This window comes from bacterium (assembly GCA_024742285.1).
Lineage (GTDB): Bacteria > Myxococcota_A > UBA9160 > UBA9160 > UBA4427 > UBA4427.
The window spans coordinates 115,344-173,014 of record JANSYR010000011.1; the positions used below are offsets into that span (position 1 = coordinate 115,344).

The window sequence follows — 57,671 nt, forward strand, 5'->3', positions numbered from 1 at the left end:
GGGTCTTCTGGGGATCTTCGAGCTAATACCGTCTGGCGATTCGCTGAATGGCTCCGGCGCGTGTGGGCGTCCAATGCAGGTCTCGGTCGACTTCTATTCCGCTGCGAGTCCTTAGGGACCGCAGTTCAGGGAGACTGAAGTAGCCCCACTCGGCATCTTGGTGGCGGTCAAGCAAAGAAGCCGGTCACTTCGACCTTTGCCTCGGGCACGATGGCGCGGAGCGGCTCGACGTTCTCTTCGAGAAATCTGATCTGAGAGCCGGCTCCAACTTGAGGCGCTTTCAACGTGACCCGCGCCAGCTGAAATCTCGAATCCACGACTTCTTCGAGATCGTCGCTGCCCGCGTTCTCGAAAAGCAGTAGTTCCTGTGCGATCAGCTTGCGATCGGAGGCTACCGAGTATGCATCGGAAGCCCCTTGATTGAGCGCCTGGTGGATTTCCTTGACGATATCAACGACGGAGATCGTCTTTGTGATTCGGACGCCCTCGGTATCGGTGGCCTCGGCGTATGTCTGCAGGCGCTCGATCCGCTCGAGAAGCTGCGGGTCGTGCAGACCATTCTCGTGCCCGGAGTCGAGAATGAGCTCCATTCCGCTCGCTCCGCCCATTGTGCGATCGATTGATTCGATGGCGATCCGAGCCTCGTTCTCTTCGGGTAGCCGTTCGAGCGGGTCATAGTCACTCGTGATTTTCGGAATACCGGCGCCAGCCACCGACAACACGACGAGAGCGCAAGCGATGACGCTCTTTGGATAGCGAGTTCCGATGCGCCCGCAGTGTTCGAGTAATCGTTCCGTCATCGGATCGGCCGTATCTGCGGTCGATGTGCGCGCCCGAATCTGGATCAGCGCAAGCACGGCAGGGAGCGCGGTCAGAGAGAGCAACGCCGCACCGAGTACGCCAAACGGAATGAACAATCCGATGTCTCGAATCGGGACGAGATTGGCGGGGACGAAGGACAACATGCCACCAGCCGTCGTGAGGCTCGACATCAAGATCGCGGGTCCTGAATGATGCAGCGCGCCACGCAGTGCGTTTTCTCGCGCCTGCCCCCGATCGAGGTTCTGGAAGAAAATCGCCAAGAGGTGGACCGAGAATCCCACGCCGACCGCAAGAATGAAGGAAGGGACGATCTGGCTCACGAACGTGAGCGGGCGGCCTGTCGCTCCCATCAAGCCGAGCGTCGCCACGACTGAGGCGCTCACGAGCGTAATGGGGAGCAGAACGGCAGCCCAGCGTCGGAAGACGAGGAGGAGGAGAGCCCCGATGGCCATGAACGCGTAGCCGGAGAATCGCGTGAGCTCCCGAAGCGTGAGCTGTTGGATCTCCCGGTTCAGAACCGGTGAGCCCGCCACCTCGATTTCGACGGCCGGGTGCGTAGATCGGAACGTCCGAACGAGCGCTTGCGCGGCCGCAACGAGCTCTCCGACTTGTGCCTCTGAGAGGTATTCGATCTCGTCGTCGGGCTCCCCGTCGGTGGTCGCGTCGCTGAACCCGGCGAGCACGTCGAGATCGACGGGTGCAAACGTCAAGGGCCGAATCACGATTCCGACGGTCCGCCCGTCTGTTGACAGGAATAGATCGCGATAGAAGGGATTGTCTCTGGCGAGCTGCTGCAATCGGGAAACGGCCTGAGGTGAGTCAGGCCATTCGTCGAACAGCTCTCCCACGATCAGCGTATCGCCTTCGCCGCGAGTCTCACGGGCGTTGATGAGGCTCTGGACTTCGTCGACGTAGGGAAAGTCGTCTTCTATCTGCTCGTGCAGCTCACGCAAGACGGTGAGGAAGTCGGGATCGAAGACTCGGGGCGGCGTGATTGCGACGAGAAGGAAGTCGTCGCGGCCGAACTGCTCGCGTAGCAGGTCGTAGCTTTGGCGGATCGGATCATCGACGTCCAGATACCGGTCGACGTCGGCCAGAAACTCGAGCCTCGGAAGCTGGCCGGCCAGCCCCAGCACGATCGCAAGGGCGCACACCAACACCCTGCGCGGGCGTCGATGGCAGGCCAGTCCGATCGCAGCGACTGCAAGTTCGAGTCGTCGACGAAGGCTCGGGGCTCGCGGACCCTCACGTGGTGAATCTGGGCCGGCGACAGACGCGGCATCCGCCGCGGGGGCGTCGGATTCAGACATGAATCATTCGTGGAAATCTACCGGCAGGGATTCGATTCGGCTGAACATGCCGAAGCGCGTCCATTTGACGGCGTCTTCGACGAGCGAGGAGCACCAAGGGAGGAATTCGAGCGCTGCCTCGTACATGCAGGCAAGTTCTTGCCGGGCGAGATTGGCGCCCAGGCAGTAGTGCGGACCGTGACCGAAGATCGTCAAGGCCTTCACGTCTCGCCCGAGATCGAGCTTGTCGGGGTCCGGAAACACGTCTGGGTCGCGGTGTGCCCCAATGAAGCTGAGGAGCATCAGCTGGCCCTTCTTGATGTCCCGCCCGTGGAACGAGAAGTCCTCGAGGGCGTAGCGTGGCATTCCCATCGAGCCGAAATCGAAGCGCATGAGCTCGTCAACGGCGTTGGCCATCAGTTCTGGGTGTCGCCAGAGTCTTCGCATTTCGCCTTTGTTCAGCAGCAGCGAACGGAGTCCTCGCGTGGCGGCGATCGTGGTCGTTTCGGTTCCAGCAGCAACGAGGCCAGCGACCATCAGGACGATTTCGTCATTCGTCATCTGGTCGTCCTCGTCGTGGGTCTGGACGAGATCAGTGATGAGGTCGGCTTCAGGACGTCGTCGCCGCTCGGCGGCGAGAACGCGCACGTAGTCGCAGAGTTCCGTCATGGCGTCTTCCGAGCGCTTTCGCTCTTCGGGGCTGAGAAACGGCGAGACGCCGCGAACCGCTTCCCTACCGAGCGTGCGCCAACGCAGCTCGTCGGTCCCATTCGGCGGAACACCTGCGATGCGTCCGATCACGACGTTGGGAACCGGCTCCGTGAATTTTTCAAACAGATCCACGAAGCCGACTCGCCCGCGCAACGGATGGGCGTACTGAGCGACGACATCACGAACTTGTTGCTCCATTCGCTTTACGGCACGTGGAGTGAGAGCCGAGGAAACCAGCCGGCGCATCCTTGCGTGCTGCTCGGGTGGGGCGGCAAACGGTCCGTTCTCGGCGATCCACCGTGCCGTGGTGCCTTCGGGCGGAAGGGAGTAGTTCGCATAGGCGCGACGATCGTTGGTGACCCGCGAATCGGTGAAGAGCGACCTCACGTCCTCGTGGCGTGTCACCATCCAGGCATCGAGCTCTCGGATGTAGTGGACCGGATCCTCGCGACGGACGCGCGCTACGACGTCGGCCGGATTCGTCTGGAACTCTTCACTGAGAAAGATGTCGGTCAGGGCGGTCTCTGCAGCACTCATTTGTAGATTTCCTCCTGTTGATGGATCCGATCTATGCAGCCTTGAACGAAATCTCGACGGACCGCGGTCCCCGCAACGCCAACGAGTCGAGCACGGGGATCTCTTCTGCCGTCTGCTCGAGATCCCAGCAGCGTTTCCAGCGCGATTCGAGCTTCGAGTCGTGCGAGGGATGCGCCGAGGCAAAAAGAGTCATCGGGAACGAGTGCTTCTCGATTTGCGTTCCTGCGAGTTCGACGGCCTGCGCGGTCATGGATCAATCCTCTCGCAAACGTGGCTCGTTGATTGTGGTGTTCTGAATCTCTCGCAAGAGTCGGCGGGCGCGCTCGTTGGCGGGGTCCGTCGACAGAATCTCCTGGAGTCGGAGTACCGCCGATTCTGCATCTCCCGCGATCGCGTCGAGCTGAGCCAGACCGATCGTGACCGAGGCATTGCCGGGCGCCGCAGATCGTGCCCGCAGGAGGTGGGAACGGGCCCCTGTGAAGTCACCGTTGTCGGCGAGTGCTGACGCGAGGTTCATGTTCGCCGCGAAATGCTCGGTATCCAGGTTGAGCGCAGCCCGATAGAGCTCGACTGCGCGTGTGACGTCGCTGCCGTGGAGAAGTGTTGCAGCGGTTGCGTAGTCGTCGGCGTTCGCGCGTCGGAGCTGGAGAATCCTCTCGAAATGCTCGAGCGCTTCGTGATTGCGGCCGAGCGCGGCGTTCACGTTGAGAAGTGCGCGGAATCCATCGTCGCTCCCGGGGTTGCGTCGAATGACTTCTTCGCCCCATTCGATGGCCTCGAGATGCCGCCCCCTCGCGACGAGTGCGTCGATGAGGTCAATTTGAACGCTCTGATTGTCCGGGAGGGAATGCGCGAGCTTTCTCTGCCAATCGAGTTCGGATCGGCTGGAGCCCATTTGACTTCCGGTCAACACCGCGATTGGAATAAGGAGCCAGAGCCACGTCGCCCCGACCTTCAGTCGTCGCCGTAGACGAGGGTGGATAGGTCGCATCACGCTCGCTCCGCATCGTCGACACCAAGCACCTTGCGAACCGGGGCGTCGCGTAAGTTCCAGATGAAGCTGTCGGTGTAGAAGTGGAGGAGGGTGGATAGCAGGACAAGAACCGCGAGGACCTGCGCGGCCGTACCGCTGAATATCTGCTCGGCTCCACGAAATGCGGTGCCGTAGACGACGGCCAGAATCACAAATAGAGAGAGACTCTTTGGGTTGGCGCTGAACAACATCGCCGATAGGCGAGCAGGTCTCTCGGCTTTCCGAAGGTCCGCGTTCTTGAAGTTCCAGACGAATCCCAGGTACTGAACGTCGTGGAGGATTTCAAAGAGCGCGACACCGATGATGACATTCTGGACCGGGACGTTCGCGTACCACCAGAACGCGATGCTCCCCGAGAACAGGATCACCTTGGTGAGACTCTCGGGGCGGTCCGTTTTTCTCGAGTCGAGGTGATGGAGCAGCCATGCGCCGGTCGTCGCCGAGGTGGCGATGATCGCAGCGAGCTGAAGATTGGACAGAGCTTCGGGTGCGATGGCGGGGATGCCGCTCTTGTAGAGTTCGGTAAGAGCGACCTGGATCCGACCGGGTGATAGAAGGAGTACCGTGGTGAACCAGCTGACGCAGAAGGCCTTGTCGAGGTAGGCCGTCTGGCGCGAAAGGTGGCCGACCTTCGCGTCGTATACACGTCCCATTCCATAGACCTGGGCCATCGCGTGCCACACGCCCCACATGAGCACGATGAAGCCGAGGCCGTCCAGATCTGCGAAAATGAACGTGCTGCAAACGATCGCGAGAACACACGCCCCTATGACCAGTCGCGACCATTGCCTAACGAAGAGTGCGCGGTCCCCGTAGGCCCGCATGAGACCGGGGAAGTGATGACCAATCGCCCCCACGGTTCCAAGCACGATGATCGCGACCTCGAAACCGAATGAAAGCGCCAGCTCCGCCACCACGAAGAGCAGACATGGTGTTCCGAGAAAGAGGAGGAGATCAGGGCGCGCACCAATGATCCATTGCATCGTGGATGCCCCGCGATCGGTGCGTTCGACGTCATGAAAGGCGTCGGGACTCGTAGTGCTCATCGCCGATCTCCATGACCAGCCGTTTTCTGCGAAAAAGAAAGAACCTCGGCCGTGAAGGCATCGTTTGCGTCGCCTCCGACCATATGGCCCGGGTCGTCGGAGCGCATTCGCGCCACTACCGAAGCGGGGTTGGTCTGGAACTCTTCGCCCAGAAAGTAGTCGTTCGGAGTCGATGTCATTCGCACGGATCGCCAAGCAAGGGGTTCACGCTGCCTCGAATGCCAGAGGAACCGACTTCGGTCCTCTCAGCGCCAACGAGTCGAGCATCGGAATCTCGTTGCTCCGAAGCTCTAGCTTTCTACAACGAGAAAGGAGCGTCTCGAGTGCAACCCTCGCCTCGAGGCGGGCGAGAGAAGCACCGAGACAGAAGTGGATTCCGTGACCGAATCCGACGTGCCCCTGCGGCTTTCGGTGGATGTCGAAGGTCGCGGCGTCAGGGAATTTCTCGTCATCGCGGTTGGCGGAGGCGAAGAGCGTCATGAGGAAGGAGCCCTTTTCGACCGTTCCGCCATCGAGCTCCACCGTTTCGGTCGCAACTCGCGGGAGCGACTGAATCGGGGAGTCGTAGCGAACGACTTCCTCAATGGTCTGAGGAATCAACTTGGGGTCACTCTGCACTTGCTTGAGCTGGTCTGGGTGTCGCAGAAGAGCACTCACGGCGTTCCCGATGAGGTTGGTCGTGGTTTCGTTTCCGGCCACGAGCAAGAGGAATACGAACGAGCGAACCTCACCATCCGACAGCGCCTCCTCGCCGTCCTGTGCACTGACAAGCACGCTGATGAGGTCATCCTTTGGATTTTCTCGACGCTCTGCGGCGATTTCGTCAATAAACTCCGACATCTCGTCGGCGTTCTCCCGAACCGCCTCCTTCGTGAAGTCCTTGGCGATTCCGGAAAGCCCAATCACCGTCGCATCCGACCACCTCTTGAAGTCGCCTCGCCTCTCGGGGTCAATTCCGAGGAGCTCGGCGATGACGGTGACGGGGAACGGGATGGACAGGTCTTGCACAAGGTCCATCTCTCCGCGGTCGAGGGCCTCATCGACGAAGCGCTCAGCGATTTCCCGCAATCGGGGTTCGAGAGCGGCAATGCGGCGCGGTGTGAAGCCGCGGTTCACGATTCCGCGGAGCCGCATGTGGTTCGGCGGGTCGACCGAAATCATCATCGGCGACTCGAGGAGTCGGTGACCCGCGAGTGCCCCTGAGTTCGGGCTCAGGTTGAGTCCACCCGAGAACAGCGCCTGAAACGCGGTGGATGAAAACTTCGCCGGATGGTGGAGGACATATTCGACGTCCTTGAATCGACTGACCGCGAAGAGTGGCGTGCCTTCCATCATCGGATGGACGGGGCTCTCGCGCCGAAGCGCCTCGTAGTATGGATAAGGATTCGCCCGAACCTTGGGGTCGAGGAAGTTGTAGTCGGCAGCCGTCACTTCATTTTCCATGTTCAGAATCCTCCAAGCTGGCCGAATCGAAAATCCGACTCGGCCGCAGTAAGCAGAAAAAATGGTGTTCCTGGAATGAGAATGGGTGTCGAGCGCGCGGACGCTAGACGCCGCGCGCTACAGCTGTGGTCGGACGCTGCACCGAAATTGACGTGGTCGTGCACGGCACTCACCGTTTGGACCTTTGCTGGAAGGACTTTGCAAGAAAGTCGACGACCGCCGCAGTAAACGCGTCGTTTTGGTCGCCCGAAACCATGTGCCCCGCGTTCTTGATGTCGACGCACTGAGCATGTGGGACAGCATCAAGTAGGTTGTCGGCTCCTTCTTGGCTCACTACATCGCTCTCGGCGCCTCGCACCAACAACGTCGGGACCTCGATTCGGCGAGCGCCGGCAAGTAGGCTCTCCTCCATGGCTTGTCTCGACGATCCGAGACGTTCGATGCCTTTTTCGCCCGGCTGAAATTTCGACGTCAGAAAGCGAACATCCCAACGCCAGTGCCATCGTCCGTCGGGCGAGCGACGAAGTGTTCGTTTGAGGCCGCTCAAGTCGGACGGTCGGGGCTTGTTGGGTCGGTAGGCCGAGATGGCATCAGCCGCATCGCTCAAGGTGTCGAAGCCGTCCGGGTAGCCCAGCATGAACCCGACGATGCGTTCCACGCCTTCTCGTTCCATTCGAGGCGCGATGTCGACGAGAACCACTTCCGAATAGAGCTGAGTTTCTGACAGTCGCAATGACGCCAGCGTCATCATCCCACCAAGAGAGGCACCCACGACGGCAGGTGGCTCCCGCAACGCGTCGACGACCGTGCGAAGGTCGGCGGCGAAATGCTCCGGGTCGTAGTCGCCGTCTTCTGGCCAGTCGCTGTCGCCGTGCCCTCTGAGGTCGAGTGCGATGGCGCGCCATCCGTCCTTCGCAAGCTCCGACGCAGTGTTTGCCCAGGCGTGGCGCGTCTGTCCGCCTCCGTGCAAGAGAAGTACGGGAGGACCGTCTTCGGGACCTCGCACATCGGCAGTGAGCTGGACTCCGGCCCCTGGAAGTCGAATTGTCGAGACGCCACCGACCGCGATATCGGTATCGGCCGCTAGTTGTGTCGGAGAAAGTCGAGAGAGCCTCATTGTTCTAGCCCTCAAACCGAATGCGAACGGACTTCGGTCCCCTAAGGATGAGTGAATCAATCCACTCCACGTTCGAAGTCGCTCGCTCGACGTTCTTGCATCGGCCGAAGAACTCCTCGAGAGCTACGCGAGCCTCGAGCCGAGCGAGGGATGCGCCGAGGCAAAAATGAAGCCCGAATCCAAATCCGATATGCCCCTTGAGCTCTCGGGTGACGTCGAATTGCTCGGCATTCGCCAGCCACTCCTCGTCGTGATTGGCAGAGCCAAGCAACACCATGACCATCTTTTCCTTGGGGATGGGAACGCCACATAGCTCCGTGTCAGCGGCTGTCTGGCGGAAGACGGCTTGCACCGGTGAGTCGTAGCGAAGCGCTTCCTCAACCACGCCCGGAATCATCTCCGGGTTATCTGTGACCTTCGCGAGCTGTTCAGGATGAGCTGTTAAGGCAAGCAGCGCGTTCCCGAGCAGGTTGGTTGTGGTTTCGTTGCCGGCGACGAGTAGGAGCACTGTAAAGGCGAGCACCTCACCCTCCGATAGCGTGCCTTCGCCTTCCTCGGCCCGAATCAGAGTCGAGATCAGATCGTCGTTGGGGCTTCGCCGACGTTCCTGGATCGCCCCGGCGAAGTAGTCGAGGAATTCCTCACGGGCTTTGAGCGCAATCTCGGGATCCCCGTCGCCGGAGACGCCCGTCGCGCTCGTGACGATCGCGTCGGACCAGCGCTTGAAGTCGTGGAGGCGTTCGGATGGGACGCCAAGAAGCTCCGCGATGACCCGGACGGGGAGCGGCATGGACAACGCCTGCACAAAGTCGACCTCGCCGGAGGCTGGGAGTGAGGCGAGGCAATCCTTTGCGATTGCGCGCACCCGTGGCTCGAGCTCCGCCATTCGGCGCGGCGTGAAGCCGCGATTGACGACTGCCCGTAGTCGGTCGTGGATCGGCGGGTCGGACGAGATCACGCTATTCGAATCGGTCAATGCGCTTGAGCGCTGACCCGAGCCCATCATGCCCGTCTGGCCGGTCATCATGGCTCGCATGCCCGCGGACGAGAACACTTCCGGAGTCTTCAACACGTGCTGCACGTCTTCGTGACGGCTTACGGCGAACACACCGAAGGGCTGCATCTCGTGGACGGGCGCCTCCTTTCGAAGAAGCGCGTATCCAGGGTAGGGATTCGCGCGCGATTCGGGAGAAAGAGGGTTGTAGTCCATGTCAGATCTCCATGTGGTTAGCGTGCTACTCGGTCTTGCGGCGACGTCGAGGTCACACAGTGATTACTCATGCGAAAGCTCACCTCGAGGAACCTCGCGCAAACGAGTCTTGCGGTGGCTTGCTAGGCGGATGAGTCGCTTGCCGTAACCGACCGCGTCGTCCGTCAGCGTGTAGACAACGGGCACAACGAGAAGCGTCAGGGCCGTCGAGGAAAGCATTCCACCGATCGCGAGAACGCCCATTGGACTCCGATACTCCGAGCCATCTGCTTGAGAGAGAGCGAGCGGAAGCATTCCGAAGACCGTAGAGAGCGTCGTCATGAGAACTGGGCGCAGGCGAACCGGTCCTGACTCCATCATGGCTGCATGCGCGTCCAATCCTCGCTCGCGCGCTCGGTTGGCGTAGTCGACGAGCAGGATCCCGTTCTTCATGACCAGGCCGACGAGTGCGAGAAGCGCAATCTGTCCGAATATGCTGAGGTTCTGGCCCGAGATGGCGAGGGCGATGAATGCACCCACAAACGCAAGCGGTGCCGTCGCCATGATGGCGATGGGCTGAATGAAGCTATTGAACTGACTTCCCAGCACCATGAAGAGTGCAAGCACGGCGAGGAAAAAGGCGAAGACAATGGCCTCACCCGTGTCCTGCATCTTTTCGCCCCAGCCCCGGTGACGTCCGGTGACGCCTGGCGGTAAACCAACTTCCGATACGAACCGGTCGAGCTCAGCGACGGCGTCGCCAAGTGCCACTCCAGCTGGATTGTTTGCGAAGATTTCAATTTTTCGCGTTCGATTTTCTCTATCGATTTGGACAGGTCCAGAGCCGACTTCGAGTGCAGCGATGCTCGCAAGATTCGCGAGCGAACCGTCAGCGGACCGGACCTGGAGGATGCTGAGGTCTGCTAGGTCATCGCGCTGAGACTCCTCGAGCCGAACCCGGACGTCGTAGCGCTCTCCGTCCTCCTCGTAGGTCGCTGCGTCGACGCCGCCCACGGTTGCTCGAAGCGTGTTGGCGACCGAGCGGAGGAAGACCCCCTGGTCCGCAGCCGCACGCCGGTCGACCAGGGCCTGAATTTCCGGGCGTCCCGTCTCGTAGGTCGAGGTCGGGTCTGCGAAGAGTGGGTTCGCTCGCATTCGGGAGATGAGTGCGTCTGAGACCTGTGCGAGTTGGTCCAGGTCGGGCCCTTCGAGTGCGTATTGCATGTTGAAGCCTGTGTAGCCGCCACCGGAGATCGCAGAGACTTCGCTTACGACCACGCTCTTTGCTTCCGGTACGGCAGCTGGAACGACACGGCGAGCTTCTTCCATCACCTCGAGCATCGTCGCCGCCCGTTCTTGCTTCGAGGTCAGCCCCACGTAAAGAAGAATTTCATTCACGCGACCCTGGCTTCCGGAACCAATCGTTGCGAATACGGCCTTCACGTTCTCAACCGAAGCAAGCGCCGCCTGCGCCCGCTTGGCGGTGAGCTTCGTCGCCTCGATACCGGTTCCTAGTGGGAGTTCGATGTGGGTCTCGAACTCCGACCGGTCTGCTCGCGGAGAGAACTCGAGCGGAATGGTCCGTGCCATCAGTCCGGCACCTACGACTGACAGGAGCGCGAGGCCGAGGAGCAGAGCGCGGTGACTCAACGCTGCGCTGAGAATGCGTGCGTATCGAGATTCGAGAGCGGAATAGAGCCCCTCAAGGGCCGCGAAGAGCTGCCCGTGGCCTTCTTCTCGCCGCATGACGCGCGCGCCGAGGGCAGGCGTGAGCGTGACCGCCACGAAGAGCGATACCGAGACCGCGAACACGACCGTGAGGCCATACTCGAGGAACATGCGGCCAATCATTCCCTTCATGAAGGCAATGGGAATGAAGACGGAAGCAATCGCGGCTGTAGCGGCGAAGACCGCCGGGCCGACTTCGGCTGTTCCGTTGGCGGCGGCTTCGAGCGGAGACTCGCCAGCCTCAAGGCGGCGATGTATGGCCTCGACAACCACGATGGCATCGTCGATGAGCAGGCCAATCGAGATGGAGATGCCGATGAGGCTGATGATGTTGAGCGTAAAGTCTGCGAGGTAGAAGAGGTAGAACGTTGCGACGATGGACGTTGGAATCGCTGTGGCAACGAGAAGAGTCGTCCGGATGTTGCGCAGGAACGCGAGGGTGACGAGAACCGCGAGAATCCCGCCGACCACCATGTCGAGAAACGTCTCCCGGACTGAGGATTCAATGAAGCGGGAAGAGTCGCGCGCGGCGAGAATCCGAACGCCTGGCGGCGCCCGCGCAGCGATGTCGTCGAGTGCTGCCTTTACACGGTTCGCGACGGCGACCGTGTTCTCGCCTGACTGGCGTCGGAGCTCGAGTGAGACGCCCGGAACGCCGTCGAGCTCCGCGTAGGTGCGTTCGTCTTCCAACCCGTCTTCGAGCCGAGCGACGTCACCGACGCGGGTCGGAGCCCCATCTCGGAAGGCAACGACGAGGTCCGAGAACTCCTCGACGGACTCGACCTCTCCCTTCGTCTTGAAGGAGAACTCAGACGTGCGCCCGCCGACCTCGAGGCGTCCGCCCGGAACCTCGGCATGTTCTCTGCGGATCGCTTGAACCACGTCGTCGGCTGTGACTTCGTAGGCGCGCATCCGGTCGGCATCGAGCCAGACGTGAATTTCGCGTTCGCGGTCACCGACGAGAGTGACAGAGCCGACACCACGGATGCGTTGCAATCGCTCCTTGACTTCGTCCTTGACGAAGCGGGTGAGCTCGCGGACGGGCAGGTCGCCAGCCACCATGATTGCGAGAATGGGCTGCGAATCCGGGTCCACCATCTCGACAATCGGCGGTTCGGTGTCAGGCGGAAGGTTCTGGCGAGCGAGCTCAATCTTCGCGCGCACGTTCTGCACGGCGGATTTCGCATCCATCTCGAGTGCAAACCGAGCAAGTACCAGCGAGAGTCCCTCGGAACTTGTTGAGCTCAAGTCCTCGAGTGAGGCGAGGTTGCTGATCTCTTCTTCGATGACCTCCGTCACCTCCGTCTCGATGGTCCCGGGGGTCGCACCCTCTAGGACGGTCGTCACGGTGACAATCGGCATCTCGACCTGCGGAAAGAAGTCGACGCCGACGCGCCCCAAGGAAATCCAACCGAGCGCGACGAGCGCGGCGCTGAGCATGACCGCAAAGACTGGCTTCTGGACTGAGACGTCAGAAATCCACATGAGCGGTCCGAATCACGATGGGAGTTCCCTCGACGAGGCGCGGGAGAGACGGGCCCGCAAGAACCTGGTCGCCCGCTGTCAGGCCCGACACCACCTCCAGCCGGGCGGCGTCGAGGTCGCGAACTTCGACGGCACGCTTGGTGGCAACAGAGTTCTCGGAGAGGAACACGTGGCGGCTGCCGTTCGTCCCGAGTACGGCGCGTCTTTCAACAACGAGCGCCTTCCGCGGCTCGGGACGAAGCTCGGCGCGAACGAAAAGCCCCGGCTTAACCGCAAAGTCATTGTTCTCAATCGGGATTCGCACCTCGAACGCACGGCTCTTGCGGTCCACGCGGTCATTCAGGATGAGAACCTCGCCCTCATAGGGATCGGGCAAGCCATCGATATGGAGGGTGGCGGGTGTTCCGAGCCTGATGTTCGCGAGGTGGAGCGCGGGCACCTGGACGATGGCTGCCACGATGTCGGTCTTCATGAGCTGGACAACGTGTGAGTTGCCGCTCAGCATCGTGCGCATCATCACGCCTTCGTCGACGAGGCGTGCCGTGATTACTCCGGGATACGGGGCGACAACGACGGTATCTGCGAGGTTCTGTTCGGCCCGTTCGAGCGCGGTCTGAGCCGCACCAAGGCGGGCGGCGGCAATCTCATCATCCGTGCGAACCGTGTCTAGCTGTTCGCTCGATGCCACACCCTCGCTTGAGAGCTTCTCGATGCGCTTCCTGTCCCTCGTGGCCTTCCGTGCTTCGGCACGAGCCAAGCGAAGAGAGTGTTGGGCTTCCTTCACGAGGATTCGATAGTCGGTATCCCGACTTCGAAATAGCGGAGCGCCGCTTTCAACACGGTCTCCCACTCGGACAAGAATCTCTTCGATGATGCCATCGACACGGGGGCCAATGTTGCTCGTCTTGTGGGCGGCGATAGACCCGGTGCCAATGATGGGTTGGGCAATCGCCTCCTGAGTGACCTCTACAGCCCAGACATCGAGAGCCGGCGCCTGGGAGGTGGGCACATTGCCTGCGTCGGTCTGGCCGCACGCGACCAGTAGCGCAAGCAATGCAGCTAGAATGCTAGTTACAACGGGCCTCACGCTGACTCCGTGAGCAGCGCTTCAAAGAGAGCCCGAACTCGCGGCGCGGCGTCGGACACAGATTTGCCCCGCGGCTCTTCCACCCAGCGAGCCGCGGTTGTCGTAACGGCACCGATGAGGGAGAGGGCGAACGTCTCAGGGTCGAGCTGTCCAAGGTTCCCAGCGCGTTTAGCATCTGCCGCGATGCCAACGAGCCATACCTTGAAGTCGTGGAAAACCGCCAGTGACTCGTCGCCCAGGGCCTGGCGAACGCGCCACGGGAGGCCGTGTGTTGTGGTGGCGTAGAGCTGGAGGAGCCCTTCGTGCGCATCGAAGCATTCGAACAGAGTGTCGATGACGGCAAGAAGCTTTTCAGCCGCGCTGGGGAGGCCATCGACCTTGGCCTGCACGCGGTCTCTAATCGTGGTGGCGGCGGCATGGACGACGGCTTCGTAGAGCTCCTCTTTGCCTTTAAAGAGTCCGTAGACTGAGTTCAGCGAGACCTCAGCGGCATTCGCAATCTCCGCAACTTGCGCGCCCTGGAAGCCTTTCGCAGCAAACGTTGCGGCCGCAGCCACAAGGACGTCTTCGCGGCGAAGCGCAATCTCACGGAGGCGGCGTTCTTCGCGAACGGAACGGAGCTCAGGACCTGCCATTCCTTCCACCCAACTGTTAGTTTCAAAGGGAAGAATAGCGGTTCTTTCAGGAAGAGCCTCAGATTTTTCTGGATTTTTGTACGACCGAACGTGACTTTTGGTCCGTAAGTCATTGAAATATCGACTTTTTCAACGTCCAAACAGTCCAGCGGACGTCATGACATACAGTGAACGCGGGGGAGGACCTCCCACTGCGGTGACGGGCGGGATCCTCTTGGCCGGGGTAAATCACCCCGGATTCGGGGCTGCAAACACGGTATTCGCAGTTCGGACGGTTCCGGCCAATCAGCTCGAATCAGCCCGGGAACAGACTGCCCCAAGTCCTATCCGCTGGGTCCTCGGGAGCGCTCGGGGACCCAACGTGGCGCGACGCATTCCGGAAGCGCCGAAATCCCAGGCCCCAAAAGTGCTCTCGAGCTCTCCTACTATTTGGTTGGGACGCTGCTTGAGCATGCTGCACCTTCGACTCACTCGAGCACGAAACCGGCATAGCCGCTCGAGGTCTCCTCATCACATCTCGCACGATACGCCGGGGAGCCACCGAGGTACGCCATGAATACCGGCTTTCTGTCGGGCAAGTTGTGGTTGACGCCCATGAACCAGGAGTCGACTTTCGTCAGAAGCGAAAACTCGGCTGTCTCGTAGACATGCTTCGTCCACTCGTCCTCTGATTCCTGACGCGGCGAAACCCGCTCCTGGCCATTGGCGCGCATGTTTCGAATCAGCTCCGTCACCCACTCGACGTTCTGTTCGATGCACCTCGGAATGTTGCAGAACGTCGCAGCGTTGTGTGGACCAACCAGTGTCAGGAGATTCGGGAAGCCCACGACCTGGATGCCTAGGTAGGTGCGCGGGCCATCTGCCCAATGATCCTTGAGCTTCTTACCTTCTTCGCCGCGAATTTCGATTCGATCGAAGGCTCCGGTCACGGCGTCGAAACCCGTGGCGTAGATGATCATGTCGAACTCGTGCTGGGTGTCGGTCGTTTCGATGCCCTGAGGTGTGATCCTCTCGATCGGGGTCTCGAGGAGGTCGACGAGCAAGACGTTGTCCTGGTTGTAGATCTCGTAGTAGTTGGTCTCCATCGGAACACGCTTCGTGCCGAAGCCGTGATCCCTAGGAACCAGCTTCTCGGCGATCTCGGGATCATGGACCCGCTCTCGGATCTTCCGCTTCATGAAGTCCGTGATCAGTGCGTTCGCCCTCTCGTCGATCATGTTGTCACTGAAGTTGCCCAGCCAGATTCCGAATCCCGGCTCGCCGTAGAGCTTCTCGTAGAAGGCCTCCCGCTCCTCATCAGACACCTCGAGGGCCGATCGAGGGTCGGACATATGCATGAATCCACCGTGAGAGTCGTGGCATCGCTGGAAGACCTCGGGGTAGCTGGCCTTGAGTTCGGACTGGGACTCCGGCGCGATCGGACTATTGCGCAGAGGCGCGCAGAAGTTCGGTGAGCGCTGGAAGACGGTGAGGTGAGCGGCCGTCTTCGCGACTTCTTGAATGACCTGAACGCCGGTCGCGCCCGTCCCGATCACGGCGATGCGCTTCCCCGCAAATTCGACGGGCTCATGCGGCCATCGGGCGGTATGAAAGGACTCGCCCTCGAAGTGATCGAGGCCGTCGATTTTGGGCATCGTGTATGCCGAGAGAGGACCAATCGCCGTGATCAGGAAGCGCGCCCGTGCTCGAGTTCCGTCTTCCGCTTCGATCGCCCACGTGTTCTCGGCCTCATCGTAGATCGCAGACGCGATCCGCGTATCGAACTGGATGTCCTTGCGGAGGTCGAACTTGTCTGCGACGTGACTGAGGTAGCGCAGCGTTTCCGGTTGCGGCGAGAAGTGTTCGGTCCAGTCCCACTCCTCGAGGAGTTCGTCCGAGAAAGAGTAGGCGTAGCTGTAACTCTCGGAATCGAACCGCGCTCCCGGATAGCGATTCCAGTACCAGGTGCCTCCGACGTCGCCGCCGGTCTCGAAGACTCGGACAGAGAGCCCCAATTCACGAAGCCGGTAGAGCTGGTACATCCCCGCCATTCCAGCGCCGATGATGATGGCGTCATAGTCTCCGCCTCGAGAGGAAACGCCTGTAGTCGGTTCGGTCGTGTTCGTGGCCATTTCGGAGATCCTCGATGTCGTGGCCGCAGCGCTCGACCACGCCGCGGCTGCCTCTATTGCGGGTTCGACGTTCCGGGTCGGAACATCGGTAGAGCGAAGCCGTCCTCGAATCGCTCGAAGTAGAGCTCGAGCGGGATTCCAATCTCGAGCTCGTCGGTCTCGACTCCGCGAAGTTGGCTGACCATCCTCACGCCCTCATCGAATTCCACCACGGCGACGACATAGGGAACCTCGGACGCGAATTGAGGCAGCATCGCCTGGTGGGTCACGGTCCAGGAGTACAGATGTCCTCGTCCGGCTGACTGTTGCCAGGCCCACTTCGCAGAGCCGCATTGAGCACACATCATCCGCGGAAGATGACGCCATGTTTCACAGTCATCGCAAACCTGGAAGCAAAGACGTTCCTGCGTGCAGTGCTGCCAGAATTCGTCGTCGAGCAAGGTTTCGGCCCGAGGGCCGGGTCGCGGCGCCGCAGCGGGTGAATCGGTCATTCGATCATCTCCTCAAGACGACGATGCTGCCGTCTCCGAAGTCTCCCCATCCCGTAACGAGGCCGACCTCGGCGTTGGCGACCTGAGTCGCGCCGCCGTCGCCTCGGAGCTGACGCGTGGCCTCGACGACGTGATTCAGACCCCAGACGTGCGCTTCGGACAGAAGACCGCCATGCGTGTTGATGGGGCATTCGCCTCCGTGCTCGATCCTTCCGCCGCGGACGAAATCGCCTGCTTCGCCCGGGCCACAGAGCCCCAGGGCTTCGAGCTGGAGGAGGACCACATACGTGAAGCAGTCGTAGATCTGAAAGAAATCGACGTCCCCGACCTCGATCCCCGCCATCCCTAGCGCTCGGGGGGCAGCGGAGTGCAGACCGAAGCGCAACATGTCAGGTCGGCTCGGGATATCGTCAGCAGGGTACGGGTGGCCTTCTGCGGCGCCCATCACGTACACCGGCGTATGGGGTCCGTTTCGCGCCCGCTCTGCGCTCGACAGCACGACCGCGCACGCACCATCCGTCTCGAGACAACAATCGTTCAGGCGAAACGGCTCCGAGATCCAGCGTGAGTTGAGGTACCCCTTCATGTTGAGAGGTCGGCCCCGCATCACGGCCCGCTCGTTCGACTGGGCGTGCTTTCGGCACGCGATCGCAACGGCGCCGAGGCTCTCCTCCTGGATGCCGAAGGTCTTCATGTGTCGCGTGGCGATCCACGAGTACATCTGCACCGGCGTCGTCGCGCCGTAGGGCAGGTAGTACCCGCCGATCGCACGTCGCATCGCTGCGATCGAAATATTCTCTCGGCGTACACCCGGCTTCGGTCGCATGGCCGAGAAGCCGAGCCAGCCCACGACGACGACGACATGCGTGGCGATGCCTTCTGCGATTGCGAGTGCAGCAGTTTGGAGAGCAGACGTCGGACTCGCGCCGCCCATCTGAACGGTTGCGGCGTATCGCAGGTCCTCGATCCCGAAATTCGCTGCGATCTCCTCGGCGGTGATATTCACAGGCGGTAGAACCAGGCCGTCGACTTCGTTGGGAAGCAGCCCGGCATCCGCGATGGCTATCCGCGCGGCATTCAGCATCAGCTCGGCCGAGCCTTGCTCGGCCCCTCGTACGTAGGGCGTTTCGCCGATTCCCACGATCGCGGCGCGGTCTCGAATGCTCAAGGTCGAATTCTCTCCTACCGGCTTGGTCGCGACCTGCGATTCGGCGTGCGTCGATTCGATTCCGCCGCGCTCGGCCGTCGCGTCGCTCGCAATGCCACTTCGGCCGCGTTTCCGATTCGGTTCGATTATGCTAAATCGGATACGACCGTGACACAAGGCGAATGGGACTCGAGGTCCACGCAATGGAGACACGCATGACGCTGCGCACCAGAATCTGCGATCTGCTGGAAATCGAGGTCCCCATCGTACTCGCTGGAATGGGGGGCGCGGCGACGCCCGAACTCGCGGCGGCGGTTTCCAATGCCGGAGGGTTGGGCGTGCTCGGCGCGGCCGCCTGCGGGCCGAATCGATTGAGGCGTTGGATCGAGCGCACCCGGGAGCTGACGGACGAACCGTTCGGCGTCGACACATTGCTGCCGGCCTCCGTGCGGCGTGGTGCATTCGAAGCAAAGGCAGGCCCCTCGCCGCTCGATCAGCTTTCCGGCCACCAGGCCTTTGCACGCGAATTCCAGGAGCGCGAAGGCCTCGAGCCGCTCTCCGAAGATGATCGCGGTCCGCTCGGCGGCGGTGATGACCCCGACGCGGGCGGGCCCATGCCCTTCTCCAAGGAGTTCTTCGAGGCGCAGATGGCAGTGGTGATCGACGAACGTGTGCCCGTTTACGCCGCGGGTCTAGGGGATCCGGGTCCCTACGTGGATCAGCTTCACGCCAACGGCACCCGGGTCATGGCGGTCGTCGGGCAGACCTATCATGCGCGGAAGGTCGCAGAGTCCGGCGTCGACATCATCGTAGCTCAGGGACACGACGGCGGTGGACACAACGCGCCAGTCGGCACGATGGCGCTTCTTCCGCAGGTCAGGGACGCGATCGGTGATCTCCCGCTGCTCGGGGCGGGCGGGATCGGCGATGGTCGAGCGGTCGCGGCGGCACTCATGCTCGGTGCCGATGGGGCCTGGGTCGGGACCGCCTTCCTGGCGACCCAGGAGGCCGGCATTCACGACTTCCAGAAGCAGGCGCTCGTCGATGGGACGGATGCATCTACGACGATCTCCCGCAGCATCACGGGCAAGCCCGCGCGGATGATTCGCAGCAAGTGGTCGCAGGCCTGGGAGGAAGCCGACATCGATCCGCTTCCCATGCCCTATCAGTCGATGATCGCGATGCCCGTGCTCGGAGCTGCGACGCGCGATGCCCGCGCGGACGTGATTCCGGGCTTCGCGGGGCAGGGGCTCGGATTGATCGATCGTGTCCGGCCGGCTGCAATCGTGCTGGAAGAGATGGTGCGGGATGCCGAGAACGCGCTGGCGTCTGGCGGGGATCTTCTTGGGTAGTCGGTCGCGTCCTGAGGGGCCGCGTCGCGTTCGAAATCAGTCGTCTACGTACTCGTCGAGTGTCTGCCGCATGAGACGAATCCGGCTCTCCTGGTAGTTGCCGAGCCGGGCGCGTCGAGTCTTGGATGCACGCAGGCCGCGTTGTACGCGGGGCATCGTCTCGAAGTCCTGGTCCAGGATCGGGCCGAAGTATCCGAAGGCGTCGACGGATGACCAGAGCTGGTTCGCCTGCAGTTCGACGAGCGGCGCCGCCGGAGGACGAGCGGTGCCGTCAGGCACGGGGAGAAGAAGGCGAACCTCGAAATAACAACGGTTCGGATCGTCACCGAATGGACGGACGCGATACACGAGTGGGGACCCTAGACCGCCGAAGATCACCAGATTCGGAAAGACGTGATACTGGATCACGTCCAGAATCTCGGTGTCACTCAAGCCGCTCGTGTCGATCCCCAAGTCGTTGCCGAGCCGTTCTCGCATCGCCGACACGATCACGTCTCGGGCCCGAGCTCCCTCGGGCACCGCGGAGGCCGCTTCGCAGAGTCCGAAGTTGGCAGCCTCGTCGAGAATCCGCTGCTCGCTGTAGGAGCCCTCGGTATGAGGGCTCGCTACACCGGACAGGTTGATCATTCGGCTCGTGTGCCGCTGTCCCGGCCAGACGTCGTACTGAGCGTTCGCGTCACCGAAGAGGGGTAGGGACTGGGGATGAATCCCGATGACGTGGAAGACTTCGATGAAGGCTTCGATCGCGATCTTCCAGTTGCATTCGAGGACCTTCCCGGCGTGCGCCGCAGTGTATCGGTCCTCGAGCGGCCACCTCGCGAAATCCTGCGGCACGCGCTCGAGATACTCGGAGAGCGCTCCCGCGTCGCTGTCCAGGTTGACGAAGACGAAGCCTCCCCACTCGTCCACACGAGCCTCGGGAAGTCTGAGATCGTCCTCATTCAGATCGGGGAAGTCCCATGGACAGGTGATCTTTTCGACCTCGCCGTTCAGATTCCATGTGAAGCTATGAAACGGACATCTTATCCGGCTGATGCGGCCGCCGTCTTCTCGAAGGAGCGTTCCGCGATGGAGGCAGGAGTTGTGGTAGGCCCTGATCTCGTCGGGCGTCGAGCGGATCACGATGAGAGAAGTCTCCCCGATCTCGTAGACGACGTGGTCGCCGACCTCCGGTATGTCTTCCTCCCGACAAGCGACCTGCCAGACGCGTGACCACATCCGCTCGAGTTCGAGTCGGTGGTAGTCGGGCGACGTGTAGACATTGGTGGGGAGCGCGCCACCGCCGATGCTTGTCGAGACGGTCTCTCTCAGGAACGCCGGCGGCTCGTTGGTGTCTTCCCGGTACACGTCCTGAACGGATTCACCCGGACAGCGGGCATCGCCATCCGCATCGGGCGTGCTTGACGATCGTGTAGGCTTCATCGATAGACACTCCTTACCGTTCAGTTCGTGGCGGCCGCACGTCAATACAACGACTCGCAAAGCCCGGGTCCGCATCCCGGCCCCTCCCGCATTCGGCGTTGTCGATGGAGTTGGGTGAGGCTGGCTCTCATGTCGAGGGCGCGCGGGTCGCAAGTCTTGTTATTCGCGAGCGGTTCTCTCCTTCGCGATCGCCTCTGCGTCCGGGGAGAAACGTTGTCTGCGAATGCGGCTCAAATCTTCGAATTTCTCGCGATCGATCGAGATGAAGAGGCCGGACGCCTCTGCGCAAAGCCGATCGCCTGCGTACATCTCGCCGCGAGTGCGGATTTTTCGGCCGCTACGGCCCTCGTAGCGCCCTTCGAATCTGAGCGTCGTTCGAATCGGAGTCGGGCTGCGGTAGCTCACTTCGAGAGTGCCGGTCATCCCCGGCGCGCCAGAGTAGATGCAGGCCATGCCCAGAAGCTCGTCGAATGCGGCCGCGATGAAGCCGCCATGGACGCAGCCGGGCGCTCCCTCGTACGCGTTGCCGAAGAAGCCCGTCCCCGAGACGAAGCCCGCGTCGGGATCTGGAGCGAACTGGAGTGGCGGCGCGATCGGATTGGCGCGGCCCACGAGCGGGCTTCGGTCGTGGAAGTTCTCCATGCCGGCGAAGGCCATCTCGGCGATGCCACGCGGCTCGTCCTCAACGGGCTCCTTGCCGAAACGATCTGCGAGCCTCTGAATTTCGGCCGCGCCCGCCAGCAGCGCACTCGTGTCGGCGTCTGTCGCGCACAGTACGTCGAGCAGCGATCGCACCGATTCGGCTACGTCGCGCTTTGCTCTCCAGCTGTCAGGAACTTCCTCGTCGGCCTTGCGGAAACGGGCAATCCGTTCCGCGATCAAATCGGCGCTCATCGCTCCATCGTCGGTCATTCGAACAGCTCTGCTCCTCGATCAGGCCGCGTTCGCCGCGGGGAGCAGGCGATAGCGGATCGGCATGTGCTTGATCCCTCCGACGACGCTCGACCGAAGTCGCTCGACGGGGCCCGCGAGCTCCACGTCGGTGAGTCGTGCGAGCAGATGGCGGAAGATCACCTGCAGCTCGAAACGGGCGACGTGGGCACCCAGGCAGACGTGCTCTCCGATTCCGAATGCGATGTGGCGATTCGGCTGTCGGTCGATCCGAAAGCGATCAGCGTCCTCGAAGATCGACTCGTCCCGATTTGCAGACGGATAGAAGAGCGTGAGCGTCTCACCCTCGCGGATCGTCTGCCCGTGCAGCTCGACGTCGCGCACGGGAGTCCGGCAGAAATGAATCACCGGTGAGGTCCAACGCAAGACCTCCTCGACGAGGGATCGGTTGAGGTCCGGTCGCTCACGGGCGAGCGCCAGCTGATCCGGATTCTCGATCAGTGCGAGGAGACCTCCGCTCGCGGCGTTGCGGGTCGTTTCGTTTCCTGCGACGACGATCAGGAAGTAGTACGACATCAGCTCGAAGACGGGAAGCTCTCCGCCGCCGATCTTCGAGTGGGTGAGCACGCTGACGAGATCGTCTTTCGGGCGTCCCCGCCGTTCGTTCGTCAGGTCCTGGAAGTAGGAGAAGAGGGCGAGCCGGGCGGATTGCACCGTCTCTTGAGGCGTCTTCCCCTCCTCGCGGTATTCCGGATCGGCCGCCCCTAGGACGCGGTTCGTCCAGTCGAAGAGCAGTTCCCAATCCGACTCCGGGACGCCGAGCATCTCGGCGATCACCCAGATCGGAATCTTGGCGGAGAACTCTCGCACGAAGTCCACCTCGGACTCCTCCCCGTCCGCGAAGATGTCGTCGAGAGCGCGCGTTGCGATCGCGTCGATCCGCTGAGCGATGTCTCGAAGGGCTCGGGGCGTGAATCGCTTGTTCACCAGGGATCGGTAGTCGGCATGATCGGGGGGATCCATGTTGAGGAGCATCCGAACCGGCAGCTCGCCCGATTCTCCCGTGAGTGTGTCTGCGCCGACGACGAGTCGAGGCGAGTTCAAATAGAGGTCCGGTCGTCGCGAGACCGCGACGATGTCCTCGTGGCGCGTCAACGCCCAGAACGGCTGGAGCGCGAGGCGATCGAAATGATAGACGGGCGCCTCACGCCGAAGAAGTCGAAAGGCCTCGTGTGGATAGCCATGCTCGGCATAGTGGACCGGGTCGATCAGTTCAACATCGTCGAGTTTCATTGCGGCACTCATTGATCTCACTCCTTCGGATCGCGGATCAGGACCGTGCCCTGTGCAATGCAGGCGAGCCGGTCTGCGTTTCGAACTTCGATGCGCACGACTGCGGTCGCACGCGTCATAGAGATGATCTCCGCGTCGGCGACCACAGCTCCCGTGCTCACTGGAGCGAGGTAGTTGACCTTGAACTCGGTCGTCGCTGCCCACTGGCCGGGCTTCATGTGCGGATAGCAGACGCAACCCAGGACGTGATCGCAGACGGCCGCGAGGACGCCGCCGTGCATGTTGCCGAACGGCGTGAGGAGTTCCGGCCTGACCTCGAGCTTCGCCCTGAGGTGGCCGGGTTCGAACTCCGCAAACTCGACACCGAGGAATCCGGGCAGACCCTCGAGCTTCTTGCTCGCGTCGATGAATCCCTTTGCCACGGATGCGTCGAAGCTCGCTCGTAGTCGATCGCTGGTACTCACGCTCCATCTCCTCTCGGTCGTGCGTGACCGGTCATCGCTTGTCCTTCTGCACCGTTTGCACGTGCAGGTGCAGCTTCTTCCGGAGTCCGCGCGGAAAGTTGCCCGCGATCAGGAACCGGGCGATCCGTCGGCTCGGGTTCCACCATCGATGCGGAATGCCGGCCTTGAAGTGGAGAGAGTCACCCTGGCCGAGTTCGAACTCCTCGTCGCCGACGGAAAAGTGGATTTGGCCTTCCTCGCAGACGATGACCTCTTCGCCGTCGTATCCGTGTGCGCCGCTACCACTCGAAAAGCCGGGATAAACGGTCACTCGCCACATCTCGATCGCCGGATCGAAGAGGTCTCCCGAGAGCCGCTCGACGCGGAGCTTCTGTCGGGAGTCGATCACGGAGTGCTCCTTCGAGCGCATGAAGACGACGTCGGCCTCCTCGGGCTCAGAACTGAGGAGCTCCGCGGGCCTGCGATCCAGGCCGCGAGCAATTTTCAGTGCGATCGCGATCGACGGGACCATCTGGCCGGTCTCGACCTTCTGGATCGTACTTGGCGCTACGTCGCACCGATTCGACAGGTCCTGAAGCGAGAGCCCGAGTTCGTCGCGCCATTGTCGAACGCGAACGCCAACGAATTCAATGTCTTCTTCCATGACTTCTCCCTGGTACGTCTGTCGCGTCCCCGCGCTCTTCTCGGTCAGGCCGGTAGCGGGATCCGGTAAAGCTCCGCCGCATTGTCCTGGAGGACTCGCTTGCGGACGTGCGGGGTAAGCCCTCCCAGAACCTCCGTGACGTGTTCACGATTGTCCGGATACAGACAGGTGGGGTGCGGGAAATCGGTCTCGAAGAGCACGTTCTCGACGCCAACGTCTTCGATGAGCTTTTTTGGGGCCGTCTTCTCGAACCAGAAGCAGCCGTACACCTGACGCTTGAAGTACTCCGAGGGAAGCATCTTCAGCTTGCCGTTGGCGTTCGCGCCCGTCTCGTGCATCTCGTAGTCGAGGGACTCGAGCAGGAAGGGCAGCCATCCGATCCCGCTCTCGACTGAGACGACTTTGACCTTCGGGAACCGCTCCAGTACGCCGCTGTAAAGTAGGTTCCCGAGCACGCGCGCGTTCTCGAGGAAAAGCGCGGTCGAGCCGAGTGCGAGCTTCTCCGGGAGGTCGGTCGATTGCCAGGCAGCGCGGCCAAACATGTTGAAGGAAGTCTGACTCGCACCGATGTGGAAGTTCACGGGCATCTCGAGTTCGCCGCACACGTCCCAGAACGAATCCCATGCCGGATCGCCGAGGTCGGGCAAGCCAACGGAATCGGGATCGCTGCACATAACGATCCCGCGAAGCCCCATCTCGTGCGAGCGTCGGATTTCGGCCGCACACGCCTCGATGTGCCACCAGGGGACAAGTGCCATCGGGAAGATCCGCTCGTCCGATCCACGCTGGATCTCGACCATCGCGTCGTTGTAGACCGTTGCGCAGGCGAGGCGGAGTTCCTCGTCCTCGATCTGGGTGAAATTCTGGTTTCCGAAGCCAGCCACGTTCGGGTAGATCACTTGCGCGCCAATGCCGAGCTCATCCATCAGGCGGACGCGCGCCTTCATGTCATAGGAGGCAACGTGAACATCCTCTTGTGACCAGCCGAAGAACTCGATCCCGTCGGATTTCTGGCCATCGCTCCGAACGACGCTCACCGGCGTGGCCGCGCCCAGATCGATGTCGCCGTCGACGACCCAGTGTTTCGCGCCGTCGATCTCCTTGACCTGGGGCAGCCGCGCGCGGATGGCACTGGGGGCGTTCGCCGTCCACAGATCGTGGGGTTCCGAGATATGTGTGTCCGCGTCGATGACGTGCAAGCCATCGAAGATCGTGTCCATGTCCGCAGTGCTCATTGGGGTTCCCCTCGTCCGGATTGACTGGCTATGATCGGGGACGTTAAATCGGATTGGAAACTTTGTCTACCGAGCGGGCGGCCGCACGAAGACGTGGTCGAAGAAGGATCCAGAGGAGGCGGGTCGTGTCGGGAACGCCGAAGAAGACGCGAGCGATCGTCCAGACTGGGCCGCGGAGTCTGGAGCTGCGGGATCTTCCGGTTCCGGAAATCGGCGCGGACGATGCCCTGCTTCGGGTCGAGGCCTGCGGCATCTGTGGCAGCGACGTGGAGCAGTACCACGGGGCGTTGCCACTTCCATTTCCGGTGATCCCCGGTCACGAGCCGCTCGGCCGGATCGAGTGCATCGGCGATCGCGCCGCCGAGCGATGGGGCGTCGACGTGGGCGATCGCGTCGCCGTCGAGACAATGCTGTCCTGCCGTTTCTGCCCCCCCTGTCTCCGAGGCGACTATCACCTTTGCCGTGCTCGACAGATCTATTCCTACATCCCGTTGGATCGACCACCGGGGCTATGGGGGGCCTATGCGGATCTGATGTACCTCGCGCCGACCTCGATCGTTCATCGCGTCGACCCAACGCTTCCACCCGAACTCGCTGTGATGTTCAACCCGCTGGGCGCTGGGTTCCGATGGGCGGTCGAGATCCCTCGCACGCAGCCCGGTCAGAGCGTCGTGGTCCTCGGCCCCGGCCAGCGTGGCCTGGCGAGCGTGATCGCCTGCCGCTCGGTCGGCGCCGGCCAGATCGTCGTGACGGGCCTCGAGGCAGACGCCGAGAAGCTGTCGCTGGCCCGCACGTTCGGCGCCGACGTGACCGTCGACGTCGAGAACGAAGACGCGCGTAGTCGGATTCTCGAGGCGACGGACGGCGGTGCGGACGTCGTCGTGGATGTGTCAGCCTACGCGACGTCTCCAGTGGCCGAGGCGCTCGACTACGTGCGACCCGGCGGAACGATCGTCCTGGCCGGAGTGAAGGGCCACGTTCCGATCCCCGAATTCATCTCGGACAAGATCGTGATGAAGGAGATCGCTATACGAGGAGCGATCGGCGTGACGCAGTCGGGCTATTCCGAAGCGATTCGACTGATCGAGTCCCGGCGTGTACCTCTCGAGAAGATGCACACACACGACTTCGCGCTGGGAGACGCCGAGGAGGCGATCCGGACACTGGCAGGCGAGATGGATGGAACGCGCTCCATCCACTCGTGTCTCCTGCCAGGACTGGGCTGAGGCGAGAAAGGAGCTCGATGTCGAATCCGAGGGCACCGGTCATCGTGGGCATCGGTCGCACGGTCTATAGCCGAAGCTCGGGTCGGACGACGCTCGCGATGGCCGCGGAGGCCGCTCGGTTCGCGCTCGACGACGCCGGGCTCACCGCGGCGGATGTCGACGGAGCGGCGACCTATCAGGTCGGCGATTCGGCGGGGCCGATGAGAGTGTCGGACGCGATCGGGTCGCCCGGTCTCCGCTGGAATCTGGATCTAATGGGCGGCGGCAACTATGCGTCGAGCGTCGTCACGAATGCAGCGATGGCCCTCGAGTCGGGCGCCTGCGAGACGGCAGTCGTCTACCGCTCGCTCAACGGGCGGAGCGGTCGGCGATTCGGTCGTGCGGATGGGGCTCGCAGGGTCGGCGGGCCGATGCAGTTCACGGCGCCTCAAGGCTATTCGACGCCACCGCAGTGGATGGCGATGTGGGCGCGGGAGCATCAACGGGTCTACGGAACGACCTGTGAAGATCTCGGCGAGATCGCGGTAACCCAACGACGGCACGCCTCTCGGAATGAGCACGCCGTCCATCGCAAGCCCATCACGATCGATGACTATCTCGCCGCCCGCTGGATCAACGAGCCGCTCCGGCTCTACGACTGCGCGCTCGAGGTCGACGGCGCCGTGGCCCTCGTGCTCACCACGGCGGAGCGGGCAAGAGACACGCGCCAGCCACTCGTTTCGCTCCTCGCGCATGCCGAATTCACGGGGGCCGGCGGTTCCTGGGAGCAGTGGCCCGACCTAACGACGATGTACTCGAAACACGTGGCGCCCGACCTCTGGAGTCGGAGTGGCCTGGTCCCCGCCGACGTAGACGTTGCCTGCATGTACGACTGCTTCACCTACACCGTGATGGTCACGCTCGAGGAGTTCGGTTACTGCGGACGCGGCGAGGTGGGCGACTTCTTCCGCGAAGGAAGAGCGACGTACGGCGGCGAAGTCGTGGTCAATCCACATGGCGGACTCCTCTCGGAGGGATATATCCACGGTCTGAACCACAGTTTCGAGGCGGTCCTTCAGCTACGTGGCGACGCGGGCGTCCGGCAAGTCGATGCGGCGGAGGTCGCGCTGGTCACCGCCGGTGCGGGGCCCTATGGAGGCGCCATGCTGCTAGCGGTGTCTCGATGAGCGACCGGGCGACGATGCTTCCGCCGCAGCCCCAGCCGGACTTCGATACCGAAGGATTCTGGAAGGCCACGGCGTCCGGACGGGTCGAGCTGTGTCGATGCGTGGAATGTGGCCTCTGGCATCATCCGCCGCTCGAGCGATGCCGTGCGTGCGCGGGCAAAACCACTTTCGCGCCGATCGCCGGAACCGGTCGTCTGCGAAGCTTCATCGTGGTCCAGCACGGCGCGGTGCCCGGATACCTCGACGCCATCCCCTACGTCGTCGGGTTGGTCGAGCTCGACGAGCAGTCGGGGCTCCGTCTGGCCGGTCGCGTCCTCGACGTGCGGCCCGGCGAGCTGGCGTGCGGTGCCCGCGTCCGGAGTGAGGTGATCTCGCTGCCGCCAGGAGAATTTTCGGTGGTCGGTTTTCGAATCGAAGGTGTTCCAGACAATCGAGAAGAGGAGGTCGCATGAGGGGAGGTGTTCGGGCGGAACCGCTTGGGGAGGAGGAGGCAGCTCAGATCGCCGAACAGCTCGGGTTGAACCCGGCGTTCGCCTCGCTCTCCGTCTTTCGGGTGTTGCTGCGGACGCCCCATCTCGCGAAGTCGGTGGCGGGGCTCCTCGAGACGCTCCTCCGAGGCGAATACCTGGACGGCAAGCTTCGCGAACTCGTGATTATGCGGATCGGGTGGGTCACGGGCTCGTGCTACGAGTGGACGCAGCACTGGCGGGTGGCGCGCATGATGGGAATCTCCGAAGAGACACTGCTCGGCGTCCGGGATTGGCAGAGCCATGCCGGCTATGGAGCCAGAGAGCGAGCCGTGCTGGCTGCGACCGACGAGACAATCGATACGGGGACCATTTCGCCCGAGACGTGGCAGGCATGTCGCGACTGCCTCGGCAGAGACGAGGTGCTGATCGAGCTCGTCGCGGCGATCGGTAACTGGCGACTCTTCTCTTCGCTGCTGCGCAGTCTGGAGATTCCTCTCGAGGACGGCGTGGAGGCATGGCCGCCCGACGGGCGAGAGCCGACGTGATGCCGGTGCTTTGACACGTTTGGTGTGGGTCGGCCCGGTAGGGCAGCGATTAGCCTGGGTGCGGGCTGCTTGTCAGCTCAATGCGTATCGAGGCCGGCGACAGCGCCGCCCGAAGTTCCCCGCCAATCCGCAATCGCCGACCGCCCCGCGTTCTTTCAACGTTGGGCCGTCGTCTTGCTTTCTGACAGAATGAACCACGCCGGCGTCGTGGGGTTCGTGGGGCTCCTTCCTGAGGGGGACGTAGCGGCTTTCGAGGCCAGCAGCGAAGTCCGCGATAAAGCAGTGGGTCCCGCGTGATTTGCCTCTCCTTGCCTCTCAGTGCACATCCTTGCCTAGTAAGACCGGACCAGGAATCAAGAGAAGCTCAACGAATCCAGATGGTTGCAAGATCTCCAGAATTACTTGCCAACGTGAGGGTCGCCAGTTCGAATCTGGTCTCGTGCTCCACACACGAAAAACCCGTCGCCCAAAGGGCGGCGGGTTTTTTGTGTCTGGGGCACGGCCCAGGTCCTTGGATTGGACCCTCGGGTTTAAGAGCATTGCCAACTTGAGGGGGAGCTGCGAGCGAATAGCGAGCAGCGAGTGGAGCGTCCTGCGCGGCGAACGCCGCGCGGGGCGCGACCGGACGCCAGTTCGAATCTGGTCTCGTGCTCCACCTACGAAAGAAGCCGTCCCACAAAGTGGGGCGGCTTTCTTCGTACAGGGGCTTGGACTCGGTCGAAGTTCGCCAATACCTCGTCCTCGCCGCCGGCGGTGGGAAGCTCGGGCGGCCGTCCGGGTCGAAGCCCGTGGCCTCCGCGCTGCCCAGGGACTAGCGGCCCGAGAAAATCGCGCTGCGTGAACCGCTTCACGGAGCGGCCGCGGCTCCCGTCCGAATCTGTCCTCGAGACCGGGAGGACGGCATGAAGACGAGACGCGTTTCACAAGAAGTTCGGGAGCGGGTGCTCGAGCGCATCCGCGGCGCCCTCGCGACCGCGGTCGCGATCGGCGTCTGTCTCGCCGCGTCGAGTGCCTTCGGCGCGACCTTCTCGGTCAACTCGACCGCCGACACCGGCGACGCCACGCCCGGGGACGGTGCCTGCTTCACCGGGCTCTTCATCCAGATCGCTCCCGGCGTCTTCGCCGGCCAGTGCACCCTGCGGGCCGCGATCGAAGAGGGAAACGCGCTCGCCGGCGCCGACGTCGTCGAGTTCGCGGCCACGCTGCCCACGGTCGCGGGCGTCGTCGAGATCTTCCCGACCAGTCTCCTGCCGACGATCAGCGATCCGCTCACAATCGATGGCTATACGGCGCCCGGCTACGCCCTGCTCGACCCGAATGCCAAGCCGATCATCAACATCGGCGGCGGACAGGCTGGCGGTGGGGCGGGCCTCGTCGTCACCTCCGGCGCGACGGGCAGCGTGATCCGCGGCCTCGCGATCCACGGATTCGACCTCTCCGGCATCATCGTGACGACCGGGACGCGCGTCGACGCGGACGTCGCGATCGAAGGCTGCCACATCGGCATCTCCCGGGGCGTCTTCTACCCCGGCAACGGGGCCTACGGCATCGAGGTGCGTGCCTCCCGTTCCGTGCGGATCGGCAAGTCGTGCGGGGCCGGGGCCTGCACGGGCCGTCGCAACGTGATCGCGAGCAGCGGGTCGCACGGGATCCGCCTGGCGAACAGCCTCTTCGTCGACGTGAACGGCAACCTAATCGGGACGGATACGTTCGGTTCCTCGACCTTCGTCCCCTTCGGCGGCAGCACGCCGAACGGCGGTTACGGCGTCGCGCTCGTCGACGGGTCGACCCGGAACCAGATCGGCTCTGCGCTGGAAGGCGGGGGCAACCTGATCTCGGGCAATGGCCTCGGCGGCGTGCTCATCGAGCCCGCGGTGGCGAACACCGTGATCGGGAACACGATCGGGACCAACCTCGCAGGGACTTCGGCGCTGGGGAACCAGGGAAGCGGCATCGAGATCGTCGATGGCTTCGGGCATCTGGTGCGAAACAACCTGATCTCGGCCAACGATGGCGCCGGGATCGACTCCGAAGGGGCGAACCGGATCGACTTGAACATCGTCGGCCTGAACAGGGACCTCGATGACACGCTCGGGAACGGTTCGCACGGGATTCAGGTCGACGGGGTCGATGCGACCATCGAGGGCAACATCGTCGGCGGCAACGCCGTGAACGGGATCCTCGCCTTTGGTGCCGATCACACGATTCTCCGGAACACGGTCGGCACCAACGCCCAGGGCGACGATCTCGGGAACGACTGGAACGGGATCATCGTGAGTGGCGCGCAGGGCGTGGTGGTCGGGGAACCCGGCCTCGGCAACATCGTCGGCCATCAGCGCATCGGCATCGGTTTCTCGTTCTCGTCCGCGCAAAACTTCGTACTGGGGAACTGCGTGGGTACGCTGCCCAGTGGGACGCCCATTCCGAACTCGATCGCGGGGGTCTACGTCTCCAACTCCGACGACGTCGAGATCGGGACGATCGACGGCCTGGACAACGGCGGGGGTAACGTGATCGGTCACAACGCGGCGCCGGGCATCCAGCTCGTCTCCGGCGGTTCGGCGAACACGGGCAGTCGGGTTCGGGGCAACTGGATCGGCGTGCTGCCCGACGGGACGCCAGCGCCCAACGCCGACGGCGGTGTCCAGGTCCAGGGGAGTGGCAACACGATCGGCGCGGCGCTCGGCGCGCTGGACGAGATGGTCGCGGCCGCGGCCAACGTGTTCGCGCACAACGAAGACTCGGCGATCCGCGTCTTTGAATCCGCGCAGGGCACGACCGTGCGGGGGAACGTGTTCTTCGAGAGCTTCGACTATCTGCCCGTCGATCTCGGCGACGACGGGGAGACGGACAACGACCTCGGCGATACCGACGTCGGCGCGAACCAGCTCCAGAATCTGCCGCTGATGGATCCGGTGTTCACGGAGTTCAATCCGATCACCGGCGACCTCGAGGTCCGCTATCTCGTCGACGCCGACCCGCTCGAGGCGAGCTACCCGCTCAAGGTCGATTTCTACCTGCGCACGACGCCGGACGGGCGGGCGGACGTCTACGTCGGGTCCGACCTCTACCCGGCGACCGCTGCGAACACCTATCGACTCATCGGCGTCGTGCCCCAGATCGAGGGCGACCTCGACGGCATGCTCGTGGCGACCGCGACGGATGCGGACGGCAATACGAGCGAGCTCACCCGTCAGTCCGTTCCCGTCCCCGAGCCGGGCGCGGCCGGTATGCTCGTCGCCGGGTGCCTCGCACTCACGGGGATCACTCGCGCGCGTGACTGCCGACGAGTGTGAGGTCCGGCATGATGGAACCGCGAACGACGGCTTCTTCGACCTCTCGACGTCTCGCGATCGCCCCCGGCAGGGGCTGACGTGCCCCGGCGGGGCATGCTTGTCGGCTCGTGACAGATCGGCGGTGCCGAGAACCGGGCTTGTTCTTCGCGCGCTCCGCGATTCGTCCTGCCTTTCCTTGCCTCTCAGTGCCGGTCACTGTCTGGTTCGAGCGGACCAAGAGCCGAAGCAACCTCAATCATTCCGGATGATTGCGGGATTCCCGGCCTGGCTCGCCAACTCGGCGGGGGAGGAGGCGAAGCCTCCGAGTGCGAGCGATCAGCGAGTGGAGCGGCCTTCAGGCCGCGACCGGACGCCAGTTCGAATCTGGTCTCGTGCTCCGTATGAGCCCTCGGATTCTCTCGTGTATACGAGAAGTCCGGGGGGGCTCATGTTAGGCCACGGTGACGGATAGCTGACCTGAGTCGGAGCTCCTGAATTTCGCGACGGCCGCCGTACCTCAGTGGACAGATCGGGTCGAATCCCAGCCGTCATCCGTGGCCGGAAACGTGTGATCCTCACGTCGGTAGTAGGCACTGGCGAGCGGCGTCCACTGACACAGGCCCGCCGCGCCGTGGATCTGGATCGCCCGGCCGATGATCGCGGCGACGGGCTCGCTGGTGATCTGCGCGATTTTCGCATCGCCACGTTGTAGCCAGGGTGAGAACGTCCTCGTTGGGACTCTCCCGCGAACGTTGCCAGGAGGAGCGCCGATTCTGAGCTCGTCGGATCGACACGCAGGTCGTTCTCGAGATTGAATGGCGGGTGCCGACGCGCTGCGCTATCACTCTATTTTTCGGGTATCTCCCCGCCGCCTGCCAGGCCACAGAGGCAGCGGCCAAGATGCGGCTACAGCAGCCCCTCACTTCTCGAGCTGAGGCGCGCCGCAAACCACCTCTTCCCCGCCTGTTGTTTGGGTAAGAACGAAGTGCCGAGGCCACGCGGAGCGTGTCGCCCTCGCACGTTGGAGTCTCCTTCTTGCCCAGCGCCCTTGCGCGACCTCTGCCGAACGCCAGCTTCGGCACCTTTCAGCTCTCTGCGTCGATCTCGAACGCCCTCGAGGATTCGGGGTACCGAACGCCGCGTCCCATCCAATCCGAGACCCTTCCTGCCTCCCTGGCCCGTCGAGATGTGTTTGGCCTTGCCCCGACCGGGACAGGGAAGACGGCGGCCTTCGCCGTACCTGTTCTCGAGCACCTTGCGGGCGAGGAGAACGGCGGCACACGTGCGCTCGTCCTCGCGCCGACCAGGGAACTCGCGACGCAGATCGAACAGGAGATCGTCGTCCTTGCTCGCTACACCCACGTATCCACGACCACGGTCTTCGGTGGGTTGTCCGTTCGCGCGCAATCTCGGCGCCTCGAGCAGCATCCCGATATCGTCGTCGGCTGTCCGGGACGGGTCCTCCGCTTGCTCGAGCAAGGGACGATGGATCCGAGCCGCATTGAAATGCTCGTGATCGACGAAGCGGATTGCTTGCTCGACATGGGGTTCAGGCGGCAGCTGATGCGAATCCTCGCGAAGCTGCCGAAAGGAAGACAAATCCTCCTGTTCTCGGCGACGATGTCGCGGGAGATTCGAAGCCTCGCCAACGAGATCCTGTCGAGTCCTCACGTAGTCGACCTGGCGTGTGCACCCTTGAGCGGGAAGACCGAGCACATCCTGTACTCCGTTCCTGAAGAGGGGAAGAGCGACCTGCTCAACCGCGTGCTGTCGCGACGTGACTGTGCGACTGCGATCGTCTTCATGCGAACCAAGCATCGCGCTCGAGAAGCAGCCCAGCAGATCAGGGGACAAGGGCTCCGCGCCATCGCGCTTCAAGGTGACATGTCTCAGTCGCAGCGAGAACAAGCGATGACGGGCTTTCGCGAGGGACGCTTCGACATTCTGGTGGCGACGGACATCGCGGCCCGCGGTCTCGACGTCCCCGGCGTAGACGACGTGGTGAACTTCGACGTCCCGAAGACGCCCGCGTCCCACATCCACCGAGTCGGAAACGCCGGGCGCTCCGGGGGCGCTGGCAGGGCGTGCACGTTCGTGACGCCGAACGACCGGCAATGGCTGCGGGACACCGAGCAGGCACTCGGGCAGGGAACTGCCAGCCGAATCTCTCCGCGCCCGTCTCTGGTTCCCGCCTTCGGGTGGCCGGCGCCTGCGAGCGCCGAGAGCTGACCGAGGCCGACGCTTCTCGACCCGCCGCTTTGCGCGGGTTCGCAACTTGAAATTCACGATCACGCTGGCTGGCGGCGCGGAGTGACCTCGACGCCGCGGGCGACGCGCGAAGACGCGCGAGAGATCGAAGATCGACTCGGTCGCCTCAATCCGGAAGATCCGATGAGAGCATCGAGCGAGAGTCGCGACGGAAGACTGTCGCAGTTAGGACAACAATTGAGCAACAAGATCTATGTAGGCAATCTCCCCTTCTCCTCGACCGAAGACGAGCTGCGCAGCGTCTTTGCCTCGCACGGCGACGTCGAGTCCGTGAACGTGATCACGGATCGCGACACAGGTCGGCCGCGAGGCTTCGCATTCGTGGAGATGGTCGACGCCGACGCTGCCAGCAAAGCCATCCGGGCGCTCGACGGCTCGGAGCTGGGTGGCCGCAATCTGCGTGTGAACGAGGCGGAGGACAAGCGCGGCGGAGGCGGCTTCCGCGGCAGGTAGTCCTATGGCGCGGTTCCGCCTGACAGGGAAGGGCGCGCTCGGCGCCCTCCCGTCAGGCGGAGCCTGCCCGACCACGGAGTGGACATGAAAGTCTTCGTCAGCTTCGACGAGCGATACGATCGCGACCTCTACGAACGATTCACCGAGCAGTCGCGTCGCCCCGGCTCGTCGTTCGACATCGTTTGCGACGAGTCGAGCGCGATGCGGACGAAGGGCTGGTCGGATCATCCGCGCGGGCACATTCGGTCCGCGGATGAAGTCGTATTCCTCTGCGGGGAGCACACGAACGAATCTCTGCGCATGTCCGTCGAGCTCGGTATCACTCGGGAAGAGGAGAAGCCCTACATCCTGGTATGGGGGCGTCGTGACCAAATGTGCACGAAACCCGAGGGCGCTCTTCCGGGCGACGGAATGTACAGCTGGACGCACGACATCCTCGAGAGTCAGATGGCGGCCACCCTGCGCGCTGCCGCGCCGCGCGTGATTCCGGAGTCGTACAAGCGGCCGCCCGAACGGAGCAAGCTCGCCGCGGAGCCGACTTCCGCCAAGTCAACCGACGACAAGCCGCCGCGCGAGCAAGGCGATTCGTGATGTCAATGCGACACGATGAGGCTGGATTCCGCTCTTGACCACCCAATCCGCTCGGTGTGGGAGAACCTTTGCCGATGGCGCGCCGCGAAGACCGTCTGATATCCCCAGAACAACGCGCTTGACCACGTGAGTGAGGGTTCTGCGGACGGTGGCTCGGCGGATTCCGGCCGTACCCAGGCGACCGTCAAGCTCTGGTGTTGCTCACCGTCTTCTCGGGCTCGGTGATCGCCGGCGATTCGGTGACTGCCCCGACCAGGTGAGGAAGAGCGAGAGACCCGAAATCAGCATAGTCAGCAGGCCGATGTCCGAGATGGAGAACCTCGCTCCTGCAATCCGAAGCAGGTATCCATCACTGGTCCCCGAGGATGGAACGATTGCGGCAAGCCCACCCATAGCCAGAGTGACGACACCAGCGATTGCGAGCAGGCGTGAGATCCGTGTTCGATTTCGCGAGAGGTGGGCGTCGAGTATTTCCTCGTATCGCTGCAATCCGCCAAGCTGCTGCTGTTCCGGTAGCGTTCTCAGGAGGACGAACGTCGCTTTCTCCATCGGGCGCGCTCGATCGCTATAGGCATTGACCTCTCGAACGAGTGGATGACCGACATCCAAGTACCGAGCGGAGCAGGGTGCTCGCAGATAGATGAGCTGATCCGGGTGAAGCCCCATTCGATCGAGGACGTCTAGCATGCATACGCCTTCGACGATCACAGGACGAACGGATAGAGCGCGGCGGATGCGCCGATACTCCAGGCGGTTCGTGTAGCCGACACCGTTGGGTACGAGGTAGTCGTCGAGGTGGACCGATTTGACGCCGAGATCAGCCGAGAGGCGGATTGCAAGCGTCGACTTTCCAGCTCCGGGCAGCCCGTCCAGCGCGATCAGAGGGGCCTCGGACAGGCGAATCTGCATGACTACCTGTTCGATCGACTGTCCGTTCTGGCACGCGACCTTGTATTCTTCGCGACTCGGGACCGAGATCGTTGGTGCCCCCTCTGTGATAGCTCTGGGAATGGTCCGATGGACGGACCCGCACGCAGCCCGCTTCGCGCCCCATTAGGCGATCTCCATGGTCGAGCTGCGGGTCGACTGGACCACGCGAAGGGACGCGCGTCCGGCGTGGAAAAGCCGACGGAGAATGTGTCGTCGGACCTGAATTCCGTGTTGCGCGCTGACGACTAGCGCCGCCAGTCGGTGGACGGACCCGATTGGCTTGGGCTGCGCGGTCGGCTCGCACGAACCGCCGGCTTCCCAATGTAGTGCGCTCGCGGTCGATAGATCCGATTGTTCTCGTATTGTTCGAGAACATGCGCACACCAGCCCGCAACGCGGCTCGCCGCGAAGACGCACGTGAAGAGATCGTCGGGGATACCGAGCCCGTCGTAGACCGTGGCAGAGTAGAAGTCGACGTTCGCGATCAGGCCCTTGCGGTCCATCATGCGCTCCTCGATGCACGTGCTGATGCGAAAGAGGTTGGCCTCACCTCCCTCAGGGGCCATCCGTTCGCTCATCGCGCGAAGGACTCGGGCCCGTGGATCGCCGTCCTTGTACACTCGGTGGCCGAAACCCATGATCTTCGCGCGTCGATCGAAAGCATCGTCGAGATACGGTTCGACCCGATTCACCGCACCGATCTCGCGGAGCATCTTGATGACCGCCGAATTCGCCCCGCCGTGCAGGCGCCCCTTCAATGCACCGACGGCCGAGAGCACAGACGAGTAGAGACCGGATTCGGTGCTCGCGGTGACCCGGGCAGCGAAGGTCGAGGCGTTCAGCTCGTGGTCGGCGTGCAAAATCAAGCAGACGTCGACGGTTCGTTCCTGTCCTGACGTGGGCGCCTCGCCGGTGATACCGCGAAGAAGATTCCACGCGATGGAGCGTTCCGGATCTGGCGCCAGAGGACGCTGACCGCGGCGAATGCGTTGATACGCGCCAACGATCGTCCCTAGACACGCTGTGAGCCGAAGGGCCTGATTCAGCGTTGCACTGCGGCGTATCTGGTTCGCCTCCGCGTCGTGGAGAGCAAGCGTTGCGACGACTGTGGCGAGGTAGTCCATCGGGTGAACGTTGGACGGCATCACGCTGAGCCACCTGCGTGCCTCTTCGGGAAGCTTGACGTTCGCCTGGAGCTGCGCCCGGAAGCCCGATAGCTGAGGTGAGGTCGGAAGATCTCCGAACCACAGGAGGTAGACCACCTCTTCGAACGTGGCGCTGGTGGCCAGCTCTTCGATCGTATGACCGCGATAGAGCAGCGTCGTGCCGTCAATCGTGCTGATCGCGCTCGAACAGGCGACGACGTTCTCGAGCCCTTTGTCAGCCGCGGCCGTGAAGAGTGTCGATTGGGTCAATTCGAGGCACCTCGCAGCGGACTAAGTCGCACCTTGCAGGGTTCGCATACGGATAGAAGGTAGAGGCTGATGTGGAGTCGATCGCACCAGAAGCAGCGGCTCGATCTCGGCGAGGGATGCACTCCCATCAAGGAGCGACCTCGGCGATCAAGCTTCTCGCTTCCTTCCAAAGCTCATTCCCTTCGGCTCCTTCTCGCGGTCGCTTGCTAAACGTCCGGGAGAGAAGCCTGTACCGTTCAAGCGCCTTCGTTTCGTGTGGCGCCGAGATCCGAAGGATTCAGCCGCTCTCGTGCACAAGTAGACCCGAGCAGGCCCGTGAGTACGGAGCAGACCTCATCGACCCCGGCCGACTGAAGGACATGCGTGTAGCCGAGCGCCGAAGCCCGATCCATGGCAAGGCTGTCGGAGCATTCCCGGAAAATGAGAAGAACACGAACGTCGGGATTCCGCTGGATCACCCGGCGCGCAAACTCGAATCCGGACATCTCCTTCATCTGGGCGCAGCAAACGACAGCGCCGATCTTGTGAGTCGAATCCTGGATGAGTCTCTCGCAGGATCGAGGCCCAGCCGCATGAAGTACCTCGTGCCCGGAGGCACGGAGAGCTCTCAGGAGGCCAATCCGCCGCCGCTCGTCGTCGTCGCCTAGGGCAACGAACGTCGGACCGAGACGAGGCGGAGACGTCCCCCCCGAGCAGCCAGCACCAGCGGGCGTCCAGCTGGGCGTTTGGCTCCCGGTGGCCACCGACAGAGGAACGCGATCGCCCTGGGTCCAGGGATCTTGTCGGCGCTGCTCCATATCGCCTCATCTGGCTGCGATCGTGTGTTCACTCAGCGCGACCGTGTTTGCCTCTTCGGTCAATCACTGCTTGGTATAGCAAGCATTCTCTCGAATTGCTTGCTACACCGAGCAATGCCTTGGAGAATGTGCAGATTGTCGGCATTTGGAATCATGCAGATGGACGCGCACCCGGGGATCCGGGGGCATGGCCGGGCCCGTGATCGAAGGTCCAGGCACGCAAACCCAGCGTGCGCCTCGACGGTCGACCGAGTCGACGTCTGGCGCAGGACTCGACGGTCGAACCCGGGTGCACAAGACTCGAGTCCTTTCGTTCGCGACTCGACGCCCGTCCCAACGACTCGTTCACCTGTCAGTCGCCCGCTCGGGGAGGCTGACTGCAACCTCATCGTGCGCGCACATCCGGTCGTGAGGCTACTGCTTTCCCCAACGAGACTAGGACCTGCCTCGCTCTGGCGGCGCAATTCGGAACCTACGCAAGACGCGTAGGTCGCTTGGACCACGACACTGATTCGATTGGAGGGTTCGCCATGGGTGACAAGGGAAGCAAGGACAAGAGCAAGCGGGAGAAACAGAACAAGGCCAAGCTGAGCGTCAAGGAAAAGCGAAGGATCAAGCAGGGCAAGAACAGCCTGCCTCCGAGCCCTCTGACGTCGCCGCCCGGGGGCAAGTAGACCGAAGCGCTTGATTGCGCCTGGTCTACCGTCGAGCGAACGCATTCGCGCGCGGAGCGGCGTGACCCGACTCGGACTTCGCCTCGCTCGCCGTGGGTATCCCCTCATTCATGCCATGCGCGCGATCGGCTTTCGTCGCTGATTGGGCTTGACAGGAATCAAAGAGTTCCACGAATTCGTGCTAGTCGTTCTCCGCAAGGAAGAGCCAGTTCGTCTCCTTCTTGCCCGTGAGTTCGTTGTCGAATGCGACGGGCGCAATCTCTCCGTGAGGGAATACAGCGCGAATCGCATCTGCAAACGGCGAGTTGCCGGCGTACGACCAGACACCGAGGACTCCGCCGGGACGTATGTGCTCCTTGGCCGATCTGAGGCCGGCCTCCGAATAGAACGCTGAATTCGCCTCGGCGAGCGGCTCGTCGGGTGAGTGGTCGACGTCGATCAGAACGAGGTCATATTGCAGCTCTGGTGGCGCGGCGAGCATCGAGTACACATCGCCCTCGATCGCCGAGTAGCGAGGATCGCTGTTCAGTTCGTCCGACAACGGGACGAGTCCCCTCTTCATCCAGGCGATCACCTGGGGCAAGAACTCGACCACGTCGACGCGGGTGACTGCATCCGACTTCAGAGCTTCCTGCGCGGTGTAGCCAAGACCCAGGCCACCCACGAGCACTCGGAGCCCATGGGTCCCGCGATGGCGTGCCAGGGCTTGGCTCGACAGGGCGCGCTCGGATTCCGTGTGATGGCTGCTCATCAAGAGCATGTGATCGAGCGTGATTTCGGTCACCATCGTCCCCGGGCTCGCCAGGAGTTCTCGACGGCGTAGGCAGATCGCACCGATCGGACTGTCGCTATACGCCAGCACTTCCAGACTAGAGGTTCTCTGCATCAGACGGATCGACCTCCCTTCAAGAGAAAGGAGCCTCGACGACGCTCGCTCTTCGAAGTCATGGTCACAGCTGACGGACTCGCGGCGGCGAAGTCTGCTCGCAAGAGCGCCACGCCGTCGATGCGGGATGGCCGGCCGGTTTGCGCGTCCGATCCTCGATGTACGCAGCGAGCGCGAGAAACGACGGAGACATGATAGGTATGGGTAGCGACGTCGTCACGAAGGAGCTTTTCGAGATCGAATGAACGCGAGATACTTCAGGAGTTCCTCTTCCTCTTCGGCGGTGAGGTCGTCGATCGCGAAAACTGCCAATCTTCTGCGTCGCGCGGGACCTGCATGCTCGGAGGGCAGTAGATATCCCGCCTTTTCCATGAGGGCCTCGTAGGGAACGACGTAGACTTCGGCCAGGCTGTGCAGAACGTTGGGTGAAGGCTTCTTGATCTTCCCGTTCTCGAGCTGACTCAGATAGGCGTTCGAGACCGTGTTTCCGGTCGCCTGCTCGACCTCCCGAAGAGAGAGTCCTTTCGCCTTTCGCAAATCCGACAGGACGATGCCCAGTTCCTCGGGCTTCCCCTCGAACACCGGCCGGCGTGGCTGTCTCTTCGCTGCTTTTTTGCGCGCGGCCATCGGTCTCCACTGCTAGAGGTTCGCGTCCCAGGCTCGTGCTGGGAGTTGCTCGTCGATTTCGAGCACGGATCGTGAACCATCTGCTTGGTATGTCAAGCATATTTCAAGAACGATCGGTATGCTGTGCCTACGGTTCTGCTGGAGCAATCGCGAATCGCAACGAGCGATTCCGGGATCTCTTTGGCCGGGTGGCGCAAGATGGGCGTTCCGCTCTGTGGGTGCCTCTTTCGCGTCTGGGGACTGAACGGCCGCTTGCTCACGCGTTCTCGCGTTTGGTCAGCCCTGGCCCCCGTGGCGCGGCCCTCCGTGTCGAGCAACAAGAACCCGAACCGCCGCCCGATTTCGAGCGAGGAGCGAAATGAGGCCCAGCAAGAAGAGCAAGCTACGACGCCGAGCTACGGAGATCGCGAGCAGCACGGGGGCACTCTTGTTGGGAGTGCCGGTGGTGATTCTCGCTCCCGCGCTGGCGTCGTCAGAGGAGGAGACTCGGCGAGCGATGCCCTTGCACGCTCACCCCAAGGACTACGGGTCCGGGTGGGAGTGCGATCGGGGGTACCGCCTCTCGGAACAAGAAAACTGCGTCGCCGTCGAGGTGCCGGAGAACGCCTTTCTCTCGTTCGACGGACGTAGTTGGCGGTGCCACCGTGGTTACGAGAAGCGTGTCGGGACCTGCGCCAGAATCGAGGTGCCCGACAATGCCCATCTATCGGACATCGCGATGGTGGGATGGAGGTGCGACCGCGGATTTCGACATGTTGGCGCCACGTGCGCCGAGATCAAAGTTCCAGCCAACGGATTTCTCCATGCATCGGGAAGCGAGTGGAAATGCGACCGGGGATTCGAGGCCCGCGGCAACGAGTGTGTCGCCCTGAAAGTACCCGCGTCCGGATACCTCGACGAGACTGGCAACAGCTTCTCGTGCAACTTCGGGCATCGAAAGAAAGGGGCATCGTGCATCCTGGTCGACGTCCCACCACACGGTTATCTCGTATCGACTGGAAAGGACTGGCGGTGCGAACGCGGCTTCCGAAGGACTCGCCGCGCTTGTTCGGCCATCGAAGTTCCCGCGAATGCACGACTCACGGCGTCCGGAAACGCTTGGATGTGCAATGAAGGCTTCCGTCAACGACGTCAGACCTGCGAACCCGAATAGCCGTGGCAACGCAACTCGAAGAGCAACGACGCCCACGAAATCGCGCTTTCTTCCGGGCGGGGCGATCGTTCTCAGACGCTGATATCCGCGGTGGCGAGAACGCGCATTGAACGGTGGAATCGCCGTCCGATGGTTGGCGCGATGCGGTACGTGCCCCGAGCGAGGTCGATTGTGTCCGACCGCAGGCAATGCGCGCGATCGATACCGGTTCGCACGTACTGCCAACTGGAGCGAAATCCGCTCGGCCGTACGGTACGGGGATCGTGGTGCATCAAGTGAACCGCCCCGGGAATTCCGGAGACTCGTTTGGTTGAGTCCCGGCTCCTGGGGAGCCCCTCTTGCCTGGAGAGACGGAGTCGCACATCCCGTGGAGCCCATCTGACTCCGTATCGCTGGCGGTTTCAACCGGCTCTCCGGCGAGATCGTCGGCGGTCCGTGGTGGCGTGCGCGAGGACTGCGAGGCCGCCGATTCCGGTTGCGAGCATGAGACCGGTGGCCGGTTCCGGCACGCGGACGAGGAAGTGGCCGTAGCTGCCTGCGGAGTCGTTCGTCGGCGACGCAGTCTGGGGGGAGGTGAAGCTGCATCCCGTGACCGAGCCGAAGTCGTTCCCCTGGGAGATGGACGCTTCGATGCGGGCCCATCGCGGCGAACTCTCCGTGTCGTCGGCGACACACACGCCCTGTACGAAGCCGTGGCTGCCGCAGTTCGCTCCGGTTGCGCAGCCCAGATAGGACATGAAATCCCGCACGAGTGGGAAGCCCCCGATGGAGGCGAAGCTGCTCGCGAACGAGAAGTTCGCGTAGAGGCTGTTCGCCTGGGGCCCGTTCTGCCATCCCGTGACCTCGAAGGCGGTCGCGTATCGGAAGCCCTCGAAGTCGCCGCCGGGGCCGAGTTCATCGGTTCCATCGTTGCCGACAATGTCGTCGAAGCTGCGCCCTTCGGTCACGGTCAGGTCGAGCCAATCGAGCCCCGTCGAGGCGTCATGGGTGATGTTGCGAGCGTCCGGCGAGGGGGGGAGGGTGGGGTCGTCGAACTCGAAGAGCTGGGCGCCTGCGTCGGAGAAGGCCGTGATGGACGCGAGGGCGCTGAGCGCGGCGAGTCGACTCCACGAGCGGCGAAATCGCTTCATCGAGCTGCGGGCGTCGGCCGGGAGGGAGGAAGCGGGCTGGTGGATCGACATGGGTTGGGTCTCCTTGCGCGGGCGGCTCGGCTTCGATGGAGAGATCTTCGGCCCGGATGGCGCGGCCGTCTGTTGTCGACTTCACAGAACGGTCGATTGCGACGGCCGGCGCTGCGCTCACGTTGCGCACGAGCTTCTCCTTGCTCAGGGCCGTTCGGCGAAGCGTCGACCGACTTCTTCGAGCGTCGAGAAGTGAACGCCCTCGAGGCGCTTGGCGTACTCGATGAATTCCCGCAGTCCGTCGACGTTCGCGTCGCTGTGTCCGATGATCCAGGGGTGGAGCACGAGGACCATCACCCCGCGTTGCTCGTGGATCTCGTCGAGCGTCCGCTTCCAGATGTTCGAGAGGTAGCTCGGGTCGACTCCGTCGGGAGAGCGATGCAGCCGACCTCCGACGATGTCACCGTTGTAGCCCGTCCAATCCGATGGGTACGCGAAGGGGATCTCGATCAGCGAGTCTTCGCCTTCGACGATCTCGTAGGGGTAGGGAAAGGCATCGACCGACAGATCCGCGAGGTGGCTCGGCGGGGTGATGCCTCTCGACCGCGCATAGCGCGAGACCGTGGCGATCGAGCTGTCGACGTGGAGCCCGTACTCGCCCCCGGAACTGCTCGGGCGGCCGCGTAGCCAGTCGAGGGTCTCGACGATCGAGCCGTCGAAGGAACGGTGGCCATCGCAGTAGGGCGCCCGGAACGACGCCACGGATCGGCCGAAGAGTCGCACCAGATCCTCCTGTTGGGACTCGACTTCGTCGCGCTGCGTCGCGCTGTCCGTCGCGTTCAGGAGCGGGTCGTGTCGCGACCAGCCGGGGCGGAGGAAGCCGACGCGACCCATGTGACTCCTGGTGTGGTTTCCGATGTCGTGATTCCGGAGGCAACGCATCCAGTCCGGATCGCGCTCCGCGCCGCCGGAGCCGGCGCCGTCGAGCATGAAGGACGCGTCGATGCCCTGTTCGACGAGCAGGTCGTGGAGCGCGCAGGTCTGGTAGGCGAAGCCCTCGGTGTCGAAGGAGAGCACGACGACGGCCTGGGCTTCGGGGGCGAACCACGTGTCGACCGGGCGGGGAGTGCGCGCGCCTTCGAGGTGGGCCGAAGTGAGGCGACGCATCTCTGCGTACTCGGGGTGCAAAGACGAGAGCGTCTCGTGCATGTGGAAGAGATAGTAGCCGGCGCCGGCGCTTCCCCGGACGGACCAGCCGGAGCGGAACGCGAATCCGCGCGGCGCAGCGAAGTGGTAGAGCCAGTGCGCGTAGTGCCCGCGGTTCGCCCGCCCGCCGATCGCGTACGTCTCGTCGGGGGACCAGTCCTCCGGGACCGCCCGCCACCAGAAGGTCTGCGTGTAGTACCCGCCGTCGGGCCAGGGCCATCCCTCGACGAAGTCCGGACGCGTCTTCCAGTTCTCCGGAACGGCGTACTCCCAGAAGTAGTGTGCGTAGTGGCCGACGTCGTCTCCGTCGACGCGGTAGTAGTCCTGGCCGAGCGCCGTGACCTCGTCGTCGTAGCTCTTCCAGTTCTCGGGGATCGCGCGAAGCCAGAGCGTCTGCTCGTAGTAGCCGCCGCGACGATCGGGCCAACCCATGAAGGCATCTCTCGAGGCCCAGGCGTCGGGCACGGCGAGGCCCCACAGGAAGAATCGGTAGTACCCGAGCCGGTCCCTGGATCCGAGCTTCCAATCGCGCTTCGCCCAGTTCTTCGCGACGGCGCCGCGCCAGAACCACCACTGGTAGTAGGAAAGGCCGCTCACGTCTCCGCTCGGCCCCCAGGCAGGACCCCAACCATCGGGCACGGCCTCCAGCCAGAACGTCTGCGTGTAGTAGCCCCCTTCGGGCAGATACCAGCCGGGCATCGCCGAGGTCCACGCCCAGTTCTCCGGTACCGCATGGAGCCAGAGCGTCTGCGTGAAGTAGCCGCCGCCGTCGGGCTGGTACCAGCCTTCCATGGCCGGGACCGGGCTCCAGTTCTCGGGGACCGCGCGCTGCCAGAACGCGTTCCTCACGGAGACGGCACAGCTACCGGGAATCTCGCGCGGCACGATCTGGTTCCAGAACCAATCCTGGTAGCGCGGCTCGCGGGCGACCTGATCCCACCACGCGCGATACTCGTCGGGGTTCTCCGCCGGGCTCAGGTTGCAGGCGAGATGGCCTTCGTTTTCCGGTTCCGGATAAGGGGTCGCAAAGGCGCGCTCGGCGGTCGCGAGCTGCGCGACGACGAGGAGGAGCGACAGGATCCACACGGCGCGAAGAGGGCCGCGCGGACATCGAGGACTTCGATCGGGATCGGTCATGACGGGCAACTCCTTCGAGAGGACACCCGAAGCGTCGTCCGGTTCGGCGTGGCGCACCGTGAACCGCTTCACGCAAGCGCGAGGATCCGAGACCGGTCGGTGTCGCCCCACTCGGCGTCGCGCACCGAGCGGGGCGTCGGCGCTTCGTTGGGGCGACGGCGCACGCCCGCGCGCCGATCGGTCTCGAGGAGGCGTGGCAGGCCCATCGCGTGCACTCGGGCTACCTGGTGCTCGCCTCGTTCATGTCCTTCGTGCCGCCCTGCAACGGCGAGGATCAGCGCGCCTTCTCAGATGCGTTCCGCGATCGTGCGATCGAGGCGATGGACGACCTCGGGACGGCCGAGGCGATGCGCGAGGCGTTGGCCTGACGGCCAGGAGCCCCGTTCGTCCGCGAAGGAGAAGAGGAGCAAAGGAGCGAAGGCTCGTGGAATTCCGCGATGGGCGCGCATCCGCTCCTCTCGCCGTTCGGATATGTTCCACCCATCGGCTGTGGGTCGCTCCGCCACGAACCAACCCGCCCGAAGGAGACGTGATGCGTGCATGGCAAGTCGTACGAAACGGAAAACCGAGCGAGGCGCTCGAGCTCGTCGAGGTGCCGACGCCGGAACCCGGGCCGGGCGAGGTGCTCGTCGAGGCGCGCGCGAGCGTCTGCAACTACAATGAGGTCGACGGCTGTCACGGTCGCTACCTCACGATCGATCCGCCGCTGCCCTACACGCTCGGGATGGAGTGCGTGGGCGAGGTCGTCGCGGCAGGCCCCGGCGCCGAGTCGTGGATCGGCAAACGCGTGACGACGAGCGGCCAGGGCGGGATCGGAGCCCACGCGGAAGCCGTGATCGGAACGGCGGGAATGACCTTCGAGGCACCGGCCGGGCTCGACGATGCCGAGGCCGCCGCCTTCTTCTATCCCTTTCATCTCGCCCACCTCGGACTGCACGAGCGCGGGCGGCTGCGCGCAGGCGAGACCGTGCTCGTCCACGCGGCGGCCGGCGGCGTGGGTTCCGCGGCGGTGCAGCTCGCGAAGGCGGCGGGCGCGCGGGTGCTCGCGACCGTGGGAAGCGACGCCAAGTTCGACTTCGTGAAGAAACTCGGCGCGGACGTCGTGATCAACTACCGCGACGCGGCCTTCGACGAGGTCGTGCTCGCCGAGACGGGCGGCCGTGGCGTCGACGCCTGCTTCGACGGCGTCGGGGGCGACGTCATGATGCGCTCGCTGCGCTGTCTCGTCGAAGGAGGGCGTCATCTCGTCGTGGGCTTCGCCAGCGGGATCGAAGCCGAAGAGGTCCCGACGATCACCGGGCGAATGCTCTGCTTCGGAAACTTCGATCTCGTGGGCGTCATCCTCACCTATGTCGACGCGCCACCGGGTGGCGTGCCCGGCGAGTTCGCTCCGGTTCCCGTTCCGCGCTTCAACCCGTGCTCGACGGAGACCGGTCGACGGATCCAGGGGCACCTGATCGAGCTGCTCGAAGCGGGCGCGATCCGTCCGACGATCGGAGCGCGCCACGCCTTCGAGTCGCTCCCGCAGGCACTCGAGGAGATGGAGGCGCGGACCACGATCGGACGCGTCATCATCGACCGCTAGGTGGCGAAGCTCGGCGGCCGCTACGTCGTGCCGAGAACGTAGGGAAAGTACCGACGCGCGCAGCGGAACCCGTCGCGAGAAGCGGGCGGCTCGAGCGACGGCCGAAGAAGGAGAAGCACGTGACGATTCGTGAGCTCGTCGATCCGCGGCATACCGCCGTGCTCTGCATGGAAATGGAGCGTGGGGTGGTCGGCGATCTCGCGCGCTTCCCCGGGCCTCGGGAAGTCGTCGCCGACGAGGGGCTGGTGGAGCGCTGTGCCACGCTCTTCGCCGGAGCGCGTCGTGCCGGGATCCGCGTGATCCACTGCACCGCCGCCTTTCGTCCGGACCGTGCCGGGAGCTACCGCAATATGCCCTTCGTGAGCGCGTTGATGGATGACCCGCTCCACATCCCGGTCGGATCGGACGCCGCCTCGCCGCTCGCCGAGTTGCTCGATCCCGCCGATCTCGTCTCGGAGCGACTGCACGGTATCGCCCCTTTCGTGAACACGTCTCTCGTTCCCTATCTGACGAGCTTGGGGGTGCGCACGGTGATCGCGACGGGTGTGTCGCTCAATCGCGGGATCGTCGGCATGTCGATCGAAGCCGTCGACCACGGCTATTCGGTGGTGATCCCGACCGACGCGGTCGCCGGCTACCCGGCGGACTACGCGCGACTCGTGCTGAAGCACACGCTCGACGGCCTGACGACGCTGACCACCGTCGACGAGCTGGTCGACGTGTGGCGCGACGCGGACTGAGTAGCCGTTCCGCTCGCGCTCGGCGCGTCGAGTCGCGACTTAGGCGACGTGCCCGGGGCGCGGAAAGAGCCGTTTCCTCACCATCCGCATCCCGCTCGCGGTGGCAAGCCCGTCGATCACGACGGAGCCATTGGGAGTCTTCAGGACGAGACGACGGCTCAGATCTGCGATGGAGGGAACGCGGCGCGCGCACCGCGTGCGATCCGCACGTGGGCGCGTTGAAGCGACATGCGCGGTCTCATATAGTGCAGTTGCACTGTCGTGCGCGTCCTGAACGCGATCATCGGCGAGATAGGAGTGGACGATGAACCTCGACTTGACCGCGGATCAAGAGCTGCTGCGCGACACGTTCGAAGGACTGCTCAGCGCCGAGTCGAGCGCCGATCGCGTCCGCGAGGCCGAAGAGAACGGCTTCGACGGGAAGCTCTGGTCCCGCCTGGTCGAGGTCGGCACGTTCGGACTCCGCGTCCCCGAAGCCGCCGGCGGAACCGGCATGAGCCTCTTCGACGCCGTGCTGGTCGCCGAGCAGGCGGGGCGCCACCTCGTCTCCGGACCGCTGGTCGAGTCGATCGTCGCCTGCGGCGGGCTCGCGGCCTTCGAGGACGAGGCGGCCCGGCGGGCCCTCGCGCATGCGATCGAGGGGGAGCGCGTCGTCAGCTTCGCGCCCGGCGCGAGCGACGACGGCCGGGTGCTCGTACCCGGAGGCGCGGTCGCCCGAAGCGTCGTCGGGCTCGACGGCGACGTGCTCGTCCTCCGCGAGCGCGCCGAATCACCGCCCCGGTCGCCGGACATCGGGACCGGTGCCTTCGCCGCATGGAACCTCTCCGCCGAGCGCGACGGATCCAGGACGGTTCTGGCCGAGGGCGAAGCGGCCCACGCGGCGTTCGAGCGGATGCGCGTCGAGTGGCGCTTGCTGACGGCGGCGGCGCTGGGGGGGCTTTCGCGCCGCTCGATCGAGATCGCCGCGGTCTACGCGACCGAGCGCATCCAGTTCGATCGCCCCATCGGCTCCTTCCAGGCCGTCGCGCACCCCCTCGCCGAGCTCATCACCGCGATCGACGGCGGTGCGGTCCTGGTCTGGCGCGCCGTGGACGCGATCGCTCGGGGCCTGCCGCAGGCCGCGGAGTGGAGCGCGCTCGCCTTCGGTTGGATGGCCGAGCACGCGCCGCGCGCGGCTCATCGCGCGCTCCATACGCACGGCGGCTACGGCCTGAGCGACGAGTACGACATCCAGCTCTTCCATCGCCGCTCCGTCGCCTGGTCCTACGCCGCGGGCGATCCGGGCGAGGCCTACGTCGACGCCGCCGACCATCGTTGGCGCGGGCGGACGGCGGCGCTTCCGGACGCCGGGGAGTGCTTCCTCGACTTCGCGCTGGGAGAGGAAGCCGAGCGCTTCCGGGACGAGGCGCGCGCCTTCTTCGACGCCCACCCGGCGACCGAAGAGCAGAAGACGAACCAACACAACTTCGACGGCTTCGACCCCGACTTCCATCGGGCGATGGCGGAGGCCGGGCTGCTCTACGTGTCGTGGCCCGAGGAGTACGGCGGACGCGGACTCGGGATGCTCGAGGCCACCGTGATGGGCGAGGAGAGCGAGCGGGCGCGTCGGTCGATCCACGCGAAGGCCGTGACCTCGATGGTCGGTCAGGTCGTGCTCGAGTTCGGCTCCGAGGCCCTCAAGCAGGAGGTGATTCCACGGATCCTCCGCGGCGAGGTGATCTGCAGCCTCGGCTTCACCGAGCCGGGCTCGGGATCGGACGTGGCCGCGGCGGTCACGCGGGCCCGCCAGGACGGCGAGGAGTGGATCGTCGACGGCCAGAAGATGTTCACGAGCGGCGCGAACATCGCGCAGTACGTGTTCCTCCTGACGCGCACGAATCCGGAGGTCCCGAAGCACAAGGGACTCACGATGTTCCTGGTCCCGCTCGACGCCCCGGGCGTCGACATCCAGGCCATCCACACGCTCTCCAACGAACGCACCAACGCGACCTACTACACCGAGGTGCGCATCCCCGACCGCTACCGGATCGGTCCGGTGGACGGCGGCTGGGCCGTCCTCGGGCACGCCCTCCATCTCGAGCACGGATCGAACGGCGACGCGGGCTCGACCGGCGAGCTGCACGACGTCGTCGAGGCGGCGGCGGAGTGGGCCGTGCGGCGCGTTCGAAACGGGGCGCCGGTGATCGAGAACGAGTCCTTTCGCGCGGTCCTCGGGCGGGCGCAGGCGGCGGTCGAGGTGACGGCCGCGCTCGGGCGGCGGCAGCTCTGGGTCGGGCTCAACGACCGGCCCGACGGTGGGGCGGGGCCGATGGTCGTCGCCTTCAAGAAGGACGCGTTCATCGACGTCTCGAGGCGCCTGCTGGCAGCCACGGCGCCGGACAGCGTCCTGGGACGCGGCGCGGAGGACGCGATCGCGGACGGCGCGATCGAGTTCGGCTACCGACTCGCCGCCGCGAACGCGATCTACGGCGGGACGGCCGAGATCCTGAAGAGCGTCGTCGCGCAGGCCACCCTCGGGATGCCCCGCAGCCGCGGCTAGATCCGGGCGGGAAGCGTCTTCCAGCCCCGGACGGTCGACGTCCGCGCCATCTGGGCGGCGTCGTGGTCGACCTCCCATTCGGGCCATCGTGCGAGCACCTCTTCGAGCGCGACGCAGCCTTCCAGACGCGCGAGGCTGGCGCCCAGGCAGAAGTGGATCCCGAGCCCGAAGCTCAGGTGGCGATTGCGCTGTCGGTTCACGATCAGCTCGTCGGCCCGCTCGAACTCGCGCTCGTCGCGGTTCGCGGCGCCGTTCAGCAGGAGCAGGATGGAGCCCTCGCTGATCCGGGTGCCGTGCCACTCGACGCCTTTCGTGACGTACCGCGCCTGCACGGGGGAGGGCGCCTCGAAGCGCAGGATCTCTTCGATCGCGTCCGACACCAGGCTCCGGTCCTCCGCGACGAGACGCCGCTGGTCGGGGAACCGGTCGAGCAGGTAGCCGGTCCATCCGATCAGCCGCGTGGTGGTCTCGTTGCCCGCGCCGGCGAGCAGCCCGATGTAGCTGAGCAGCTCCCCGTCGCGCAGGTTGCGCTCGACGCCGTCGTCGTCGACGAAGCGCGCCTGAAGGAGCTCCGTCATCAGGTCGTCGGAGGGGTTCTTGCGGCGCCACTCGATGTATTCGGCGAACGCGCCGGAGGGAAAGAGCGGGCCGCTTCCCAGACCCGACGAAGAGTCGTCGCCACTCTCGAGGCTCAGCCCTTCGTCGATCGAGTCGCGGAGGGATTCCTGGTCCTCCTCGGGGATGCCGAGCAGCATCCCGATCACGCGCATCGGCATCTGGGAGCCGAGGTCGGCGATGAAGTCGAGCCGGTTGGACCCGACCAGCGGGTCGAGGGTCTGCGCGCAGTACGCGCGGATCTGCGGCTCGAGCTCGGCGATCCGGCGCGGCGTGAAGAGCCGCGCGAGGAGCGCGCGATGGGCGTCGTGCAGCGGCGGATCCTCGAAGAGGATCGAGCCGGGCGGGATCTCGACGCCGGAGCGGATGAGCTCGAGGACGCTCCCGCGCGCCGAGCTGTACGTCTCCCAGTCGACGAGGCCTGCCGACACGTCTTCGTATCGGCTGAGCGCCCAGAAGTCGTACTCGTCGTTCCGGTAGAGCGGCGCCTCGTCGCGCAGGCGCTTCCACACCGGATGGGGGTTCGCGTCGATGTCGAAGTCGTAGGGGTCGTAGCGGAGTTCGGACATGTTCACTTGGGTTCGTCGTTGTCCCACGCGACGGAGAAGGCGTCGGCGAGCTGCTTCACCACGTCGCCGATCGTGACGTACCCCTTCTCGTAGTCGCTCGGCGGCTTGCCGCCGCCCCCCGCCTGGATCGAGACGTCGACGTCCCCCGCCGGCGCGCGGAGCGCGCCGACGGTGCACTGCTCGCGCGGAATCACCGAGAACGGGTCGTACTGGAACTGCCGCATGGCGTTCAGGTGGGTGATCTGGTCGATCTCCTGCTTCGGGAGATCCTTCACCGACCGCCAGAGCTTCTCGGGCGAGCGGGGCCAGGTCGTGTCCGAGTGGGGGTAGTCGCATTCCCAGGTCAGCGTGTCGACGCCGATCCGGTCCCGATTGGCGATGCCCGCGTCGTCGTCGATGAAGCAGGTGACGATCTGCTCCCGGAAGAGGTCGCTCGGTTTCCGGCCCGGGCCGAAGTCCTGATGCGTCCACGGACTGTGGTGGTCGTGGACGTAGTCGATGCGTTCCAGGAAGTAGGGGATCCAGCCGATGCCGCCCTCGGAGAGCGCGATCTTGAGCGTCGGGTAGCGCCGCAGGAAGTCCGAGTAGACGAGCTCGGTCGCGACGTTGAAGAGGCTGATGGGCGTGCCGGTGATCATGATCTCGATCGGCGCGCTCGGATCGTTCAGCGCCATGCCGGTCCCGGAGCCGATGTGCAGGCAGACGACGGTTCCCTCGTCGGCGCACGCCTTCCAGAAGGGCTCCCAGCTCGCGTCGTGCAGGCTCGGATAGCCGAGTCCGGTCGGGGAGTCGGCGAAGGAGATCGCGTGGCAGCCCTTCTTCGCGACCCGACGGACCTCGTCGGCGAGGAGCTTCGGGTCCCACATCATGGGGATCGCGAGCGGAAGGAAGCGACCGGGATGGGCGCCGCACCACTCGTCGATGTGCCAGTCGTTGTACGCCTGGGTCATCGCCCGGGCGAGGTCCTTGTCGTCGTTCTGGCCGAAGAGCTCGCCGCAGAAGCCCGGCACGGTCGGAAAACAGAGGGATCCGAGGACGCCGTTCGCGTTCATGTCCTCGATCCGCGCGTCCACGTCGAAGCAACCCGGTCGGAGCTGGTCGAGGGCCGTCGGCTCCATCCCGTATTCCTCGGGTGGGCGACCGGCGACGGCGTTCAGCCCGATGTTGGGGATCTGCCGGCCCTCGAAGACCCAGGCATTGGTCCCGTCGGCGCGCGTCACGAGCTCGGGCGCCCGGGACTTCCACTTGTCCGGGAGCGCGTTCTTCCACATGTCGGGGGGCTCGCAGACGTGGTCGTCCACGCTCACCAGGATCATGTCCTCCATCTTCATCGGTCTCTTCTCCTTGGATGGGTGGGGCGACGGGCGCGAGGAGATCCTCCTCAGCCCTTCTTGCCGATCTCGCTCTTCATCTCGGACAGGTCCGACAACATGGGGTAGCCCGAGTAGCTGATCGCGTTCCCGTGGCCCGTCTGGTGGATGTCGAAGACGGCCTGGAGGGCCGCGTAGTAGCCCTGGACGTCGAGGGTCTGATTCACGGCGCGCTTCGCCTGGGCGAGGCCGAAGGGATGGCGCTTCGAGATCTCGCGGGCGAGAGCGTCGGTCCGGTCCCAGAGCTCGTCACGCGGCACGACCTCGCGCACGAGCCCGACGTGGTGCGCCTCTTCCGCGGTCATCGGTCGTCCGGTGTAGAGCAGGTCCTTCGCGCGCCGCGCGCCGAGGTCCCAGGTATGTCCGTGGTACTCGACGCCGCCCACCGCCATCAAGACGACCGGGTCGGAGAAGAGCGCGTCCTCGGAGGCGACGATCAGATCCATCGGAAAGATCAGGTTGAGGGCTCCGGCGATCGCCTTGCCCTGGACCGCCGCGATCGTCGGCTTCGGGATGTTCCGCCAGTACCACGAGTAGCCGAAGAATTTCTTCGCCTCCCAGCGGTAGATCTTGTCGAGGCGGAAGGAGCCGTCCGGCTCGAAGAGCTGGACGGAGTCCTCGTGGCTGGTGTCGAGGTCGTGTCCCGCCGAGAAGTGCTTGCCTTCGGCCCGCATGACGATCACCCGGACGGAATCGTCCCGCTCGGCCTCGAGGAAGCACTCGTGGAGCTCGTCCAGCATGCCTTCGTTCTGGGCGTTGGCCTTGTCGCCGCGCGCGAGGGTGATCGTCGCGACGAAGTCCTTGTTCGCGTAGTTGACGTACTTCACTGGCGTTTCTCCTGTGGCTGGGCGACCGGCCTCCTTCTGGAGCGAAGGGCGCGCCTTCCGGGCTGGTTACATGGCGCCGACGGGAACGGTGAGCGGCAGGTCCATCGCTCCCTTGATCCCCGACGTCGCATCGCAGACGTAGGGGATCGCGTTGACGGCCCGCATCGTCGTCACGACGAGGCCCTGGTCCGAGAAGTTCCGCTCGGTCCCGACCCGGAGCTCGCAGTCGAGCTTCGGGTTGCCCTCGATCTCGATCCGGTAGACGCCGTCGCGGTCGGCGATCGGCCAGTCCGGTGCGAGGTCGAGCGCCATGCGGTTGACGTGCTCGATCACGATCGCGTCGCGGCCGTCGACGACGCCGATCGTCTCGAAGCGAAGCGCGCCCACGGTCCCGGCTTCGATGTGTCCGGCGGCGACGTCGAGCGGGCGCGGAGTCACCCGCTTCTCGTAGGTCTCGCGGATCCCGTCGAGCTCGACGCCGAGCACGTCGGCGACCATCCGGATCGGCGGTCCCCAGATCGACGTCTGGATGCCGGGCTGCTCGAGGATCGCGACGTGCTCCTCGGGCTTGCCGAAGCCCATGAACTCGAACATCGTGAACGAGACGGGATAGTCGGAGTAGCTGAAGAGCTCCTGCGTGCGGATCGACTCGATCTCGCTCGACCCGGTCGAGAGCATCGCAACGAGGTGGTCCGCCACGAAGCCCGGCTCGATGCCCGACATGTACAGAGAGGCGTCGCCTTCGAGGCAGGCCGCTTCGAGACGCGCGACGACGCCCGGGTCGTAGGCCGGGGCGTGGATCAGGCCGGGCACGCTGGTGCTGACGACGTTCACGCCGGCGCGGAGGATCCGGCAGAGGTCGTCGAGGCAGGCCTCGGGTCGCGACTCGCCGATCGCCGTGTAACACACGCAGTCCGGAGCCAGGGCGAGGAGGGCGTCCGCGTCGTCGGTCGCGCGGACGCCGATCGGGGCACCGCCGGAGAGCTCGCCCACGTCACGCCCGACCTTCGCCGGGTCGTGGACCCACGTGCCGACGAGCTCGAGATCCGGGCGCCTCGCGAGGGCGGCGATCGCGAGCGAGCCGCACGCGCCCGTCGACCACTGGACGACGCGCCGCTTTGTCGAGGGATCGGGGGGACTCATGGACCTTTCGATCTCCATCGCTCGAGGCGGGCGCCGGCGCGGCTACGCCGGGGCGCCTCCCTCCGAAAGGAAGGGGATGGCTTGCAAGATGAAATATCATATTTGATAATCACGGACGAGTAAAGCGAAGCCCCTCGATCCGCCTGACCCGAAACGGAGCCGATCCCACCTCCGCGAGCGAGGCCTGGCGCCTGCGACGGGCGGCGCCCGATCGACTTCCGAGGATCACCCAAGAAGGAGACCGACGATGGCGAGCCTGCCGATCGATGCCGACAACCACTACTACGAGCCGCTCGATGCGTTCACGCGTCACCTGGACCGCGCCTTTCGCGATCGCGGCGTGAAGGTGGTCCAGGAGGGGAAGCGAACCTTCCTGCTGATGGGCGGCAAGCTGAACCGCTTCATCCCCAACCCGACCTTCGATCCGATCATCGTGCCCGGCTGCCTCGACCCGCTCTTCCGCGGTCAGATTCCGGAGGGTGTCGACCCGCGGTCCCTGATGAAGGTCGAGCCCTTGCCGCAGGAGTACCGAGATCGGGATCTCCGGGTCAAGGTGATGGACGAGCAGGGGCTCGGGGCCGCGATCCTCTTCCCGACTCTCGGTTGTGGCGTCGAGCAGGCGCTGGCGAACGACGTCGGCGCGACGATGGCGTCGCTCCATGCGTTCAATCGTTGGCTGGAAGAGGACTGGGGCTTCGACTACGAAGGGCGCCTGATCGCGGCGCCGATGCTCTCGTTGGCGGATCCCGACGCGGCGGTGACGGAGCTCGACTCGCTGCTCGAGCGCGGTGCGCGGATCGTGCACGTTCGCCCGGCGCCGGTGCCGGCCGCGAACGGCGCGTCGCGTTCGCTCGGCGACCCGATCTTCGATCCGATCTGGGCGCGACTCTCCGAGGCGTCCGTCCCCGTGGCCTTCCATCTCGGCGACAGCGGCTACGAAGGGCGGATGGCCTCGGCGTGGGGAGCGAGTGGGACCTTCGAAGGCTTCGGCAACATGGACATCCTGAGTCGCGTGCTGGTCGCCGACCGCGCGATCCACGACACGGTCGCGTCGTTGATCGTCCACGGCGCCTTCCAGCGGCACCCGGGACTCCGGGTCGCGAGCATCGAGAATGGATCGGACTGGCTCCATCTCCTCGCGAAGCGATTGCGGAAGCAGGCGAACCAGACGCCCTGGGCGTTCGCAGAGGATCCGCTCGATACGATCCGGCGGCACGTCTGGACGACGCCGTACCTCGAAGAGGATCTCGAGAAGCTCGCGGACCTCGTCGGCGTGGAGCGCATCCTCTTCGGGTCCGACTGGCCGCACGGCGAGGGCGTGGCCCAGCCGCTCGACTTCGCGAAGGAGCTCGGTGCCTTCGACGAAGCGGCGAAGCAGCGCATCATGCACGACAACGTCTCGGAGCTGCTCGGCAACTAGATCGACCACCGGCTCGGGCCTCGCGGAGGCAGGTCCTCCCCGGGCGGGTGGGGCCCGTATCTCCGCGAGGGGACGTGCCTGCGCTGATTGTTGGGCTCGGGCATATCCTCTACGATCGCCCGGGCCCGGGAACGGCATCCGCCGGCCCATAGAGGAGGATCTGCGAGCGGTGCCTGGTCAAGTCCACTTCGAGAAGCAGGACGGCGTCGCGACGCTGACCCTGGACCACCCGAAGGCGCGCAACGCCTTCGACTACGAGATGACGCAGGAGCTCCGTCGGCGCTGGGCCGAGATCTCGGCGGACGGAGAGATCGTCTGCGTGATCGTGACGGCCGCCGGCGAGAAGGCCTTCTGTACGGGCTGGGACGTCACGTCCACTGCGGCAGGGGAGAGCCAGCACTTCGCCAAGGCGGAGCGCCTCGACGCCCCCTACTGCCAGATCACGGCGCTCCAGAACCGCTGCTGGAAGCCCGTCATCACCGCCGTCAACGGCATGTGCGTCGGCGGCGGGCTCCATTTCATCGCGGACTCCGACATCGTGATCGCCTCCGAGACCGCCACCTTCTTCGATCCGCACTGCGAGGTCGGGATGCTCTCCGGGTACGAGCCGGTCGGCCTGGCGCGAAAGATCCCCCTGGACGCCGTCTTCCGGATGGCGCTGCTCGGGAGCGCGGAGCGGATGAGCGCCGAGCGCGCCATGGAGCTCGGCATGATCGGCGAGATCGTTCCGCAGGACCGACTGATGGAGCGCGCGCGCGAGCTGGCGGCGATCATCGCCCGCCAATCGCCGGCCGCGCTCGCCCGTACGAAGCGAACGATCTGGCGCAGTCTCGACCACGGACTCGAGGCCGGGCTCGACTACGCGTACGAGGAGCTCAAGGTCCATTCGGATCACCCCGACATGATCGAAGGCCCGAGCGCGTTCCTCGAGAAGCGCGCACCGAACTGGGCGCCGTACACGGGCGACGACGATTGAGTCGGCGCCCGGACGCCCCGGGACGCCTCTTTCGTTGCGAGCACGCAGCAGCAAGCCGATGCCGAAGTTCAGAGCGAGTGCCAGCGGGTCCGACCCGGGTCGCGAGACCGATCGCCCCATGGAGCGGTCGAGCGTCTCCGAGGTCGTCGCGGATCACATCCGGCGTCAGGTCTTCTTCGGCGAGCTCGTCGACGGGCAACGCGTGCCGCAGCGCGAGATCGCCGAGGCGCTCGGCGTCAGCTCCGTGCCGGTTCGCGAAGCGCTCGCCGGTCTGCAGCGCGAGGGCGTGGTGTCGATCGAACCGAATCGCGGTGCGTTCGCGATCGGGCTCGACGCCGAGGTGGTCCGGGAGCAGTTCTACATCTTCGGGCGGATCTACGGGCGCGCGACGCGGGTCGCGACCCAGCGCGCGGACGCGGACTTCGTCCTGGACCTCCGCAAGAAGGCGGACGCGATCGAGTCCGCGAAGGACGCCGACGCGCTGCTCTCCGCCAGCATCCGATTCCAGCTCACGATCGTCGAGCACGGCGGCTCCATGCGGCTTCGCGCGATCTTCACGCCGCTCTCGCGGATCGTGCCGGGCAACTTCTTCGTGACGATCCCGGGATCCGGGGAGGCCACGCGGCGCGGCGTGGCGGCCATGATGATCGAGATCGAGGGACGTCGGCCGGCGGCGGCCGAGCGGGCCTGCTGGGAGCTGGTCGACGAGATCGGCGAGCTCGTGGCCGCACGCTTTGAGGACTGAGCGCCCGCGGACCTTCGCGCCCGCGGCCTCA

The 57,671-nt window shown here is 64.3% G+C and carries 50 protein-coding genes and 1 tRNA gene (1 of these 51 only partly in view); 20 read left to right on the forward strand and 31 right to left on the reverse strand.

What is annotated here, in order from left to right; all coding sequences use genetic code 11:
- Positions 1-26, forward strand: the end of a protein-coding gene (locus tag NXI30_19340; protein MCR9096385.1) for a site-specific integrase. Its footprint begins 1,255 nt before the window's first position; 26 of the gene's 1,281 nt are visible here — the last part of the coding sequence; its start codon lies beyond the left edge, outside the window; the stop codon is at positions 24-26.
- Here the strand turns inward: NXI30_19340 and NXI30_19345 are convergent.
- The 15 genes from NXI30_19345 to NXI30_19415 form a co-directional block, all read right to left on the reverse strand.
- Positions 23-175 carry a DUF2958 domain-containing protein gene (locus tag NXI30_19345; GenBank protein MCR9096386.1) on the reverse strand — a complete coding sequence of 51 codons (153 nt, stop codon included), beginning with the start codon at positions 173-175 and terminating at the stop codon, positions 23-25. The two genes, NXI30_19340 and NXI30_19345, sit on opposite strands and share 4 nt — an antisense overlap.
- Positions 168-2,132 carry an MMPL family transporter gene (locus NXI30_19350; GenBank protein ID MCR9096387.1) on the reverse strand — a complete coding sequence of 655 codons (1,965 nt, stop codon included), beginning with the start codon at positions 2,130-2,132 and terminating at the stop codon, positions 168-170. The genes NXI30_19345 and NXI30_19350 overlap by 8 nt, the downstream gene beginning before the upstream one ends.
- Before the next feature lie 3 nt (positions 2,133-2,135).
- Positions 2,136-3,359: a cytochrome P450 gene (locus NXI30_19355; protein MCR9096388.1), complete on the reverse strand. Its 1,224-nt coding sequence runs from the start codon at positions 3,357-3,359 to the stop codon at positions 2,136-2,138.
- Between the two features lie 31 nt (positions 3,360-3,390).
- Positions 3,391-3,609 (reverse strand): hypothetical protein, encoded by a 219-nt coding sequence (locus NXI30_19360; protein MCR9096389.1) that lies wholly within the window; start codon positions 3,607-3,609, stop codon positions 3,391-3,393.
- A gap of 3 nt (positions 3,610-3,612) precedes the next feature.
- Positions 3,613-4,272 (reverse strand): tetratricopeptide repeat protein, encoded by a 660-nt coding sequence (locus NXI30_19365; protein MCR9096390.1) that lies wholly within the window; start codon positions 4,270-4,272, stop codon positions 3,613-3,615.
- Between the two features lie 77 nt (positions 4,273-4,349).
- Complete coding sequence (locus NXI30_19370) at positions 4,350-5,438, reverse strand: hypothetical protein (GenBank protein ID MCR9096391.1); 1,089 nt, start codon at positions 5,436-5,438, stop codon at positions 4,350-4,352.
- A 204-nt stretch (positions 5,439-5,642) separates the two neighbouring features.
- On the reverse strand, positions 5,643-6,881 hold the full coding sequence (locus NXI30_19375) for a cytochrome P450 (GenBank protein ID MCR9096392.1): 1,239 nt from the start codon (positions 6,879-6,881) through the stop codon (positions 5,643-5,645).
- A 169-nt stretch (positions 6,882-7,050) separates the two neighbouring features.
- A complete protein-coding gene (locus NXI30_19380) occupies positions 7,051-7,926 on the reverse strand; it encodes an alpha/beta hydrolase (protein ID MCR9096393.1) in 876 nt (291 codons plus the stop codon).
- A 76-nt stretch (positions 7,927-8,002) separates the two neighbouring features.
- Positions 8,003-9,208, reverse strand: a complete 1,206-nt coding sequence (locus NXI30_19385; GenBank protein ID MCR9096394.1) for a cytochrome P450 — start codon at positions 9,206-9,208, stop codon at positions 8,003-8,005.
- 63 nt (positions 9,209-9,271) lie between these two features.
- A complete protein-coding gene (locus NXI30_19390) occupies positions 9,272-12,400 on the reverse strand; it encodes an efflux RND transporter permease subunit (GenBank protein ID MCR9096395.1) in 3,129 nt (1,042 codons plus the stop codon).
- Complete coding sequence (locus tag NXI30_19395; protein ID MCR9096396.1) at positions 12,387-13,454, reverse strand: efflux RND transporter periplasmic adaptor subunit; 1,068 nt, start codon at positions 13,452-13,454, stop codon at positions 12,387-12,389. Before NXI30_19395 ends, NXI30_19390 begins: the two co-directional genes overlap by 14 nt.
- A gap of 29 nt (positions 13,455-13,483) precedes the next feature.
- Positions 13,484-14,122, reverse strand: coding sequence for a TetR/AcrR family transcriptional regulator (locus tag NXI30_19400; protein ID MCR9096397.1), 639 nt, complete (start codon positions 14,120-14,122; stop codon positions 13,484-13,486).
- 467 nt (positions 14,123-14,589) lie between these two features.
- Positions 14,590-16,233, reverse strand: coding sequence for an NAD(P)/FAD-dependent oxidoreductase (locus tag NXI30_19405; GenBank protein MCR9096398.1), 1,644 nt, complete (start codon positions 16,231-16,233; stop codon positions 14,590-14,592).
- 53 nt (positions 16,234-16,286) lie between these two features.
- Positions 16,287-16,724: a Zn-ribbon domain-containing OB-fold protein gene (locus NXI30_19410; protein MCR9096399.1), complete on the reverse strand. Its 438-nt coding sequence runs from the start codon at positions 16,722-16,724 to the stop codon at positions 16,287-16,289.
- Positions 16,725-16,728: 4 nt separating this feature from the next.
- Positions 16,729-17,892, reverse strand: coding sequence for a transporter (locus NXI30_19415; GenBank protein MCR9096400.1), 1,164 nt, complete (start codon positions 17,890-17,892; stop codon positions 16,729-16,731).
- Positions 17,893-18,086: 194 nt separating this feature from the next.
- On the opposite strand from NXI30_19415, the gene NXI30_19420 reads away from it, so the two are divergent.
- The gene (locus tag NXI30_19420) at positions 18,087-19,223 is read left to right on the forward strand and encodes a nitronate monooxygenase family protein (GenBank protein ID MCR9096401.1); all 1,137 of its coding nucleotides are present in this window, start codon (positions 18,087-18,089) and stop codon (positions 19,221-19,223) included.
- Positions 19,224-19,259: 36 nt separating this feature from the next.
- On the opposite strand, the gene NXI30_19425 is transcribed toward NXI30_19420, so the two are convergent.
- From NXI30_19425 to NXI30_19450, 6 genes are read right to left on the reverse strand one after another with little or no spacing between them, the layout of a single operon-like run.
- The gene (locus NXI30_19425) at positions 19,260-20,798 is read right to left on the reverse strand and encodes an aromatic ring-hydroxylating dioxygenase subunit alpha (protein MCR9096402.1); all 1,539 of its coding nucleotides are present in this window, start codon (positions 20,796-20,798) and stop codon (positions 19,260-19,262) included.
- A gap of 6 nt (positions 20,799-20,804) precedes the next feature.
- Positions 20,805-21,557: a PaaI family thioesterase gene (locus tag NXI30_19430; GenBank protein MCR9096403.1), complete on the reverse strand. Its 753-nt coding sequence runs from the start codon at positions 21,555-21,557 to the stop codon at positions 20,805-20,807.
- Between the two features lie 21 nt (positions 21,558-21,578).
- Positions 21,579-22,841: a cytochrome P450 gene (locus NXI30_19435; protein MCR9096404.1), complete on the reverse strand. Its 1,263-nt coding sequence runs from the start codon at positions 22,839-22,841 to the stop codon at positions 21,579-21,581.
- A gap of 5 nt (positions 22,842-22,846) precedes the next feature.
- Complete coding sequence (locus NXI30_19440; protein MCR9096405.1) at positions 22,847-23,293, reverse strand: PaaI family thioesterase; 447 nt, start codon at positions 23,291-23,293, stop codon at positions 22,847-22,849.
- 31 nt (positions 23,294-23,324) lie between these two features.
- Positions 23,325-23,936 (reverse strand): XRE family transcriptional regulator, encoded by a 612-nt coding sequence (locus NXI30_19445; GenBank protein ID MCR9096406.1) that lies wholly within the window; start codon positions 23,934-23,936, stop codon positions 23,325-23,327.
- Between the two features lie 44 nt (positions 23,937-23,980).
- Positions 23,981-25,171 (reverse strand): amidohydrolase, encoded by a 1,191-nt coding sequence (locus NXI30_19450; protein MCR9096407.1) that lies wholly within the window; start codon positions 25,169-25,171, stop codon positions 23,981-23,983.
- 125 nt (positions 25,172-25,296) lie between these two features.
- On the opposite strand from NXI30_19450, the gene NXI30_19455 reads away from it, so the two are divergent.
- The 9 genes from NXI30_19455 to NXI30_19495 all read left to right on the forward strand — a co-directional run bounded on the left by NXI30_19455 (position 25,297) and on the right by NXI30_19495 (position 35,165).
- A complete protein-coding gene (locus tag NXI30_19455; protein MCR9096408.1) occupies positions 25,297-26,397 on the forward strand; it encodes an alcohol dehydrogenase catalytic domain-containing protein in 1,101 nt (366 codons plus the stop codon).
- Between the two features lie 17 nt (positions 26,398-26,414).
- Entirely contained in the window at positions 26,415-27,563 is a 1,149-nt protein-coding gene (locus tag NXI30_19460) for a nonspecific lipid-transfer protein (protein MCR9096409.1), read from the forward strand.
- Positions 27,560-28,015 carry an OB-fold domain-containing protein gene (locus tag NXI30_19465; GenBank protein ID MCR9096410.1) on the forward strand — a complete coding sequence of 152 codons (456 nt, stop codon included), beginning with the start codon at positions 27,560-27,562 and terminating at the stop codon, positions 28,013-28,015. The genes NXI30_19460 and NXI30_19465 overlap by 4 nt, the downstream gene beginning before the upstream one ends.
- Positions 28,012-28,578: a carboxymuconolactone decarboxylase family protein gene (locus tag NXI30_19470; protein MCR9096411.1), complete on the forward strand. Its 567-nt coding sequence runs from the start codon at positions 28,012-28,014 to the stop codon at positions 28,576-28,578. The genes NXI30_19465 and NXI30_19470 overlap by 4 nt, the downstream gene beginning before the upstream one ends.
- A gap of 575 nt (positions 28,579-29,153) precedes the next feature.
- A tRNA-Ala gene (locus NXI30_19475) sits at positions 29,154-29,233 on the forward strand.
- 247 nt (positions 29,234-29,480) lie between these two features.
- The gene (locus NXI30_19480; protein ID MCR9096412.1) at positions 29,481-31,874 is read left to right on the forward strand and encodes a right-handed parallel beta-helix repeat-containing protein; all 2,394 of its coding nucleotides are present in this window, start codon (positions 29,481-29,483) and stop codon (positions 31,872-31,874) included.
- A gap of 984 nt (positions 31,875-32,858) precedes the next feature.
- The gene (locus NXI30_19485) at positions 32,859-34,082 is read left to right on the forward strand and encodes a DEAD/DEAH box helicase (GenBank protein ID MCR9096413.1); all 1,224 of its coding nucleotides are present in this window, start codon (positions 32,859-32,861) and stop codon (positions 34,080-34,082) included.
- Positions 34,083-34,298: 216 nt separating this feature from the next.
- Positions 34,299-34,574, forward strand: coding sequence for an RNA-binding protein (locus tag NXI30_19490; GenBank protein MCR9096414.1), 276 nt, complete (start codon positions 34,299-34,301; stop codon positions 34,572-34,574).
- Positions 34,575-34,658: 84 nt separating this feature from the next.
- Complete coding sequence (locus tag NXI30_19495; protein ID MCR9096415.1) at positions 34,659-35,165, forward strand: TIR domain-containing protein; 507 nt, start codon at positions 34,659-34,661, stop codon at positions 35,163-35,165.
- A 201-nt stretch (positions 35,166-35,366) separates the two neighbouring features.
- On the opposite strand, the gene NXI30_19500 is transcribed toward NXI30_19495, so the two are convergent.
- Positions 35,367-36,074, reverse strand: a complete 708-nt coding sequence (locus tag NXI30_19500) for a hypothetical protein (GenBank protein ID MCR9096416.1) — start codon at positions 36,072-36,074, stop codon at positions 35,367-35,369.
- 266 nt (positions 36,075-36,340) lie between these two features.
- The gene (locus tag NXI30_19505; protein ID MCR9096417.1) at positions 36,341-37,510 is read right to left on the reverse strand and encodes a citrate synthase; all 1,170 of its coding nucleotides are present in this window, start codon (positions 37,508-37,510) and stop codon (positions 36,341-36,343) included.
- A 203-nt stretch (positions 37,511-37,713) separates the two neighbouring features.
- On the opposite strand from NXI30_19505, the gene NXI30_19510 reads away from it, so the two are divergent.
- Both NXI30_19510 and NXI30_19515 read left to right on the forward strand, forming a co-directional pair.
- The gene (locus tag NXI30_19510; protein ID MCR9096418.1) at positions 37,714-38,157 is read left to right on the forward strand and encodes a hypothetical protein; all 444 of its coding nucleotides are present in this window, start codon (positions 37,714-37,716) and stop codon (positions 38,155-38,157) included.
- 680 nt (positions 38,158-38,837) lie between these two features.
- Complete coding sequence (locus tag NXI30_19515) at positions 38,838-38,981, forward strand: hypothetical protein (protein ID MCR9096419.1); 144 nt, start codon at positions 38,838-38,840, stop codon at positions 38,979-38,981.
- Between the two features lie 181 nt (positions 38,982-39,162).
- Here the strand turns inward: NXI30_19515 and NXI30_19520 are convergent, their stop codons facing one another.
- From NXI30_19520 to NXI30_19535, 4 genes are all read right to left on the reverse strand, one after another.
- Complete coding sequence (locus tag NXI30_19520; GenBank protein ID MCR9096420.1) at positions 39,163-39,867, reverse strand: spermidine synthase; 705 nt, start codon at positions 39,865-39,867, stop codon at positions 39,163-39,165.
- A gap of 216 nt (positions 39,868-40,083) precedes the next feature.
- Complete coding sequence (locus tag NXI30_19525) at positions 40,084-40,494, reverse strand: helix-turn-helix domain-containing protein (protein MCR9096421.1); 411 nt, start codon at positions 40,492-40,494, stop codon at positions 40,084-40,086.
- Between the two features lie 1,554 nt (positions 40,495-42,048).
- Positions 42,049-42,828 carry a PEP-CTERM sorting domain-containing protein gene (locus NXI30_19530; GenBank protein MCR9096422.1) on the reverse strand — a complete coding sequence of 260 codons (780 nt, stop codon included), beginning with the start codon at positions 42,826-42,828 and terminating at the stop codon, positions 42,049-42,051.
- 144 nt (positions 42,829-42,972) lie between these two features.
- On the reverse strand, positions 42,973-45,183 hold the full coding sequence (locus NXI30_19535; protein MCR9096423.1) for a polysaccharide deacetylase family protein: 2,211 nt from the start codon (positions 45,181-45,183) through the stop codon (positions 42,973-42,975).
- Between the two features lie 137 nt (positions 45,184-45,320).
- On the opposite strand from NXI30_19535, the gene NXI30_19540 reads away from it, so the two are divergent.
- From NXI30_19540 to NXI30_19555, 4 genes are all read left to right on the forward strand, one after another.
- Positions 45,321-45,479, forward strand: a complete 159-nt coding sequence (locus tag NXI30_19540) for a hypothetical protein (GenBank protein MCR9096424.1) — start codon at positions 45,321-45,323, stop codon at positions 45,477-45,479.
- 164 nt (positions 45,480-45,643) lie between these two features.
- On the forward strand, positions 45,644-46,696 hold the full coding sequence (locus NXI30_19545; GenBank protein ID MCR9096425.1) for an NADPH:quinone oxidoreductase family protein: 1,053 nt from the start codon (positions 45,644-45,646) through the stop codon (positions 46,694-46,696).
- 119 nt (positions 46,697-46,815) lie between these two features.
- A complete protein-coding gene (locus NXI30_19550) occupies positions 46,816-47,436 on the forward strand; it encodes a cysteine hydrolase (GenBank protein MCR9096426.1) in 621 nt (206 codons plus the stop codon).
- A gap of 304 nt (positions 47,437-47,740) precedes the next feature.
- Positions 47,741-49,975 (forward strand): acyl-CoA dehydrogenase, encoded by a 2,235-nt coding sequence (locus NXI30_19555; protein MCR9096427.1) that lies wholly within the window; start codon positions 47,741-47,743, stop codon positions 49,973-49,975.
- Here the strand turns inward: NXI30_19555 and NXI30_19560 are convergent.
- From NXI30_19560 to NXI30_19575, 4 genes are all read right to left on the reverse strand, one after another.
- Positions 49,972-51,159: a cytochrome P450 gene (locus tag NXI30_19560; protein MCR9096428.1), complete on the reverse strand. Its 1,188-nt coding sequence runs from the start codon at positions 51,157-51,159 to the stop codon at positions 49,972-49,974. The two genes, NXI30_19555 and NXI30_19560, sit on opposite strands and share 4 nt — an antisense overlap.
- Positions 51,160-51,161: 2 nt before the next feature.
- A complete protein-coding gene (locus NXI30_19565; GenBank protein ID MCR9096429.1) occupies positions 51,162-52,490 on the reverse strand; it encodes an amidohydrolase in 1,329 nt (442 codons plus the stop codon).
- 50 nt (positions 52,491-52,540) lie between these two features.
- Positions 52,541-53,356 (reverse strand): enoyl-CoA hydratase, encoded by an 816-nt coding sequence (locus NXI30_19570; protein MCR9096430.1) that lies wholly within the window; start codon positions 53,354-53,356, stop codon positions 52,541-52,543.
- A 66-nt stretch (positions 53,357-53,422) separates the two neighbouring features.
- Positions 53,423-54,499 carry a dihydrodipicolinate reductase gene (locus NXI30_19575; GenBank protein ID MCR9096431.1) on the reverse strand — a complete coding sequence of 359 codons (1,077 nt, stop codon included), beginning with the start codon at positions 54,497-54,499 and terminating at the stop codon, positions 53,423-53,425.
- A 247-nt stretch (positions 54,500-54,746) separates the two neighbouring features.
- Between NXI30_19575 and NXI30_19580 the strand changes: the two genes are divergently transcribed.
- From NXI30_19580 to NXI30_19590, 3 genes are all read left to right on the forward strand, one after another.
- Positions 54,747-55,919 (forward strand): amidohydrolase, encoded by a 1,173-nt coding sequence (locus NXI30_19580; protein MCR9096432.1) that lies wholly within the window; start codon positions 54,747-54,749, stop codon positions 55,917-55,919.
- Between the two features lie 169 nt (positions 55,920-56,088).
- A complete protein-coding gene (locus NXI30_19585; protein MCR9096433.1) occupies positions 56,089-56,895 on the forward strand; it encodes an enoyl-CoA hydratase/isomerase family protein in 807 nt (268 codons plus the stop codon).
- Positions 56,896-56,953: 58 nt separating this feature from the next.
- Positions 56,954-57,640, forward strand: coding sequence for a GntR family transcriptional regulator (locus NXI30_19590; GenBank protein ID MCR9096434.1), 687 nt, complete (start codon positions 56,954-56,956; stop codon positions 57,638-57,640).
- The last annotated feature ends 31 nt before the right edge of the window (positions 57,641-57,671 follow it).

What these genes read in the sequence shown, in the direction of transcription:
- NXI30_19530 (MCR9096422.1), bottom strand. Translation starts at nt 42,828, where the DNA reads ATGTCGATCCACCAGCCCGCTTCCTCCCTCCCGGCCGACGCCCGCAGC.
- NXI30_19450 (MCR9096407.1), bottom strand. Translation starts at nt 25,171, where the DNA reads ATGAGCACTGCGGACATGGACACGATCTTCGATGGCTTGCACGTCATC.
- NXI30_19430 (MCR9096403.1), bottom strand. Translation starts at nt 21,557, where the DNA reads ATGACCGACGATGGAGCGATGAGCGCCGATTTGATCGCGGAACGGATT.
- NXI30_19515 (MCR9096419.1), top strand. Translation starts at nt 38,838, where the DNA reads ATGGGTGACAAGGGAAGCAAGGACAAGAGCAAGCGGGAGAAACAGAAC.
- NXI30_19350 (MCR9096387.1), bottom strand. Translation starts at nt 2,132, where the DNA reads ATGTCTGAATCCGACGCCCCCGCGGCGGATGCCGCGTCTGTCGCCGGC.
- NXI30_19580 (MCR9096432.1), top strand. Translation starts at nt 54,747, where the DNA reads ATGGCGAGCCTGCCGATCGATGCCGACAACCACTACTACGAGCCGCTC.
- NXI30_19410 (MCR9096399.1), bottom strand. Translation starts at nt 16,724, where the DNA reads ATGACCGATTCACCCGCTGCGGCGCCGCGACCCGGCCCTCGGGCCGAA.
- NXI30_19390 (MCR9096395.1), bottom strand. Translation starts at nt 12,400, where the DNA reads ATGTGGATTTCTGACGTCTCAGTCCAGAAGCCAGTCTTTGCGGTCATG.
- NXI30_19460 (MCR9096409.1), top strand. Translation starts at nt 26,415, where the DNA reads ATGTCGAATCCGAGGGCACCGGTCATCGTGGGCATCGGTCGCACGGTC.
- NXI30_19545 (MCR9096425.1), top strand. Translation starts at nt 45,644, where the DNA reads ATGCGTGCATGGCAAGTCGTACGAAACGGAAAACCGAGCGAGGCGCTC.
- NXI30_19500 (MCR9096416.1), bottom strand. Translation starts at nt 36,074, where the DNA reads ATGCAGATTCGCCTGTCCGAGGCCCCTCTGATCGCGCTGGACGGGCTG.
- NXI30_19385 (MCR9096394.1), bottom strand. Translation starts at nt 9,208, where the DNA reads ATGGACTACAACCCTCTTTCTCCCGAATCGCGCGCGAATCCCTACCCT.
- NXI30_19370 (MCR9096391.1), bottom strand. Translation starts at nt 5,438, where the DNA reads ATGAGCACTACGAGTCCCGACGCCTTTCATGACGTCGAACGCACCGAT.
- NXI30_19355 (MCR9096388.1), bottom strand. Translation starts at nt 3,359, where the DNA reads ATGAGTGCTGCAGAGACCGCCCTGACCGACATCTTTCTCAGTGAAGAG.
- NXI30_19495 (MCR9096415.1), top strand. Translation starts at nt 34,659, where the DNA reads ATGAAAGTCTTCGTCAGCTTCGACGAGCGATACGATCGCGACCTCTAC.
- NXI30_19565 (MCR9096429.1), bottom strand. Translation starts at nt 52,490, where the DNA reads ATGAAGATGGAGGACATGATCCTGGTGAGCGTGGACGACCACGTCTGC.
- NXI30_19465 (MCR9096410.1), top strand. Translation starts at nt 27,560, where the DNA reads ATGAGCGACCGGGCGACGATGCTTCCGCCGCAGCCCCAGCCGGACTTC.
- NXI30_19435 (MCR9096404.1), bottom strand. Translation starts at nt 22,841, where the DNA reads ATGAGTGCCGCAATGAAACTCGACGATGTTGAACTGATCGACCCGGTC.
- NXI30_19575 (MCR9096431.1), bottom strand. Translation starts at nt 54,499, where the DNA reads ATGAGTCCCCCCGATCCCTCGACAAAGCGGCGCGTCGTCCAGTGGTCG.
- NXI30_19555 (MCR9096427.1), top strand. Translation starts at nt 47,741, where the DNA reads ATGAACCTCGACTTGACCGCGGATCAAGAGCTGCTGCGCGACACGTTC.
- NXI30_19360 (MCR9096389.1), bottom strand. Translation starts at nt 3,609, where the DNA reads ATGACCGCGCAGGCCGTCGAACTCGCAGGAACGCAAATCGAGAAGCAC.
- NXI30_19470 (MCR9096411.1), top strand. Translation starts at nt 28,012, where the DNA reads ATGAGGGGAGGTGTTCGGGCGGAACCGCTTGGGGAGGAGGAGGCAGCT.
- NXI30_19560 (MCR9096428.1), bottom strand. Translation starts at nt 51,159, where the DNA reads ATGTCCGAACTCCGCTACGACCCCTACGACTTCGACATCGACGCGAAC.
- NXI30_19520 (MCR9096420.1), bottom strand. Translation starts at nt 39,867, where the DNA reads ATGCAGAGAACCTCTAGTCTGGAAGTGCTGGCGTATAGCGACAGTCCG.
- NXI30_19420 (MCR9096401.1), top strand. Translation starts at nt 18,087, where the DNA reads ATGACGCTGCGCACCAGAATCTGCGATCTGCTGGAAATCGAGGTCCCC.
- NXI30_19400 (MCR9096397.1), bottom strand. Translation starts at nt 14,122, where the DNA reads ATGGCAGGTCCTGAGCTCCGTTCCGTTCGCGAAGAACGCCGCCTCCGT.
- NXI30_19445 (MCR9096406.1), bottom strand. Translation starts at nt 23,936, where the DNA reads ATGGAAGAAGACATTGAATTCGTTGGCGTTCGCGTTCGACAATGGCGC.
- NXI30_19590 (MCR9096434.1), top strand. Translation starts at nt 56,954, where the DNA reads ATGCCGAAGTTCAGAGCGAGTGCCAGCGGGTCCGACCCGGGTCGCGAG.
- NXI30_19375 (MCR9096392.1), bottom strand. Translation starts at nt 6,881, where the DNA reads ATGGAAAATGAAGTGACGGCTGCCGACTACAACTTCCTCGACCCCAAG.
- NXI30_19525 (MCR9096421.1), bottom strand. Translation starts at nt 40,494, where the DNA reads ATGGCCGCGCGCAAAAAAGCAGCGAAGAGACAGCCACGCCGGCCGGTG.
- NXI30_19480 (MCR9096412.1), top strand. Translation starts at nt 29,481, where the DNA reads ATGAAGACGAGACGCGTTTCACAAGAAGTTCGGGAGCGGGTGCTCGAG.
- NXI30_19405 (MCR9096398.1), bottom strand. Translation starts at nt 16,233, where the DNA reads ATGGCCACGAACACGACCGAACCGACTACAGGCGTTTCCTCTCGAGGC.